This window comes from Micromonospora sp. DSM 43699 (assembly GCF_055517075.1).
The window spans coordinates 1-56,552 of record NZ_JBTMMT010000006.1 but is presented as its reverse complement, the minus strand read 5'-3'; the positions used below and the strand labels follow the sequence as shown (position 1 = coordinate 56,552).

The 56,552-nt window shown below is 72.9% G+C and carries 53 protein-coding genes (1 of these 53 running past the window's edge); 43 read left to right on the top strand and 10 right to left on the bottom strand.

What is annotated here, in order from left to right; genetic code table 11:
• On the bottom strand, window positions 1-1,541 hold the 5' portion of the coding sequence (locus AC0AIB_RS05185) for an NAD(P)-binding domain-containing protein (protein ID WP_328348136.1). Its footprint begins 25 nt before the window's first position; the window shows 1,541 of its 1,566 coding nt (coding positions 1-1,541); the start codon lies at window positions 1,539-1,541; its stop codon lies beyond the left edge, outside the window.
• 63 nt (window positions 1,542-1,604) lie between these two features.
• Here AC0AIB_RS05185 and AC0AIB_RS05180 point away from each other — a divergent pair, with 63 nt between their 5' ends.
• The 12 genes from AC0AIB_RS05180 (at window position 1,605) to AC0AIB_RS05125 (ending at window position 15,054) form a co-directional block, all read left to right on the top strand.
• Window positions 1,605-3,122, top strand: a complete 1,518-nt coding sequence (locus tag AC0AIB_RS05180; protein WP_328348134.1) for an HAL/PAL/TAL family ammonia-lyase — start codon at window positions 1,605-1,607, stop codon at window positions 3,120-3,122.
• Window positions 3,112-4,674: an FAD-dependent oxidoreductase gene (locus AC0AIB_RS05175; protein WP_442930762.1), complete on the top strand. Its 1,563-nt coding sequence runs from the start codon at window positions 3,112-3,114 to the stop codon at window positions 4,672-4,674. The genes AC0AIB_RS05180 and AC0AIB_RS05175 overlap by 11 nt, the downstream gene beginning before the upstream one ends.
• Window position 4,675: 1 nt before the next feature.
• Window positions 4,676-5,737: an alpha-hydroxy acid oxidase gene (locus AC0AIB_RS05170; RefSeq protein WP_328348131.1), complete on the top strand. Its 1,062-nt coding sequence runs from the start codon at window positions 4,676-4,678 to the stop codon at window positions 5,735-5,737.
• Window positions 5,734-7,074 carry a cytochrome P450 gene (locus AC0AIB_RS05165; RefSeq protein ID WP_328348129.1) on the top strand — a complete coding sequence of 447 codons (1,341 nt, stop codon included), beginning with the start codon at window positions 5,734-5,736 and terminating at the stop codon, window positions 7,072-7,074. Before AC0AIB_RS05170 ends, AC0AIB_RS05165 begins: the two co-directional genes overlap by 4 nt.
• Window positions 7,071-8,336: a cation:proton antiporter gene (locus AC0AIB_RS05160; protein WP_328348127.1), complete on the top strand. Its 1,266-nt coding sequence runs from the start codon at window positions 7,071-7,073 to the stop codon at window positions 8,334-8,336. The genes AC0AIB_RS05165 and AC0AIB_RS05160 overlap by 4 nt, the downstream gene beginning before the upstream one ends.
• Window positions 8,337-8,410: 74 nt before the next feature.
• Window positions 8,411-9,058: a response regulator transcription factor gene (locus tag AC0AIB_RS05155; protein ID WP_328348125.1), complete on the top strand. Its 648-nt coding sequence runs from the start codon at window positions 8,411-8,413 to the stop codon at window positions 9,056-9,058.
• Entirely contained in the window at window positions 9,058-10,338 is a 1,281-nt protein-coding gene (locus AC0AIB_RS05150) for a sensor histidine kinase (protein ID WP_465096119.1), read from the top strand. The genes AC0AIB_RS05155 and AC0AIB_RS05150 overlap by 1 nt, the downstream gene beginning before the upstream one ends.
• 135 nt (window positions 10,339-10,473) lie before the next feature.
• A complete protein-coding gene (locus AC0AIB_RS05145; protein WP_465096118.1) occupies window positions 10,474-10,881 on the top strand; it encodes a YciI family protein in 408 nt (135 codons plus the stop codon).
• A gap of 4 nt (window positions 10,882-10,885) precedes the next feature.
• Complete coding sequence (locus AC0AIB_RS05140) at window positions 10,886-12,028, top strand: RNA polymerase sigma factor (RefSeq protein ID WP_328348120.1); 1,143 nt, start codon at window positions 10,886-10,888, stop codon at window positions 12,026-12,028.
• A gap of 90 nt (window positions 12,029-12,118) precedes the next feature.
• On the top strand, window positions 12,119-12,244 hold the full coding sequence (locus AC0AIB_RS05135; RefSeq protein ID WP_269458973.1) for a hypothetical protein: 126 nt from the start codon (window positions 12,119-12,121) through the stop codon (window positions 12,242-12,244).
• 129 nt (window positions 12,245-12,373) lie between these two features.
• Window positions 12,374-13,444 (top strand): TauD/TfdA family dioxygenase, encoded by a 1,071-nt coding sequence (locus AC0AIB_RS05130; RefSeq protein ID WP_465096117.1) that lies wholly within the window; start codon window positions 12,374-12,376, stop codon window positions 13,442-13,444.
• A 275-nt stretch (window positions 13,445-13,719) separates the two neighbouring features.
• Window positions 13,720-15,054, top strand: coding sequence for an RNA-guided endonuclease InsQ/TnpB family protein (locus AC0AIB_RS05125; RefSeq protein ID WP_465096159.1), 1,335 nt, complete (start codon window positions 13,720-13,722; stop codon window positions 15,052-15,054).
• On the opposite strand, the gene AC0AIB_RS05120 is transcribed toward AC0AIB_RS05125, so the two are convergent.
• Together AC0AIB_RS05120 and AC0AIB_RS05115 are read right to left on the bottom strand one after the other, a co-directional pair.
• Complete coding sequence (locus AC0AIB_RS05120; protein ID WP_328348115.1) at window positions 14,969-17,302, bottom strand: cytochrome P450/oxidoreductase; 2,334 nt, start codon at window positions 17,300-17,302, stop codon at window positions 14,969-14,971. The two genes, AC0AIB_RS05125 and AC0AIB_RS05120, sit on opposite strands and share 86 nt — an antisense overlap.
• A gap of 137 nt (window positions 17,303-17,439) precedes the next feature.
• Window positions 17,440-18,522: an NAD(P)-dependent alcohol dehydrogenase gene (locus AC0AIB_RS05115; RefSeq protein WP_465096116.1), complete on the bottom strand. Its 1,083-nt coding sequence runs from the start codon at window positions 18,520-18,522 to the stop codon at window positions 17,440-17,442.
• A 72-nt stretch (window positions 18,523-18,594) separates the two neighbouring features.
• On the opposite strand from AC0AIB_RS05115, the gene AC0AIB_RS05110 reads away from it, so the two are divergent.
• The 14 genes from AC0AIB_RS05110 to AC0AIB_RS05045 all read left to right on the top strand — a co-directional run bounded on the left by AC0AIB_RS05110 (window position 18,595) and on the right by AC0AIB_RS05045 (window position 34,962).
• Window positions 18,595-20,064, top strand: a complete 1,470-nt coding sequence (locus tag AC0AIB_RS05110) for an aldehyde dehydrogenase family protein (RefSeq protein WP_328348111.1) — start codon at window positions 18,595-18,597, stop codon at window positions 20,062-20,064.
• On the top strand, window positions 20,061-21,323 hold the full coding sequence (locus tag AC0AIB_RS05105) for a PucR family transcriptional regulator (RefSeq protein WP_328348109.1): 1,263 nt from the start codon (window positions 20,061-20,063) through the stop codon (window positions 21,321-21,323). The genes AC0AIB_RS05110 and AC0AIB_RS05105 overlap by 4 nt, the downstream gene beginning before the upstream one ends.
• 173 nt (window positions 21,324-21,496) lie before the next feature.
• A complete protein-coding gene (locus AC0AIB_RS05100; RefSeq protein WP_328348107.1) occupies window positions 21,497-22,519 on the top strand; it encodes an alcohol dehydrogenase catalytic domain-containing protein in 1,023 nt (340 codons plus the stop codon).
• On the top strand, window positions 22,516-23,991 hold the full coding sequence (locus AC0AIB_RS05095) for an amidohydrolase family protein (RefSeq protein WP_328348105.1): 1,476 nt from the start codon (window positions 22,516-22,518) through the stop codon (window positions 23,989-23,991). Before AC0AIB_RS05100 ends, AC0AIB_RS05095 begins: the two co-directional genes overlap by 4 nt.
• Window positions 23,988-25,067, top strand: a complete 1,080-nt coding sequence (locus tag AC0AIB_RS05090; protein ID WP_328348103.1) for a BMP family ABC transporter substrate-binding protein — start codon at window positions 23,988-23,990, stop codon at window positions 25,065-25,067. Before AC0AIB_RS05095 ends, AC0AIB_RS05090 begins: the two co-directional genes overlap by 4 nt.
• 37 nt (window positions 25,068-25,104) lie before the next feature.
• Entirely contained in the window at window positions 25,105-26,697 is a 1,593-nt protein-coding gene (locus tag AC0AIB_RS05085) for an ABC transporter ATP-binding protein (RefSeq protein ID WP_328348102.1), read from the top strand.
• Window positions 26,697-28,028: an ABC transporter permease gene (locus AC0AIB_RS05080; protein WP_465096115.1), complete on the top strand. Its 1,332-nt coding sequence runs from the start codon at window positions 26,697-26,699 to the stop codon at window positions 28,026-28,028. The genes AC0AIB_RS05085 and AC0AIB_RS05080 overlap by 1 nt, the downstream gene beginning before the upstream one ends.
• The gene (locus tag AC0AIB_RS05075) at window positions 28,025-28,939 is read left to right on the top strand and encodes an ABC transporter permease (protein ID WP_328348099.1); all 915 of its coding nucleotides are present in this window, start codon (window positions 28,025-28,027) and stop codon (window positions 28,937-28,939) included. Before AC0AIB_RS05080 ends, AC0AIB_RS05075 begins: the two co-directional genes overlap by 4 nt.
• A 268-nt stretch (window positions 28,940-29,207) precedes the next feature.
• A complete protein-coding gene (locus AC0AIB_RS05070; RefSeq protein ID WP_328348097.1) occupies window positions 29,208-30,152 on the top strand; it encodes an alpha/beta fold hydrolase in 945 nt (314 codons plus the stop codon).
• A 4-nt stretch (window positions 30,153-30,156) separates the two neighbouring features.
• Window positions 30,157-31,401 carry a sensor histidine kinase gene (locus AC0AIB_RS05065; RefSeq protein ID WP_465096114.1) on the top strand — a complete coding sequence of 415 codons (1,245 nt, stop codon included), beginning with the start codon at window positions 30,157-30,159 and terminating at the stop codon, window positions 31,399-31,401.
• On the top strand, window positions 31,398-32,000 hold the full coding sequence (locus AC0AIB_RS05060) for a response regulator transcription factor (RefSeq protein WP_328348093.1): 603 nt from the start codon (window positions 31,398-31,400) through the stop codon (window positions 31,998-32,000). Before AC0AIB_RS05065 ends, AC0AIB_RS05060 begins: the two co-directional genes overlap by 4 nt.
• Before the next feature lie 289 nt (window positions 32,001-32,289).
• Window positions 32,290-33,444, top strand: coding sequence for a helix-turn-helix domain-containing protein (locus AC0AIB_RS05055; protein WP_465096158.1), 1,155 nt, complete (start codon window positions 32,290-32,292; stop codon window positions 33,442-33,444).
• Window positions 33,445-33,611: 167 nt separating this feature from the next.
• Entirely contained in the window at window positions 33,612-33,770 is a 159-nt protein-coding gene (locus AC0AIB_RS05050) for a hypothetical protein (protein ID WP_328349131.1), read from the top strand.
• On the top strand, window positions 33,760-34,962 hold the full coding sequence (locus AC0AIB_RS05045) for a helix-turn-helix domain-containing protein (RefSeq protein WP_465096113.1): 1,203 nt from the start codon (window positions 33,760-33,762) through the stop codon (window positions 34,960-34,962). Before AC0AIB_RS05050 ends, AC0AIB_RS05045 begins: the two co-directional genes overlap by 11 nt.
• 610 nt (window positions 34,963-35,572) lie before the next feature.
• On the opposite strand, the gene AC0AIB_RS05040 is transcribed toward AC0AIB_RS05045, so the two are convergent.
• Window positions 35,573-36,601 (bottom strand): aldo/keto reductase, encoded by a 1,029-nt coding sequence (locus AC0AIB_RS05040; RefSeq protein WP_465096112.1) that lies wholly within the window; start codon window positions 36,599-36,601, stop codon window positions 35,573-35,575.
• 187 nt (window positions 36,602-36,788) lie between these two features.
• Here AC0AIB_RS05040 and AC0AIB_RS05035 point away from each other — a divergent pair, with 187 nt between their 5' ends.
• The 3 genes from AC0AIB_RS05035 to AC0AIB_RS05025 all read left to right on the top strand — a co-directional run bounded on the left by AC0AIB_RS05035 (window position 36,789) and on the right by AC0AIB_RS05025 (window position 38,535).
• Complete coding sequence (locus tag AC0AIB_RS05035) at window positions 36,789-37,238, top strand: VOC family protein (protein WP_465096111.1); 450 nt, start codon at window positions 36,789-36,791, stop codon at window positions 37,236-37,238.
• Entirely contained in the window at window positions 37,226-37,678 is a 453-nt protein-coding gene (locus tag AC0AIB_RS05030; protein ID WP_328348085.1) for a nuclear transport factor 2 family protein, read from the top strand. Before AC0AIB_RS05035 ends, AC0AIB_RS05030 begins: the two co-directional genes overlap by 13 nt.
• A 101-nt stretch (window positions 37,679-37,779) precedes the next feature.
• Complete coding sequence (locus AC0AIB_RS05025) at window positions 37,780-38,535, top strand: IclR family transcriptional regulator (protein ID WP_328348083.1); 756 nt, start codon at window positions 37,780-37,782, stop codon at window positions 38,533-38,535.
• Window positions 38,536-38,545: 10 nt separating this feature from the next.
• Here the strand turns inward: AC0AIB_RS05025 and AC0AIB_RS05020 are convergent, their stop codons facing one another.
• Both AC0AIB_RS05020 and AC0AIB_RS05015 read right to left on the bottom strand, forming a co-directional pair.
• Window positions 38,546-39,379 carry an IclR family transcriptional regulator gene (locus tag AC0AIB_RS05020; RefSeq protein ID WP_328348081.1) on the bottom strand — a complete coding sequence of 278 codons (834 nt, stop codon included), beginning with the start codon at window positions 39,377-39,379 and terminating at the stop codon, window positions 38,546-38,548.
• 49 nt (window positions 39,380-39,428) lie between these two features.
• Window positions 39,429-40,763: a hypothetical protein gene (locus AC0AIB_RS05015; protein WP_465096110.1), complete on the bottom strand. Its 1,335-nt coding sequence runs from the start codon at window positions 40,761-40,763 to the stop codon at window positions 39,429-39,431.
• A gap of 211 nt (window positions 40,764-40,974) precedes the next feature.
• Between AC0AIB_RS05015 and fdxA the strand changes: the two genes are divergently transcribed.
• Genes fdxA through AC0AIB_RS04980 form a run of 7 tightly spaced genes read left to right on the top strand, consistent with a single transcriptional unit; the run spans window position 40,975 to window position 46,489 of the window.
• Complete coding sequence (gene fdxA, locus AC0AIB_RS05010; protein ID WP_328348078.1) at window positions 40,975-41,286, top strand: ferredoxin; 312 nt, start codon at window positions 40,975-40,977, stop codon at window positions 41,284-41,286.
• Window positions 41,286-42,266, top strand: a complete 981-nt coding sequence (locus AC0AIB_RS05005; protein ID WP_328348077.1) for an NAD(P)/FAD-dependent oxidoreductase — start codon at window positions 41,286-41,288, stop codon at window positions 42,264-42,266. The genes fdxA and AC0AIB_RS05005 overlap by 1 nt, the downstream gene beginning before the upstream one ends.
• Window positions 42,263-43,183 (top strand): fumarylacetoacetate hydrolase family protein, encoded by a 921-nt coding sequence (locus tag AC0AIB_RS05000; RefSeq protein ID WP_328348075.1) that lies wholly within the window; start codon window positions 42,263-42,265, stop codon window positions 43,181-43,183. Before AC0AIB_RS05005 ends, AC0AIB_RS05000 begins: the two co-directional genes overlap by 4 nt.
• A complete protein-coding gene (locus tag AC0AIB_RS04995; RefSeq protein WP_328348073.1) occupies window positions 43,180-44,346 on the top strand; it encodes a hypothetical protein in 1,167 nt (388 codons plus the stop codon). The genes AC0AIB_RS05000 and AC0AIB_RS04995 overlap by 4 nt, the downstream gene beginning before the upstream one ends.
• 7 nt (window positions 44,347-44,353) lie before the next feature.
• Entirely contained in the window at window positions 44,354-45,196 is an 843-nt protein-coding gene (locus AC0AIB_RS04990) for an aldolase/citrate lyase family protein (protein WP_328348071.1), read from the top strand.
• Window positions 45,197-45,212: 16 nt separating this feature from the next.
• Window positions 45,213-45,587: a cupin domain-containing protein gene (locus AC0AIB_RS04985; protein ID WP_208570005.1), complete on the top strand. Its 375-nt coding sequence runs from the start codon at window positions 45,213-45,215 to the stop codon at window positions 45,585-45,587.
• 5 nt (window positions 45,588-45,592) lie between these two features.
• Window positions 45,593-46,489 carry a ribokinase gene (locus AC0AIB_RS04980; protein ID WP_465096109.1) on the top strand — a complete coding sequence of 299 codons (897 nt, stop codon included), beginning with the start codon at window positions 45,593-45,595 and terminating at the stop codon, window positions 46,487-46,489.
• Between the two features lie 311 nt (window positions 46,490-46,800).
• Here AC0AIB_RS04980 and AC0AIB_RS04975 read toward each other — a convergent pair whose 3' ends face one another.
• A complete protein-coding gene (locus AC0AIB_RS04975; RefSeq protein WP_328348066.1) occupies window positions 46,801-47,910 on the bottom strand; it encodes an acetamidase/formamidase family protein in 1,110 nt (369 codons plus the stop codon).
• A 310-nt stretch (window positions 47,911-48,220) separates the two neighbouring features.
• On the opposite strand from AC0AIB_RS04975, the gene AC0AIB_RS04970 reads away from it, so the two are divergent.
• The 6 genes from AC0AIB_RS04970 to AC0AIB_RS04945 all read left to right on the top strand — a co-directional run bounded on the left by AC0AIB_RS04970 (window position 48,221) and on the right by AC0AIB_RS04945 (window position 51,967).
• Window positions 48,221-49,594 carry an aromatic ring-hydroxylating oxygenase subunit alpha gene (locus AC0AIB_RS04970; RefSeq protein ID WP_328348064.1) on the top strand — a complete coding sequence of 458 codons (1,374 nt, stop codon included), beginning with the start codon at window positions 48,221-48,223 and terminating at the stop codon, window positions 49,592-49,594.
• A gap of 5 nt (window positions 49,595-49,599) precedes the next feature.
• Entirely contained in the window at window positions 49,600-50,127 is a 528-nt protein-coding gene (locus AC0AIB_RS04965; RefSeq protein WP_091243992.1) for an aromatic-ring-hydroxylating dioxygenase subunit beta, read from the top strand.
• A gap of 11 nt (window positions 50,128-50,138) precedes the next feature.
• Complete coding sequence (locus AC0AIB_RS04960) at window positions 50,139-50,468, top strand: Dabb family protein (protein ID WP_328348060.1); 330 nt, start codon at window positions 50,139-50,141, stop codon at window positions 50,466-50,468.
• Window positions 50,465-51,358 carry a VOC family protein gene (locus AC0AIB_RS04955; RefSeq protein WP_328348058.1) on the top strand — a complete coding sequence of 298 codons (894 nt, stop codon included), beginning with the start codon at window positions 50,465-50,467 and terminating at the stop codon, window positions 51,356-51,358. Before AC0AIB_RS04960 ends, AC0AIB_RS04955 begins: the two co-directional genes overlap by 4 nt.
• 197 nt (window positions 51,359-51,555) lie before the next feature.
• The gene (locus AC0AIB_RS04950; protein WP_328348054.1) at window positions 51,556-51,807 is read left to right on the top strand and encodes a MerR family transcriptional regulator; all 252 of its coding nucleotides are present in this window, start codon (window positions 51,556-51,558) and stop codon (window positions 51,805-51,807) included.
• A 4-nt stretch (window positions 51,808-51,811) separates the two neighbouring features.
• A complete protein-coding gene (locus AC0AIB_RS04945; protein ID WP_328348052.1) occupies window positions 51,812-51,967 on the top strand; it encodes a hypothetical protein in 156 nt (51 codons plus the stop codon).
• A 22-nt stretch (window positions 51,968-51,989) separates the two neighbouring features.
• On the opposite strand, the gene AC0AIB_RS04940 is transcribed toward AC0AIB_RS04945, so the two are convergent.
• From AC0AIB_RS04940 to AC0AIB_RS04930, 3 genes are all read right to left on the bottom strand, one after another.
• Window positions 51,990-52,877, bottom strand: coding sequence for a hypothetical protein (locus tag AC0AIB_RS04940; protein ID WP_328348050.1), 888 nt, complete (start codon window positions 52,875-52,877; stop codon window positions 51,990-51,992).
• Window positions 52,874-54,061, bottom strand: coding sequence for a WxL protein peptidoglycan domain-containing protein (locus AC0AIB_RS04935; protein WP_465096107.1), 1,188 nt, complete (start codon window positions 54,059-54,061; stop codon window positions 52,874-52,876). Before AC0AIB_RS04935 ends, AC0AIB_RS04940 begins: the two co-directional genes overlap by 4 nt.
• Window positions 54,062-54,129: 68 nt before the next feature.
• On the bottom strand, window positions 54,130-55,638 hold the full coding sequence (locus tag AC0AIB_RS04930) for an HtaA domain-containing protein (protein WP_328348046.1): 1,509 nt from the start codon (window positions 55,636-55,638) through the stop codon (window positions 54,130-54,132).
• 195 nt (window positions 55,639-55,833) lie between these two features.
• On the opposite strand from AC0AIB_RS04930, the gene AC0AIB_RS04925 reads away from it, so the two are divergent.
• A partial coding sequence (locus AC0AIB_RS04925; protein WP_465096106.1) for a hypothetical protein occupies window positions 55,834-56,552 on the top strand: 719 nt, incomplete at its 3' end.

The window sequence follows — 56,552 nt, the reverse complement described above, 5'->3', positions numbered from 1 at the left end:
CCGGCATCGGTCAGCACACCCTTGAGGAACTGCGCGAGGGGTTGCTGGTGTACGCCGGGGATGTCCCAGTTGTTCTCCAGGTTCTCCGCCAGGTGGTGCGTGGCGACGACCCGGCCGCCCCGGTGCACCCGGACGACGGGGTGCAGGTAGCTGGCGTCGTGGGCGCGTTCGGCGTCGTTCTCGGCGATCCGGGGGATCGTGACGTCGAACGGGTCGACCTGGTCGTGGTCCGGGCCGTACTCCAGGGTGGTCACCAGGGCGAACGGTTCGGGGCCGAGGCCACCGTCGCGCAGGTGGGCGACCGGCACCTCCTCGTGGTAGCGCGCGGTGCCGTCGGAGATGACCACGACGTCGCCGAGGACGCCGAACTGCTGCCACAGCGCCGAGGTCCGGTTGATCCGGGAGATGATCGCGTCGGTGATCGCCTCCGGGGTGCCGTCCAGCGTGGTGGACGGCCACGGGGTGCCGTGGTGCCGGGCGGCGAGCATCCGGTGCAGGGCGCGTACGCCGTACCGGAAGCCGTGGATGAAGCCGTTCGTCGAGCGCTTGAAGTCGCGTTGCTGGGTGAGGGTGCCGGCGAAGTACAGGCCGGGCACGTTCACCGACTCGAAGCCGGAGGTCTGCTCGGGGAAGCGGTCGTCGATGACCAGCCGGGGCCGGGCCGACGGGTCGAAGATGCTCGCGTCGAACCGGAAGCCGGTGCAGAGGATGACCCGGTCGTAGTCGAGCTGCCGGATCGACTCGCGGGTCCGGGCGTACCGGAAGTCGACCCGGTAGCCGCCGTCGTCACGTCGGGCGATCCGCTCGACGGTGCCGTCGAGCACCGCGTTCTGCGACTTGAGCTGGTAGGTGTCGAGGAAGTTGTTGTTCACCGCGCGCAGGTGCCCGACGTAGTGGGTCTGCCAGGCCAGCCGGATCGAGTGCGGGCCGGCGACGTGGATCACCGCGGCGGTCTCGACCAGGGCGTCGGCGGTCTCGAAGGCCGAGTTGCCCTTGCCGATGACGAGGACCCGCTGGTTGGTGAAGTCGTCCGGGTCCACGCTGACGGTGTCGTACCGCTCGGCGAGGTCGACGCCGTCGATCGGCGGGACGTACAGCTGGGAGACGCCGGTGGCGACGACGACCCGGCGGGCGGTCAGGGTGTCGGTGTCGGTCTCGACTGTGAACAGTCCGCCGTCGCGGGCGATCCGGGTGACCCGGGTGTCGTAGCGGATCCGCAGGCCCTCGGCGAAGGCGGCGAGGTAGCGCACCAGGTCGGCCGCGTCCGGGAAGTAGCGCCGGCTGAAGTTGCCGAACCGCAGCGCGGGGTCGTCGGTGAGCAGCGAGTTCCAGTCGGAGCGCAGGTTGAACTCCGGATCGTCGGAACCGGTCCAGACCTTGTTGATGGAGATCAGTTTCCGGTGCCGCGGATAGGTGGCGAAGAACGTCCCCGGCGTCGGTCCGGCCTCCAGCACCAGGTGGTCGCGTCCGTCGCGCTCCAACAGGGCGGCGAGCTGGAGCCCCGCCGGCCCGGCTCCGATGATCAGGTAGTCGAGCGTCATGCGGCGCACCGTATCGGCCTGATTTCAGAGCGTTCTGAGATTTCGTCTCTAGGGTCCGGTCACATGACGACAGAGATCGATCTCGCAGCCCCGCTGCGGATCGCCGACCTGAGCGCCGCCCGCGATCCGGTCCGGGTGGTGGTCGGGTCGGCGGTCCGCGACCGGGTCACCACCACCCGCCGGTTCCTGTCCGAGGTGCTCGGCGAGGACCGCGCGGTGTACGGCAGCACCACCGGTTTCGGTGCCCTGGTCGGGTACGCGGGCCGGGCCGACCTGCGCGACCAGGCCGACAACACCCTCGCCCACCTCGGTGCCGGCCAGGGTCCGGACCTCGCCCCCGAGATCGTCCGGGCGACGGTGCTGGTGCGGGCGTGGTCGCTGGCCCGGGGCGCGTCGGGGGTGTCGCCGCACGTGGTCGACGCGTTGGCGGCGATGCTCGGCACCACCTTCGTGCCCGCGGTGCCGAGGCTGGGTTCGGTGGGCGCCAGCGGTGACCTGATCCCGCTGGGCGCGGCGGCCCAGGCGCTGCGCGGTCGCGGCCACGCCTACCTCGACGGGGTACGCCTACCGGCGGCCGAGGCGTTGGAGAAGGCGGGCCTGCAACCGCTGCCGTTGGACGGTCGGGACGCCCTGGCCCTGGTCAACGGCACCTCGCTGACCACTGCGGCGACCGCGCTGGCGTTGTCCGCCGTCCGCGCCGCGCACCGGGCGGTGCAGGTGCTCACCTGCCTGCTGGCCGACCTGCTCGGGGCTGATCCGCAGTTCCTCGACGCCCGGCTGCTGCGGGCGTACGGCCATCCGGGCGCGATCGACGTGGGCGCGTCCATGCGGCGGGTCGGTGCCGGGCTGGTCCCGTCCGGCGAGCGCCCGTTGCAGGAGCCGTACAGCATCCGGTGCGCGCCGCAACTGCTCGGTGCGGCCGAGGACGCGTTGCGGCACGTCGATTCCGTGGTCACCGCCGACCTGGGCAGCGTCAGTGACAACCCGCTGTTCTTCCCCGACGACGATCTGGTGGTGCACGGCGGCAACTTCTTCGGGCAGCCGGCCGCGTTCGCCGCCGACCTGCTGTCGATGGTGGTGGCGCAGGTGGGAAACCTCGCCGAACGGCAACTCGACCTGCTCGTCGACCCGCACCGCAACGGTGGCCTGCCGCCGATGCTGGCCGCCGGCCCGGGGCAGCAGCACGGGCTCCAGGGGGTGCAGTTGGCCTCGACCGCGCTGATCGCCGAGATCCGCCGGGACGCCGTGCCGGCGAGCATGCAGAGCCTGCCGACCAACCTGCACAACCAGGACGTCATCCCGCTCGGCACCCAGGCCGCCCTGCGGGTATGGGACCAGGCCGGGCTGCTCCGGCTGATCGTCGGGTCGCTGGCGCTGGGGCTGCGGCAGGCCGCGTACGTGGGGGCGCGGACGCCGACCGCGCCGGGCTGCGGCGAGGCGCTGGCGGCGCTGGTCGCGGCGATCCCCCCGGTCGACCCGGACCGGCCGTTGGACGGCGACGTGCGGCGGGCCGCCGACGTCGTGGACGAACTCGGACTCTCGCTGACCTCTCTCACCCTGGATGGCCGTCGTGACGCTTGACTACCTGATCATCGGAGCCGGACCCGCCGGCCTGCAACTGGCCGCGCTGCTGGAGGCCGACGGCCGGCGCGACTATCTGGTGCTGGAGGGCGCTGACATCCCCGGCGCGTTCTTCGCCACCTATCCCCGGCACCGGCAGCTCATCTCCATCAACAAGCCGCACACCGGCTCCGACGACCCGGAGGAGAACCTGCGGCTGGACTGGAACTCGCTGCTCACCGACGACCCGGCGCTGCGGTTCACCACGTACACCGAGCGGTACTTCCCGGATGCCGACCAGATGGTCCGCTACCTGGCCGACTTCGCCGCGAAGACCGGGGTGAAGGTGCGCTACGGCACCCGGGTGACCTCGGTGTCCAAGGTGGACGGGGTCTTCGAGGTGCGGGCGGGGGAGACCTTCCGGGCCCGGCGGGTGGTCGTCGCCACCGGCGTGTCCCGGCCCTACCTGCCGGACATCCCGGGCCTGGAACTGGCCGAGCGGTACGCGGACATGCCCGTCGACCCGCGCGACTACCTCGACCAGAAGGTGCTGATCATCGGCAAGGGCAACTCCGCCTTCGAGACCGCGGACAGCCTGATGGAGACCACCACCCTGATCCACCTCGCCGGGCCGAGTTCGGTGCGGATGGCCTGGCGCACCCACTACGTCGGGCACCTGCGCGCGGTGAACAACAACTTCCTTGACACCTACCAGTTGAAGTCGGCGAACGCGATCCTGGACGGCCACGTCCGGCGGATCACCCGCGACGACGACGGCTACACGGTGACGTTCGCGTTCTCCCGCGCCGACGAGGTGACCAAGGAACTGCGCTACGACCGGGTGCTCGTCTGCACCGGCTTCGCCTTCGACGCGTCGATCTTCGACGACTCCTGCCGGCCGGAGCTGGCGATCCGGGACCGTTTCCCGGCGCAGACCGCGCAGTGGGAGTCGGTCAACGTGCCCGACCTGTTCTTCGCCGGCACCATCACCCAGGAGCGGGACTTCAAGCGCTCGACCAACGGGTTCATCCACGGCTTCCGCTACGGCGTACGGGCCCTGCACCGGATCCTCGAACGCCGGTACGGGGACACGCCGTGGCCGGCGGAGAAGCTGGACGCCAGCGGCGCGTCGATCGCCGACGCCGTCATCGCCCGGGTCAACCGCACCTCCGCCCTGTGGCAGCAGTTCGGTGTCCTCGCCGACGTGGTCACCGTGGCCGGTTCCGACGCCCGCTACCACGAGGAGGTGCCGGTGGAGTACTTCGCCCAGACCGGCCTGCGGACGGCCGACCACGACCATTCCGACGCCTTCGTGGTCACCCTGGAGTACGGCCCGGAGCACGACCAGGTGGACCCGTTCGACGTCACCGTCCGCCGGGTGGCGCAGGACGTCGTCGGTCAGGCGCACGACGCCGCGTACCTGCATCCGGTGGTGCGCCACCACCGGGCGGGGCAGGTGGTCGCCACCCACCACCTTGCCGAGAACCTGGAGAACCGGTGGGACCGGCCGGAGGTGCACGTGACGCCGTTGGCCGCCTTCGTCGACCGCTGCCTGAGCAGTGTCGGGGACTGACGTGCCGGCCGCCGACGAGGTGGGGCTCAACCTGGCCGACGTGGCCGCCGCCGCCCGGCGTCGCCTCGACCCGGTGCACTGGGACTTCTTCGCGGGCGGGGCGGGCGACGAACGTACCCTGCGGGCCAACGAGGCGGCCTTCGCCCGGCGCTGGCTGCGGCCCCGGGTGCTGCGCGGCACCGGCGCACGCGACCTGCGGATCTCGCTGTTCGGTGATGCGGTCTCGATGCCGGTGCTGGTCGCGCCGACCGCGTTCCACCGGCTGGCCCACCCGGACGGCGAGGTGGCCACCGCGCGGGCCGCCGCCGACGCCGGCACGGTCATGGTGGTGAGCATGGCGGCCACCCGGCCGGTCGAGGAGATCGCGGCGGCCGGCGGGCCGCTGTGGTTCCAGCTCTATCCGCACGCGGACCTGGCGTTCACCAGCACCGTGGTCCGGCGGGCGGTGGCCGCCGGCTGCCGGGCCCTGGTCGTCACTGTCGACTCGCCCGTGTTCGGTCGGCGCGAGCGCGACCTGCGGCACGGCTTCGTCGACCTGCCGCCCGGCCTGGTCTGCGAGAACATGCGCGACGCGAACGGCCGGGTCCGGGACGTCGAGATGAACGACGGGACGGGCTGGGAGCTGATCTCCGTGCTGCGCGGGCTCACCTCGCTGCCCATCCTGCTCAAGGGGGTGCTGCACCCGGACGACGCCCGACTGGCCGTCGACCACGGGGTGGACGGGGTGCTGGTCTCCAACCACGGCGGCCGGCAGCTCGACGGGGCGCTGGCCACCCTGGACGCGTTGCCGGCCGTCGTGGCGGCCGTCGGCGGACGGGTGCCGGTGCTTGTCGACGGTGGCCTGCGGCGGGGCGTCGACGTGGTGGTCGCGCTGGCGCTCGGCGCGACGGCCGTGCTGGTCGGCCGCCCGGTGCTCTGGGGGTTGGCGGTGGGCGGCGCGGTCGGGGTGCGGCACGTGCTGGAACTTCTGCGCGCCGACCTCGACCGGGCGTTGGCGCTTGTCGGTGCCGCCCGACCGGGCGACCTCGGCGTCGACCTGGTCAGCACCGGGGCCCCGGGATGAGCGGGCCGGTCGGGCTGGTCGTGCTGGTCGCGCTCGGGGTGGGCTGGACCCTGCCGCGCTGGCTGCCGGCGACTGTGGTGCGGCTGCGCCAGTGGGTGTTCGCCAAGGTCAACGGCGGGGAGGGCATCCCGGTGCCGGGCCCGCTCGTCGACGTCGAACACTTCGAACGGGTCTACGCGGACCCGGCGGCGGACGGGCGTAGTCGGGGTGCCGGCCTCTCCGACCTGTTCTGGTACTGGCTCTCACCCGGGCCGCACATGCACCAGGAGCACCTGGAGCCGGGGGAGCGCTACCGGACGGTGGCCGGGGTGACCCGGCGGGTGCTCGCCCTGCGCCCGCAGCGGGCCGACGCGCTCGCCACCGCGGCCACCCGGCGGGTGCTCGACGAGCTGCCGGCCGGGCGGATCCACCACGTCCGGCTGCGGGACCTGATGATGCCGGTGTGGGCGGAGGTCTTCCACGAGCTGATCTTCGGCGAGGTCTGCCCGCCGTCGGTCCGGGCGCTGATCGTCGCCAACGCCGCCGACGTGGCCGCCGCCCTGAAGTGCACCGGGCTGCGGCACCTGGACCGGCGTGACCCGCTGACCAGGTATCTGCGCGGGCGGGTCGAGGCGGGCACCTGCCCGGTGACGCTGCCGGCGCCGTTCACCACCGAGGAGACGGCCTGGTACCTGCACGGGGCGTTCGGCACCACCGCCGTGGTGCAGATGTCCGAGGCGATGGCCCACGTGCTGCTGGCCCTGGCCACCCGCCCGGACCTCCAGCGTGGCCTCGACGACGACGACGCGCTGGACCGGGTGATCGACGAGACGCTGCGGGTGCACCCGCTCTTCGGCGTGGCCCACCGGATCACGTCCGCGCCGATCGTGCTGCCCACCGGGGTCACCCTGCCTGCCGGCTCGGTGCTGCTCTTCAACTACCTGGCGTTCCAGCGCAGCGGGTCGGCCGCCGACGAACGGTTCGACCCGGACCGGTGGCGCACGCTCAGCCGCCGGGACGCCCGTTTCATCCCGTACGGCGTCACCGCGAACCGGGCCTGCCCGGCGCGCGGGGTCGCGCCGGTGATGATGCGCGCCGCGACCCGCGAGGTGCTGCGCCGGTACGCCCTGGCGTCCTCGGTCGCGCACAGCCGGTCGCTGCCCAGCCGGGGCCCGGCCTACCTGACCCCGGCCGGGGTGACCGGCCCGGGACGGTTCCGGCTGGCCGCGATGCGGTGGCGGGACCGCTGGGCCGACGTGGGGCGCAGTGTCCGGCAACTCGTGTTCGGCGCCTGGATGGTCGTCGACGCCCGACGGCAACGGTTGTGCACCACCTACTTCGAGGAGGCGGTCCGGTGACCCCGACACAGTTGGCACCACGGTTCTTCATCGCGGTCGCGGTGATCCTGATCTTCTGCAAGGCGGTGGCCTGGCTGCTCGGCCGGGTGGGTCAGCCCGCCGTGGTCAGCGAGATGCTCGCCGGCGTGCTGCTCGGCCCGTCGCTGCTCGGGCTCGTCCTGCCGGAGGTGAAGGACGCCCTGTTCCCGACCGCCCTGCTCCCGGTCCTCTACGTGGTGGGTCAGGTCGGCCTGGTGCTGTTCATGTTCCAGGCCGGGTACGCGTTCACCTCCCACCGGGTCACCGGCCTCGTCGGCACCGCCGGGCTGGTGTCGTTGGCCGGGGTGACCGCGCCGCTCGTGCTGGGGGTGGGGCTGGTCCTGGTGACCGCGGACGCGGTGCCGATGCGGGCCGACGGGACGTCGATCGGCGTGTCGGCCGCGTTCGTCGGGGTGGCGCTGGCCATCACCGCCTTTCCGATGCTGGCCCGGATCATCACCGAACGCGGGCACGCCGGGACCAGGCACGGCACCCTGTCCCTGGCCAGCGGCGCGCTCGACGACATGGTCGCCTGGATCATGCTGGCCGTGGTGCTGGCCTTCGCCTCCGGCCGGGCCGGGCCGGCGATCGTCACCGCCGGTGGCGCGGTCCTGTTCGCGCTGCTGCTCTGGCTCTGCGGGCGGCGGGTGACCTCGGCGCTGATGACCAGTCCCCGCCTCAACGACGGCGCCCGGGTGCTCGGCACGGTGGCCCTGCTCTTCCTGGTCGCCTGGTACACCGACGAGATCGGCCTGTACGCGGTCTTCGGCGCGTTCGCGGTCGGGGTGGTGATGCCGCGCACCGACAACACCGACCGGGTGGTGGACACCCTCACCCCGGTCGCCGCGACGGTCTTCCTGCCGTTGTTCTTCACCTATTCGGGGCTGCGTACGGAGTTCGGGCTGCTGGGCAGCGCGCCGGTGCTGCTCTTCGCGGTGGCCTGTGTGACCGTGGCGATCGTCGGCAAGTTCGGGGCCTGCTGGTCGGCGGCCCGGTTCCGGGGTGAGTCGCAGGGCGTCGCGTTGCGGGTGGGCGCGCTGATGAACGCCCGGGGACTGATGCAGCTCATCGCGCTCAACGTCGGGTTGGAGGCGGGCATCGTGAACTCGTCGTTGTTCACGGTGCTGGTGGTGGTGGCGCTGGTCACCACGATGATGACGACGCCGTTGCTGAGCTGGATCGAACGACGGGAGGCCCGCAGGGGCACCGGCGTCCGGCCCCCGGTGCTCGCGGTAGCGAAATGATAAAAAGATAGCTATCACTATTTAGCCGCACTCTGTGCGATTGTGGACGCATGCGCGGGGGAGGACCGAACCGGTTGCTGTTGGTCGAGGACGACGAGGAACTGGCCGGTCTGCTCACCGAGACACTGGTCGGTGACGGGTTCGTCGTCGACCACGCCTCGGACGGCCAACGTGGTCTCCATCTCGGACTGACCCGCACCTACGACGTGATGGTGATCGACCGGATGTTGCCGGCGCTCGACGGGCTCGACCTGGTCACCCGGTTACGCTCGCGGAAGATCCCGGCCCGCGCGCTGATGCTCACCGCGCTCGGCACGGTGGGCGACCGGATCGCCGGCCTGGACGCGGGCGCCGACGACTATCTGATGAAACCCTTCGACCTGGACGAACTGACGGCCCGGATCCGGGCGTTGTGCCGGCGCACCGCCGAGTCGGCCAACGTCCTGCGCATCGGCGCCGGACTGCTCGACCTGACGCCCCGCGACGCGGTGCTGGCCGACGGCACCCGGGTGGCGCTGTCCGCCCGCGAGTTCGAGCTGCTGCGGGTGCTGGCGGCCCAACCGAACCTCGTGCACTCCCGGGCGGAGCTTCGCCGTCGGGTCTTCGACGAGGCCGCGGCGGCATCGATGGTGGACACCTACGTCTACTACCTCCGCCGCAAACTCGGCCGGGCGGTGATCCGTACCGTGCACGGGCTGGGCTACCGGATCGGAGCGCTCTGATGGAGCTGGTGGAGCAGGCGATGGTCCGCCGGGCCCGGCTGCGGATCGGCCTGCTGGTCGGGTTGGCCATCGGGGGCCTGCTGTTGTCGGCCGGCGGCATCTCCTACGCCGTCCTGGTCCGCAGCCAGGAGGCCCAGATCCAGCGCGAGCTGGCCTGGGGCACCAGCCACGCGGTCATCGCCGGCCCGCCCGCATGCAGCTGGATCTTCCAGTACGACGGAAAGACGGTGGACACCGGCGTCAACCCGCCCCCGCCCGGCTTCCCGCTGGCCGGTGCGCTGTCAGCGGTGGCGGCCACCGGGAGGACCGAGATCGACGCCGTCACCCGCAACGGCACGACCTACCACGTGCGCACCGAGTCCCGGGACGACGGGATGGTCGTCCAGGCCGTGTTCGACGCGCGCTTCCAGTTGTCCGACCGCCGGCACCTGCTGCTGGCGTTCAGCCTCGCCGCGGCGGTCGGACTGCTCGTCGCCGTGCTCACCGGCGCGCTCGTCGGTCGTCGGGCCGTCGCGCCGCTCGCCGAGGCGCTGACCCGGCAGCGCCGGTTCATCGCCGACGCCAGCCACGAGCTGCGTACGCCGATCGCCCAGGTGCACATCCGCGCCCAGCTGATGGCCCGGCGGGCGCGTAGCGGTGGCAACGCCGTGCACCTGGAGGACCTGGACCGACTGATCGGCGGCACCCGCCGACTCGGTGAGATCGTGGACGACCTGCTGCTCTCCGCCCAGCTCGCCGCCGCCCCCGCCGACCGCCGGACGTACCCGTCGGTCGACCTCACCGGGCTCGTCGGGGCGGCGGTCGCCGCCGAGGCGGACCGGGCCGCCGAACGCCAGATCACCCTGACCGTGGACCTGCCCGGTGACCCGCTGCCGGTGTCGGGGGTCGAGTCGGCGTTACGTCGGGTCGCCGGTGAGCTGCTCGCCAACGCGCTCGCCCATACGCCCCCCGGGGGGCGTATCGACGTGTCGCTACGGGCCGGCGGCGACTACGCCGAGTTCGTGGTCGCGGACACCGGGGACGGGTTCGACCAGGCGGACGCCCGGCGCATCTTCGACCGGTTCCACCGGGGCGGAGGCTCCGGGGAGCATCGCTTCGGGCTGGGGCTGGCCCTGCTCCAGGAGGTCGTCACGAGCCACCGGGGCACCATCGAGGCCGAGGGCCGTCCGCACCAGGGAGCGGTGTTCACGGTGCGGCTGCCCGCGACCCGACCACCTCGTGCCACGGAGCGGGTCTCGGCGATCCGACGGCTGCGGGTACGGCAACTGGTCGAACGGTGAGCCGGCGGTCACCACAGCCGGCACCTCCGGCGGAAAAAAGAACCCACCCGTGATGTCGAGAACGGGGAGCCGGCGTCGTCCCCGGGGTGAAACGCGGCCAGAATGGCTGTCGTACCGGCACCGAGGAGAACACCGATGGCGAAGTACCTGCTGCTCAAGCACTACCGGGGCGCTCCGGCCGCGGTCAACGACGTACCGACGGACCAGTGGACGCCCGAGGAGATCTCGGCGCACATCCAGTACATGAACGACTTCGCGGCCCGGCTGGAGGGCACCGGGGAGTTCGTCGACGGTCAGGCGCTCGCCCCCGAGGGGACGTTCGTCCGCTACGACGGCGAGGGCCGTCCACCTGTCACCGACGGCCCCTTCGCCGAGACCAAGGACCTCATCGCCGGCTGGATGGTGATCGACGTCGACAGCTACCAGCGCGCCGTCGAGCTGGCCGGGGAGCTGTCGGCCGCCCCTGGGGCGGGCGGGAAGCCGATCCACGAGTGGCTGGAGCTGCGCCCGTTCCTGACCGAGCCGCCGACCATCACCGAGTGACCTGATGGACGCCGACCTGCTGCGCCGCCTCACCCCGGAGGTGCTCGGGGTGCTGGTCCGCCGGGGAGCCGACTTCGCGGCGGCCGAGGACGCCGTGCAGGACGCGCTGGTGCAGGCGGTCGGGGTCTGGCCTGCCGATCCGCCCCGGGATCCGAAGGGTTGGCTGGTCACGGTCGCCTGGCACCGGTTCCTCGACGCCACCCGGGCGGACGCCGCCCGCCGTCGGCGGGAGGACGTCGTCGTCGAGGAACCGGTCCCCGGGCCCGCGTCCGGGCTGGACGACACGCTCCAGCTCTACTTCCTGTGCGCCCACCCGGCGTTGACCCCGTCGTCGGCGGTCGCGTTGACCCTGCGCGCCGTGGGCGGGCTGACCACCCGCCAGATCGCCCAGGCGTACCTGGTGCCGGAGGCGACCATGGCGCAGCGGATCAGCCGGGCCAAGCGCACCGTGTCCGGCGTACGGTTCGACCAGCCGGGGGACGTCGCCACCGTGCTGCGGGTGCTGTACCTGGTCTTCAACGAGGGCTACTCCGGTGCCGTCGACCTCGCCGCCGAGGCGGTCCGGCTCACCCGGCAGCTCGCGGCGGCGATCGACCACCCCGAGGTGGCCGGGCTGCTCGCCCTGATGCTGTTGCACCACGCCCGACGCGCCGCCCGGACCGCGCCCGACGGCGCCCTGGTGCCGCTCGCGGCGCAGGACCGCACCCGGTGGGACACCGCACTGATCGCCGAGGGGGTGCGGATTCTCCAGGCGGCCCTGGCCCGGGACCGGTTGGGCGAGTTCCAGGCCCAGGCCGCGATCGCGGCGCTGCACGCCGACGCGCCCACCGCCGAGGAGACCGACTGGGTGCAGATCGTCGAGTGGTACGACGAACTGCTGCGGCTGACCGACAGTCCGGTGGTCCGGCTCAACCGCGCGGTGGCGGTCGGCGAGGCCGACGGGGCGCGTGCCGGTCTGGCGGCCCTCGCGGCGGTGGACCCGGCGGTGCCCCGCCACACCGCCGTGGCGGCGTACCTGCACGAGCGCGCCGGTGACCTGGCGACGGCGGCCCGGCTGTACGCCGAGGCGGCCCGGCGGGCCGCCCACCTCGCCGAACGCGATCATCTGCTCCGCCAGGCCGGCCGCCTCAACACCCGCCGAGCCTGAGGCGATGCGGATTGCGAGATGCCGTCTCTGTTGACGGCGTGACAGGGGTTGGTTAGCCTGGAACGACAATCGCCAGCCGCAGGAGACGCCATGATCCGAGTACCGCAAGGTCCTGGATTGCTGGTGCGCGGTTACGAGGAGCCGCTGCGGGTGCACCCGCCGCGGGAGGGCATGCGCCCCGGGACCGCCGCCGGGGACCCGCAGACCCCGTTCTGATGGATCGGCCCGCCGTCCCCCGATCGGGACCCGGCGGTCGCCCACGTCGTTGTTCCACCCGGTGAGTGGCCTCGCCCCCGCCGGGACACCGACCCTTATCCGCAGAACCGAACCTCGGAGCGCACCATCATGACCACCGCAATCGATCTCGCCCCCATCTCCGGCCCGTCCGCCTGGCGCGGCGACGAGCTGCGTACCTCGACCGAATGGGTCTACCAGCTCAGCGACGCCGAGCGCGCCGAGCTGGAGACCGTCGGCCGCCGGTTCGTCGCCGACGACCCCGACCTGCGTACGGTGACCGCCGCCGACTACCCGCTGCCGGCCTGCGCCGTGCTCAACGAGGAGTGCGCCCGCCAGCTCGACTCCGGACGCGGGTTCATCCTGGTCCGGGGTCTGCGCACGGAGGAGTACGGCGACACCCTCGCCGGGGCCATCTTCTTCCTGATGGGGCTGCACCTCGGCGTGCCGATGGGGCAGAACCAGATGGGCGACGTGCTCGACCACGTCATCGCCACCTCCAACAAGACCCTCGACGACCCGTCGGCCCTGCCGTCGCGGGTCCGCGACCGGCTGCCGTTCCACTCCGACAGCTCCGACGTGGTGGCGCTGATGTGCCTGCGGGCGGCCAAGGCCGGCGGGGCGAGCAGCCTGGTCAGCGGCACCACCATCTACAACGAGATCCTGCGCCGCCGGCCGGACCTCGCGCCGCTGCTGTTCGAGCCGTGGCACTGGGACTGGTACAAGCAGGACCACGAGGCCCCGGCGAAGACCTACACCTCGCCGATCTGCAGCTACGTCGACGGGGTGTTCAGCACCTACGCCGGTAGCTCGATGATCTTCTCGGCGCAGGACTACCCGGAGGTGCCCCGGCTCACCGAGGCGCAGATCGAGTTGCTGCACCTCTACGACGAGGTGTCCCAGTCCGCCGGCCTGGCGCTGGACATGGACTTCCAGCCCGGCGACGTGCAGTGGCTGCTGAACTACGCCGCCCTGCACTCGCGTACCGGTTACGTCGACTTCCCGGAGCCGGAGCGTCGTCGGCACCTGCTGCGCCTGTGGCTCAAGCGCGACGTCGGCCGGCCGCTCGTCGACAGCTTCGGCAAGCACGTGGTGACCGACCGGGAGGCCGTCGTCCTCGCGCCGGGTGGCCGGTTCCGCATCGCCGAGGCGGTCGAGCCCAACTTCGAGTGGGGCAACTGACCCACCGGCCCCTCGTCAGGACGGCCCGCAGCGCCCCAGTGTCGTGGCGCGGCGGGCCGTCCGTGTCTGTCCACCGCCTGGGGCGGGCCGTCCGGCTGCGGCCGGCCGTGCCACGCGACGCCCGGCCCGGCCATGAGGGCAGCCCGGCCATGAGGGCAGCCCGGCCATGAGGGCAGCCCGGCCATGAGGGCAGCCCGGCCCTGGGGAGGCCAGGGCCGGATAGCTCGTCGGTGGACAGCCGCACGGGCCGGCCCCAAGGGGAGGGCCGGGCCGTGATGATCGTGCAGCTCCGTTACCAGTTCCGCGTCTACCCGACGCCCGGCCAGCAGATCGAGCTGGCCAGGGTGTTCGGGTGCGCGCGGGTGGTTTTCAACGACGGGCTCAGGCTGCGCCAGATGGCGCGGGAGGCAGGCGAGAAGTGCATCTCCGACGGCGACCTGTCGAAGCGGGTTATCACCCAGGCCAAGGCCACCGAGGAACGGGCCTGGCTGGGCGAAGTGTCGGCGGTGGTGTTACAGCAGGCCCTCGCGGACCTGAACACCGCGTACCGCAACTTCTTCAACTCGCTGTCCGGCAAACGCCAGGGCCGCAAGGTCGCCCCGCCTCGGTTCCGGTCCCGTAAGGACAACCGGCAGGCGATCCGGTTCACCCGCAACGCCCGGTTCAAGGTCCTCGACAACGGCCGCCTGCGGTTGCCGAAGATCGGCGACCTCACGGTCCGCTGGTCACGCAACCTGTCGTCCGAACCGACCTCGGTCACCGTGATCAAGGATGCAGCCGGGCGGTACTTCGCCTCGTTCGTCGTCACCACCGACGACGAAACCCTGCCGCCGGTCGACTCCGAGATCGGTATCGACCTGGGCTTGACCCATTTCGCGGTCATGTCCGACGGCACGAAGGTGACCGCCCCGAAGTTCCTGCGCCGCGCGGCGCGCAAGCTCAAGCGGTTGCGGCAGGCCCTGTCCCGCAAGACCAAGGGCAGCAACCGCCGCAAGAAAGCCGTCGTGCAGGTCGCTCGCGCTCACGCGCGGGTGGCCGATACCCGGCGGGACTGGCAGCACAAGCTCTCCACGGCGATCATTCGCGACAGCCAAGCGGTGTACGTCGAAGACCTGTGCGTCGTCGGTCTCGGCCGGACCCGGCTCGCCAAGTCCGTGCACGACGCGGGCTGGGCCGGTTTCACCGGCATGCTGGAGTACAAGGCGCAGCGGTATGGGCGTACCTTTGGCCGGGTGGACCGGTTCTTCCCGTCCACCCGGATGTGCTCCGGCTGCGGACGGATCAACGACAAGATGGCGCTGAACGACCGGGAGTGGGACTGCCCGTGCGGCAGTCACCACGACCGGGACGTCAACGCCGCGAAGAATGTCAAGGCCGCCGGACAGGCGGACTTCAACGACCGTGGAGCGCAGGTAAGACCGGGATTCGTTCCGGCACCGCGCAGTGAAGCGGTAACCCACCCGGACGCCACGTGTTCCACACGCAGCGTGGAGGGAATCCTCGTCCTTGAGGGCGAGGAGGATGTCAAAGGTCGAGCACCAGCCGCTCCGAGCGGCACCTGCCGACACAGATCATCATGCTGCGGCCGGCGGCGCGCTCCTCGTCGGTGAGCAGCGAGTCGCGGTGTTCCGGCGTGCCGGCCAGCACCCGGGTCTCGCACGCGCCGCAGTAGCCCTTCTCGCAGTCGTACGTCAGGCCCGGCACCACCTCGCGCAGCACGTCGATCATGCGGCGGTCCCGTGGCACCCGCAGGGTCGCCCCGGTGCGCGCCAGGTGGACCTCGAACTCGGTGTTCGTCGCCGGGTCGAAGGCGACCTCCAGGTCGTCACCGGCGGTGAACCGCTCGACGTGCAGCTGCCCCGACCGGTCCGTCGCGGCGCAGACCCGCTCCAGCGCGTCGATCATGCCGCTCGGCCCGCAGCAGTAGACGGCGGTGTCCGGCCCGGTGGCGTCGAGCAGCGCCCGCAGGTCGGGCAGGCCGGCCTCGTCCTGCGGCAGCAGGGTGGCCCGGTCCCCGGCCAGCGCCAGCACCTCGTCGACGAAGGCCATCGAGGCGCGGGTACGCCCGCCGTACACCAGCCGGAACGGCACGCCCCGGCGGTCGGCCTCGCGGGCCATCGCCAGGATCGGGGTGATCCCGATGCCGCCGGCGAGGAAGAGGTAGCCGGGGGCGTCGACGAGTGGGAAGTGGTTGCGTGGGCCGCGCACCGAGAGGGTGACGCCCGCGCGGGCCAGCGCGTGCAGCTCCACCGAACCACCCCGGCCGGCCGGCTCGCGCAGGGCCGCGATCCGGTAGTGCCGGGTGTCGGCCGGGTCGCCGCAGAGCGAGTACTGCCGGACCCGCCCGGACGGCAGCCGCACCTCCAGGTGCGCACCGGGTGCCCAGGGCGGCAGCTCCGCGCCGGTCGGGTCGGCCAGGCGTACCTCCAGCACCTCGTCGGTGGCGGTGGTGGTGGCCGCCATGACCAGGTCCCGGTCGCCGGTCAGGCTGGCGGCGGGCCGGGTCCCCGCCGCGTCGGCGTCGCGACGGGGACCCGGAGTGAAGACGGCCGGGATGGCGTCCCAGCCGCTCTGGTTGCCCCGGGTGGGGTAGGCGACGAGGCCCTCCTCCACGACCCGGAAGTCGGGCAGCCTGGTGAGCACCTGCGTGATCATCTCGCGGAACATCAGCCGGGCCAGGTGGGCGCCCGCGCAGCGGTGGGTGCCGATGCCGAAGCTCAGGTGCCGGGCGGCGTCGCGGTCCAACCGGAGCTGCTCGGGCTCGGGGAACACCACCGGGTCGTGGTTCGCCGCGACCCAGGGGATCAGCACCCGCTCGCCGGCGGCGACCGGGCAGCCGCCGACCTCGGTGTCGGTGCGGACGGTACGCGCCATCGACTGCGACGGGGCGAACACCCGCAGGAACTCGTCGGTGGCGGTGAGCAGCAGGTCGGGGGAGTCGATCAGGCGCTGCCGGTCCTCCGGGTGGCGGCTCAGGTGTACCAGGGTGGAACCGGTCAGCGAGGTGGTGGTGTCCACCCCGCCGGCGATCAGCAGCCCGATGACCGAGACCAGCTCGTCGGCGGCGAACAGTTCCCCGTCTCCGCGGCGCTGGGCGGCCAGGTAGCTCACCGCGTCGCCGGTCGGCGCGGCCCGCCGCTCGACGATCAGCTCCCGGATCCGCTGGTCCAGGTAGGCCAGGCCGGCGGCCCCCCGGACGGCCCGCTCGCTGCCGGGCAGCGCGGCGAAGATGTCGTGGATCGGGCCGGCCAGCTTGGCCCAGTCGGATTCGGGGAAGCCCAGCCAGTCGAGGGTGACGGCGGCCGGCAGCGGGTTGGTCAGGTCGCGGACGAAGTCCACCGACCCCTCGGCGATGAAGGCGTCCACCACCCGGGTGGTGTGCCGGGCGACCATCGGAGCCAACTCGGCCACCGCGTCCTGGGTGAGCAGCGGGTTGATCAGGTCGCGGTAGCCGGTCGCGGCGGGCGGGTCCAGCTCGATCGGGTACTGCTCCAGGCCGGGTCCCCGGGGGATGACGATGGCGGTGCCGTCGCCGCCGGCCGTGGTCCGCGCGGAGGAGAACGTGTCGTCGTCGCGGGCGATCCGGACCACGTCGGCGTACCGGGTGGTGTAGACGAAGCCGCCGTGCGCGTCGGTACGACCCACCGGGCAGGTCTGCCGGAACTCCCGGTAGTAGCCCACCGGGTCGGTGTTGCACTCGGCCGAGTGGTGGTCGAAGGGCGCGACGGGCCGGTCCTCGGTCGCGGTCTGCGCTGTGGCCGGGGCGGTGCGCTGCTGTTCGGTCATCGGGACGTGCTCCACAGGTGCGGGACGCTGCGCGGTGTTGCCCAGCCGCGCCACTGGGTGTGGGTCTGCCACCAAGGGTAATGTCGCTCACATTGCGAGACAATGTTTCACGATGAGATGCAGGTCTGTCGATGTTGGTCGGCCGGGCCGGATCGGCGGGCCGGATCGGCGTCGGGAGGCGACCGCCGGCCCGGAGGAGGGGAGCCCGGTCAGAGGGTCAGTACGGCCTTGCCGACCTCGCCGGACCGGATCGCCGCCACCGCCTCGTTGATCTGCGCGAAGGGGAACCGGGCGATCAGGCGGTCCACCGGGAAGTTGCCGGCGGCGTGCAGGTCCAGCAGCTTGGGCAGGAAGACCTGCGGCAGGCTGCTGCCGCCGATGATGCCGGTGATGCTGCGGCCGTTGAGCACGCTGCGCCACTCGAAGCTCATCTGCTCGCTCGGGCCGATCCCGACCACGCCGCAGCGGCCGAGCGGGCCGAGCGACTCGACGGCCAGCCGCAGCACGTCCTCCCGGCCGGTGGTGTCGATAGCGACGTCGAAGCCGTGCGGGGCGATCGCGGTCAGCAGTTCGCGCGGGTCGCCGTCGGTGGAGTGCACCCCGTGGGTCGCGCCGAGCAGTCGGGCAGTGTCGAGCTTGCCGGCGTTGACGTCGACCGCCGCGACGACTGCGCAACCGGCCACCCGCGCGGCCAGGATCGCCGCCACGCCCACCGCGCCGGCACCGAAGACGACGAGCGAGGAACCGACCTCCGGGCGCAGCACGTTGAGCACCGCGCCGGCGCCGGTGCCGAAGCCGCACCCGAACGGGCCGACCACGCCCAGGTCGATCTCCTTGCTGATCGGCACCACGGCGCGGGCCGGGGCTACCACGTGACTGGCGAACGACGACTGGCCCAGGAAGTGGCCGTTCACCTGCTCCCCGTCGCGGGACAGCGCCGAGCTGCCGTCCGGTCGCCGGCCGGTGAAGTTGACCGCGTCGAACCGGCGGCAGTAGGCGGGGTTTCCGCCCCGGCAGAGCGGGCAGTCGCCGCAGGAGGTGAAGCTCATCGCGACGTGGTCGCCCGGGGAAATGCCGGTGACCCGCGCGCCGACCTGCTCGACCACCCCGCTGCCCTCGTGGCCGAGGACCGCCGGGGTGGGGAAGAAGTTGGCGAACTCCAGGTCGGTGGCGCAGATCCCGACGCTGTGCACCCGCACCAGCACCTCGTCCGGCCCGGGGTCGGCGAGGTTGATCTGCTGGAGGGTGAACGGCCCTCCCGCGCTCTCCAGCACCGCCGCTGTGATCCGCACGCGCCCTCCTAGTGACTCATAAAGCGAGATTGCATCTTGACATGCGAAACGTGAAGGGTCAAGGATTCGCACATGGCTGACCTGGACATTCCCACCGCCCGCCAGCTGATCGACGGCGACTGGACCGCCGCCGCCGACAGCGGTGAGCTACCGGTGCTCGATCCCGCCACCCGGGAGACCATCCAGTCGGTGGCCCGTGCCGGCGCGGTCGACGTCGACCACGCCGTCGCCGCCGCCCGGCGGGCCGCCCCCGGCTGGGCGGCCACCTCGCCCAGCGAGCGCGGCGCGATCCTGCGCCGCTGGGCCGACCTGATCGGCGCGCACGTCGAACAGCTCGCTGAGCACGAGGCCCGTGACGTGGGCAAACCCCGTTCCGGCGCGCGGCTCAACATGTACATCGCCCAGGGCATCGTCGACTACTTCGCCGGGGCCGCGGACAAGCTCACCGGCGTCACCCTGCCCACCCGTACGCCTGACTACTTCGGCTACACCCGGCCCGAGCCGTACGGGGTCTGTGCGGTGATCATCCCGTGGAACGTGCCGGCCGTGCTCACCGCCGCGAACGTCGCCCCGGCGCTGGCAGCCGGCAACACGGTGGTGCTGAAGCCGTCCGAGGTAGCGCCCCTGTCGCCGTTCGCGCTGGCCGAACTGGCCCGTCGGGCCGGCCTGCCGGCGGGCGTGCTCAACGTGGTCACCGGGCTCGGCCCCGAGGTGGGGGTGGCGCTCACCGGGCACCCCGACATCGACCACATCAGCTTCGTCGGCTCGACGGTGACCGGCCGGGCCGTGATGCGGGCCGCCGCGCAGCACCTGGTGCCGGTCAAGCTGGAGTTGGGTGGCAAGTCCCCGAACGTGGTCTTCGCCGACGCCGACCTGGACGTGGCGGTCCCGGCGATCATCGCCTCGATCACCGAGAACGCCGGGCAGAACTGCTACGCCGGCTCCCGGCTGCTGGTCGAGGAGTCGATCCGGGCGCAGGTCGTGGAGCGGGTCGCCGCCGGCATGGCGGCGATCCGGACCGGCCCCTGGGACCAGGACCTGGACATGGGGCCACTTGTCAACCAGGCCCAGTACGAGCGGGTCCGGGGCTTCCTGGCGGAGGCTCCGTCCGCCGGGGCCCGGCTGGTGACCGGCGGCGAGCCGGCCACCGCCGCGTTCGACGACGGCTGGTACGTCGCCCCGACCGTCTTCGACGGGGTCTCCTCGGACATGCGGCTGGCCCGGGAGGAGGTCTTCGGCCCGGTGCTGGCGGTGCAGGGCTTCCGGGGGGTCGATGAGGCGGTGGCCCTGATGAACGGCACCGACTTCGGGTTGCTGGCCTGCATCTGGACCAGCGACGTGTCCCGGGCGCTGCGGGTGGCCGGGCTCGCCCGCTCCGGGCAGGTGGCGGTCAACCAGTTCCACGACGCCGGAGTGATCGGCTTTCCGTTCAACATGCAGAAGGAGAGCGGCTTCAGCCGGGGCGGCGGCTACGCGGCGCTGCGCGAGTACACCCAGGAGAAGGCCGTCGCGGTCCGGCTGCTCGACCGACCGTCGGCGTGAGCCGACCGGGTGAGCTGGCGGCGGCGCGACCACGGCTGGCCGTCGCCGCCGGGCCGCCGCCGGCCGCGTTCGCCCAGTGGCTCACCGAACTCGCCTTCGCCGGCACCGGCTGGCCGGAGCTGCTGGCCGCGCTGGCCGAGCGGACCGGGGCGGCCTGCCGGCTGGTGGCCGAGACGGGGGAGCTGCTCGCCGCCAGCGACGGCGCGGACGGCCCTCGTTGCGCCGCCGCGCCGGACGACGTGCGCCGCGCCCTGGTCGCCCAGGATGCCCGCCGACCCGTACCGGGCGGTCGGGCCGGCGGCGCGGGGGTGCCGGGCGGCGTGCCGACCCCGGTGCGCTGTGCCGACGGGTGGACCGGTCGGGCGGTGGCGGTGGGCACGGGGTCCCGCCGGCTCGGCGCGCTGCTGCTGGCCGAGCCGGTCACGGCGGGGCAGTTGGCGTTCGCGGGGGCCGCGACCACCGCACTGTTGATCGAGGCGGTCCGGCACGAGTCGCCACCGCCTGCCGTCCGGGACGCCGCGACGGTGCTGCGGGCCCTGCGCGACGGCCTGGGCGACCCCACCGGGTCGTCACCCGGACCCACTGGGGGCGAGGCCGAACTGCTGCGGGCGGGCGCGGCGCACGGCTGGCGGTTGGACCAGCCGCACGCCGTCGCCGGGATCGCCTACACGGGGGCGCAGCAGCGCCGCTGGGCGTCCGCGCTGAGCTGGCTGGACCGGCCGGTGCTGGCCGAGGGGCGACGGGCCTGGACGCTGCTGCACGGTGACGTGGAGCGGGAGGTGACCCGGTTGCGGGTCCGGTTGGACCAGATCGTGGGGGCCGGTCAGGTGCGGGTGGTCGCCGGGTCGCTGGTGACCGGGCCGGCCCGGACGGCGGTCTCGTTCCGTGACGCGGACCGGTTGCTGCGCCTGCTGCTGCGCTCGTCGGACGAGCGGCCCGAGCTGCCGTTCGGCCAGGCCGGGTTGGCGCAGGTGCTGCTGGCCGTGCCGGACGAGCGGCTGCGCTGGTACGTGCACCGGCACCTGGGGCCGATCGCCCACCGCGACGACCTGCTGCGCACCCTGGACTGCTGGTTGGCGACCGGGGGCAGCCGGCAGGCGGTCAGCGAACGGCTGCATCTGCACCGCAACTCGGTGGGCTACCGGGTCGGCCTGATCAAGCGGCTGCTGGGGGTCGACCCGCTCGACCCGCAGACGGTCGCGGTGTTGCGTACGGCGCTTGCCGCGCGGGAGTTGCTGGCCGCGTCCGAGGCCGGTTGATGCCCTGGTGGGTGGCCTGTGAACGGCCTGGACGACCAGCTTCGTTAACCGTTCCGCCTCTTTTGCGGCAAGCCGTTGACACGCCGCCGCCCCGCAGGCAGAGTACGTCGCTAAGCAGCGAGAATCACAATGCAAGACGCCATATTGACTGGTAGAGCGTGGGGGAGGTTGCGATGCGCGCGATGGTCCAGACCGATTTCGGGGGCCCCGAGGTGCTGCGCCTGCGGCACCTGCCCGACCCCGAGCCGGGCGCGGCCGACGTGGTCGTCCGGGTGCACACCGCCGCGCTCAACCGCCTCGACCTGCTCCAGCGACACACCGCCCTGCTTCCCGGCTTCCAACTGCCGCACGTCGGCGGGATGGACGTCGCCGGCCAGGTCGCCGCCGTCGGGCCGCAGGTCACCACGGTACGCCCCGGCGACCGGGTGCTGATCGACCCGACGATCGGCTGCGGCACCTGCGCCACCTGCAAGAACGGTCAACCGGGCTACTGCCCGACACTGGCCGTGGTCGGCGGCAACCGTCCCGGCGGGTTCGCCGAGTACGTCACCGTCCCGGCCACCGTCGTGCACCGGGTGCCCGGCCACGTCGACCTCGCCGACGCCGCCGCGCTGCCCACCGCCTGGAGCCTCGGCTGGCACGCCGTGCACCGCGTCGGCGCGGTCCGGGCCGGCGAGTGGGTGCTGGTACAGGCCGCCACGAGCGCGGTCAGCATCGCCGCCATCCAACTCGCCCGCCGGGCCGGTGCCCGGGTGCTCGCTGTGGCGCGTACCGAGGCCAAGCGGGCCGTCGCCGCGGACCTCGGCGCGGACGTGCTCGACCTGAACGACCGGACCGTCGAGCAGGTGCGCGAGCACACCGACGGCCACGGCGTCGACCTGGTCGTCGACCACGTCGGCACCGCCACCTGGGCCACCTCGCTGGCCAGCCTGCGCACCGGCGGCCGGATCGTGCTGCTCGGCAACACCACAGGCGACCAGGTCAGCTTCTCCCTCTCCGACGTCTACCGGCGCGGGCTGCGGCTGCTCGGGGCGGGGGCGTACACCCCGGCCGACTTCGCCGACATGCTCGACGCCTACTTCACAGGGGGCCTGCGGGTCGTCCGGGGGGCGGAATACCCGCTGGCCGACCTGGCCGGGGCGTACGCCCGGCAGGAGTCCGGCGACCTCGTCGGCAAGATCCTCGTACGGCCATGACCACCACCCCGACGGCGGGCACCGCCGACCCCCGCCCGGCCGACCTGCTGGTCGTCGACGCCGAGATCGTCACCATGGCGGCCGACCGTGCGGTGGTCCCCGGCGGCACGATCGCCGTGGTCGACGGCCGGATCGCCGCGATCGGCCCGGCGGCGACGCTGCGCGCGGCGTACCCGGGCAGTCCCGAACTCGACGCCGCCGGCTGCGTCGTCGTCCCCGGCCTGGTCAACGCCCACCAGCACACCACCGCCGACCCGCTGGTGCGCAGCAGCATCCCCGACGACGTGCCGGCCCAGCAGGCGATCTTCGACTGGATCGTGCCGCTGCACGCCGCCGTCACCGGCGACGACGACGAACTGTCGGCCACCCTCACCGCCGTCGAGTCGCTCAGCTACGGGGTCACCACCCTGCTGGAACCCGGCACGGTGGCCCACCCGCTGCGGGTCGCCGCCGGGCTGCGCACCGCCGGCATCCGGGCCCGGGTCGGCGGCTGGGGCTGGGACACCCCCGACGCGCCGTACGCCCGGCCGGCCGCCGACACCCTCGCCGTGCAGGCCGAGACGGTCGCCGCCCTGGCCGGTGACCCGCTGGTCACCGGCTGGATCACCCTGGTCGGGCACGACCTGGTCAGCGACGAGCTGTTCACCGGCGCGGCGGAGTTGGCCGACCGGCTCGACGTGGGCATGACCTGGCACCTGTCGCCCGGCCCCGAGGACGCCGCCGCCTTCGCCGCCGCAGGCCGGGCCCGGCCGGTGCGGCACCTGCGTGACCTCGGCGTGCTCGGCCCCCGGCTGCTGCTCGGCCACGCGGTGTGGCTCGACGACGCCGAGGTCGACGCGCTCGTCGAGACCGGCACCGCGGTCGCCTCCTGCCCGGGTGCCTACCTGCGGCTCGGTCAGGGCTTCAGCCGGGCCGGCCGGCACACCGCGCTGCACCGGGCCGGCGGCCGGCTCGCGCTGGGCTGCGACTCGCACAACGCCGGGGACACCCCCGACCTGTGGCGGGCCGCCCGACTCTTCGCCGGCCTGGAGCGGGACCGGGGCGTCCCCGACCCGCTGCGCGCCGACGAGGTCTTCGCCCTGGCCACCGTCGACGGCGCCGCCGCCGTCGGGCTGGGGACGCGGACCGGCTCGATCGAGGTCGGCAAGGCCGCCGACCTGGTGCTGCTGGACACCCGGACCATCCCCTGGATCCCGCGCGGTGACCTGCCCACCCAGCTCGTCTGGGGTGCGGCCGGGCACACCGTCCGGGACGTCCTGGTCGACGGCCGGGTGGTGGTCCGCGACCGGCGGGTCACCACCGTCGACGTCGACGCCCTGCGCGAGGAGGCCGCCCAGCGTCGGGCCGCCCTGCTGCGCCGGGTCGGTATCGACATCCCCCCTCGCTGGCCCACCGTGCCGGCGACCGAGTACTCCGCGCGCCGGACCGTGCCGGGCGGCGCGCTGCCTCCACTTGAAGGGAAAGCACCATGACAATGAGGATTGGTCGGGGTCCGGCGGCGTTGCTCGCCGGCGCGCTGGGATTCACCCTGTTCGGTTGCGCCAGCAACGACGCGACCGCGCCGTCGGCGGCCGGTTCGGCCAGCAGCAGCGCGGCCCCCGCCGGGCAGCCGGACGCCAACGGCGACGGCAAGGTGGTCATCGGCGTGCTCAGCCCCGGTGACATCAACGACAACGGCTACTACGAGAGCTTCGTCATCGGTGCCGAGAAGTTCGCCACCGAGAAGGGCTGGCAGGTCATCAAGCGCGGCAACGTGCCGCCGACCGAGGCGCTCAGCGCCGCCCGGGCGCTGTGTCAGCAGGGTGTGGACATGGTGGCGCTCGGCGCCTCCGAACTCAAGGACGCCATCCCGGCCTCCGAGGAGCCCGTCTGCGCCAAGACCTCCTGGTACGTGCCGTCGTCGGAGAACATCCCGCAGAGCCCCCGGGTGACGCTGTCCAGCGACGACCCCAACCAGAGCATGCTCGCCGCCGGGTACGCCACCGGCCTGGTCATGCAGCAGAACAACGCCACCAAGGCCGGTTTCGTCACCGGCATGGAGGCCGACTTCTCGGTCAACGCCGCCAAGGCGTACAAGGCGGGCATCCGGATGGTGGTGCCGAACGCGACCCTGGTGACCACCTACACCGGTGACTTCAACGACTCGGCGAAGGCCCGCGAGGCCGTCCAGGCGCAGATCAGCCAGGGCGTGAAGGTGGTCTACCCGTACCTGGGCGGGGCCACCGACGCCGCCGCCAAGCTGGCCAACACCGGCGGCGCGCTCACCCTGACCCCGGGCACCGACAGGTGCGACTCGACCGACCCGAAGTTCGACATCTCGGTCATCTTCGACCCGGGCGCGTACTTCGCCGCCGCGCTGGAGCTGTTTGCCAAGGGTGAGATGACCCTCGGCACCACCAAGAAGTGGGAGCTCGGCAAGGACCCGTACCCGGCCGTCAAGATCTGCAAGGCGACCCCGGAGCAGACCCAGAAGATGGACGCCTTCGTCGCCGACGTGGCCAGCGGCAAGACCGACACCGCCGCGACGGTCGCCAAGCTCGGCTCCTGAATCCCGCTGCCCGACGACCAACGAGGTGAAACGGACTGTGGACGTTGACGACAAGCTGACGCCGGCTCTCACCCTGCGCGGAGTCAGCAAGCGTTACGGTCCGGTCGTCGCCTGCGACGCCGTGGATCTCGCCGTACGACCCGGCGAGATCCACGGCCTGCTCGGCGAGAACGGGGCCGGCAAGTCGACCCTGATGAAGATCCTGCTCGGGTTGGTGCACCGCGACGCCGGCACCATCACGCGCGGCACCGAACCGGTCGAGATCGACAGTCCGCAGGTCGCGGCCGACCTCGGCCTGGGCATGGTGCACCAGCACTTCAGCCTGATCGAACCGCTCACCGTCTGGGAGAACGTCATCCTCGGCGACACCGGGCGGATCGACCGGGCGGCGGCCTGCGCCCAGGTCGAGGAGGTGGCCCGACGCTACGGGCTGCCCATCGACCCGCACGCCCGCATCGACCGGCTCTCCGCCGGGGAGCGGCAACGCGTCGAGCTGATCAAGTGCCTGCGCCGGGACCCGTCGGTGCTGATCCTGGACGAGCCGACCTCGGTGCTCACCCAGGCCGAGTCGGCGGAACTGTTCACCGTGCTGCGCCGGGTGGTGCAGGCGGAGCGGCGGGCGGTCATCCTGATCAGCCACAAACTCGCCGAGATCATGGCGGCCACCGACCGGGTGACAGTGCTGCGGCGCGGCGCGGTGGCGTTCCACGGCGCGACGAAGGACACCACCGCCCAGCAACTCGCCCGGCAGATGGTCGGCCGGGAGGTCTCGTTGCAGACCGAGAGCGCGGCGCTGGGCCTGCTGCCGGTCGAGCGTCCCGAACCGGTCGCGGGCGTCGACGAGTCCGGCGTCCCCGTGACGGCCGGGAGCCCCACGGCGCAGGAGCAGCCGGCGGCGTTGCGGCTGCGCGAGGTGACCCTGCTCGTCGGCGGTCTGCCGGTGCTGGACCGGCTCAGCCTCGACGTCGCCCCCGGCGAGATCGTCGGACTGTACGGGGTCGAGGGCAACGGCCAGGCCACCGTCGGTGAGCTGTTGTCCGGGCTGCTCGTCCCCGACTCCGGCACCGTCGAACTCGACGGCCGCCCGGTCGACCTCGTCCGGCCCGGCGCGTTGCACCATGCCGGTCTCGGCATCGTGCCCGAGGACCGGCACCACTCCGGGGTGGTGCTCGACATGAGCGTCGCGGAGAACCTGGTGATGAAGTCCCTCGCCGGGGTCACCACCCGGGGGGTGCTCAGCCGGCGGCGGATGCACCGGATCGCCCAACGGCAGATGACCGAGTTCAACATCGTGGCCCCCTCGCCGGACACCCCGCTGCGCAGCCTCTCCGGCGGCAACCAGCAGCGGGTGGTGCTGGCCCGGGAGTTGTCCGCCGGCCCGAAGGCGCTTGTCGCCGCCCAGCCCACCCACGGGCTGGACGTCGGCGCGATCGAAGACATGTACGTGCGGCTGCGGCAGGCCGCCGCGGAAGGGGTGGCGGTGTTGCTGATCTCCACGGAGTTGGAGGAGGTGATGGCCCTGGCCAACCGGATCGCGGTGATCTCCTCCGGCCGGATCGTCGGGGTGCTCCCCACCGCCGAGGCCACCGCCGAGCGGCTCGGCATGCTGGTCGGCGGGGTGAGTCACTGATGGCGACCCTCGGCATCGGCGGCACCGGCCAGCGGCTGCTGCGCCGGCTCAACCCCGGCCCCGGCGGTTGGCAGGTAGGTCTCGCCACGGTCGCCACGGTGGGGCTCGCGCTCGGCCTGTCCGCCCTGCTGATCGCGGTCACCGGCGGCTCGCCCACCGCCTCGACCAAGGCGCTCTACCAGGGCAGCATGGCCTCCCCGGCGGCCTGGTCCACCTCCCTGCTGTACGTCGCGCCGCTGCTGCTGGTCGCGGTCGGGGCGTGCGTCAGCGCCCGCTCCGGCTTCTTCAACATCGGCCAGGAGGGGCAGGTGCTGATCGGCGCGCTCGCCGGCGCGTGGGTCGGCCTGCGGCTCGCCGTACCCGGGCCGCTGCTGCTGGTCCTGGTGCTGCTCGCCTCGGTGGTCGGTGCCGGGATCTGGGCCGGGCTCAGCGCCCTGATGTACCGCTTCCGGGGCGTCAACATCGTGGTGAGCACGATGCTGATGACCTTCCTCGCCCAGCAGCTCATCTCGTTCGCGGTGAACACCCCGTGGCTGCTCCAGGAGTCCCGGCTCGGCCGGGGCACCCTGTCCCCGCAGTCCAACCCGGTGCCGGAGAACGCCCGGCTCACCTCCCTCGGTGACTACCCGAACCTCCAGCTCAACGGCGGTCTGGTCCTGGCCGTGGTGGTGGCGGTCGTGCTGGCGCTGGTGATGGCGCGTACCCGCTGGGGTTTCCGGTTGAAGATGGTCGGCCTCAACCCGGCGGCGGCCCGGCACGCGGGCGTGCGGGTCGGCGCGCTCGGCGGCATCGCCCTGGCGATCTCCGGGGCGCTTGCCGGCCTGGCCGGGGCGCTGCTGCTGACCAGCCCGGTCGGCACCAACCGGTTGCAGCCCGGGATGTCGCTCAACATCGGCTGGGACGGTCTGCTGGTCGCCCTGGTCGCCCGGAACAATCCGCTGCTTGCCATCCCGGTGGCGGTGCTGTTCGGCGTGCTGCGGGCCGGCGGCAGCTTCCTGGCCGCCACCGGCGTGCCGTCGTTCCTGGTCGACGTGGTCAAGGCGCTGCTGGTGCTGGCCTTCGTCGCACCCCCGGTGGTGATCGGCATGCTGCGCCGCCGTCGCCTGGCCGACCAGCCGGCCACCCCCACCTCGACCCCGACCGCACCGGTGGCCGCTGCCACGTCGACCCGCCCGGCCGACACGTCGGCCCCGGTCACCGGGTCGGACCTGGAAGCGGCCGGACCGGCGGCGTCGGTGCCCGGACCCCGGGCCGCCGCGCCGCAACCGGCGGACCCCGGTGACGCCGGGACCGCCGGCGACAAGGACGCCATGGAAGGCAGGTTGGCATGAGTGCCGCCGACAACATCGCCACCATCCTCTCCAGCGGGGCTCGGCTCACCGTGCCCCTGGCCTTCGCCGCCTGCGGTGAGTACGTCGCACAGCGCGCCGGCACCCTGAACATCTCCGTCGAGGCGATGATGCTCGGCGCGGCGTTCGGCTCGATCGCGGTCGCCAGCGCCACCGGCAGCGCCACCATCGGCCTGGTGGCTGGGGCGTTGGTCGGGGTGGCGGTGGCCTTCGTGCACGGCATCCTGTCGCACCGGGTGCAGATCAACACCTTCGTCGTCGGCCTGGTGCTCAACGCGTTGGTGCTCGGCCTGACCAGCTACCTGATCACGGTCAGCACCTTCACCGGCCACCAGGTCTGGCAGGTGAACATCCCCGTGCTGCGGGACATCCCGATCGTCGGCCCGATGTTGTTCGTCCAACGCTGGCCGGTCTACCTGCTGCTGGCGGTGGTCCCGCTGACCTGGTGGCTGGTGGAGCGCAGCCGGTGGGGGCTGGAGCTGCGGGCGGTGGGGGAGAACCCGCAGGCCGCCGACGTCAGCGGGATCGAGGTCAACCGGCGACGGCGGCAGGCGCTGCTCTGGTGCGGGCTGCTCGCCGGGCTCGGCGGGGCCTACCTGGCGGTCGGCGAGGTCGGGTCGTTCAACCAGAACATGACCGCCGGCCGGGGCTACCTGGTCATCGCGGCGGTCATCTTCGGGGCCTGGCGGCTCGGCCGTACCCTGATCGGCTGCGTCGTCTTCGGCCTGGCCGACGCGATGCGGCTGGCGCTGCCGGCGCTCGGGGTCACCATGAACTCGCAGCTGCTGATCGCCGCGCCCTACCTGCTGGCCCTGCTGGCGATGCTGGTCTTCGCCACCTCGCACCGCGAACCCCGGGCCCTTGCCCAACCGTTCCAACGCGGCACCACCTGACGGGGGATCCCCTCGACTCCGGTCCGCCCACACGGGGCAGCGGCCACCCTCCTCCGGTGGCGGTCGCTGCGCCGTGTGGGTCCTGGGTCGGCACCCGCCCGCCGTGGTGGTCGTATCTCGTCGATCACATGACCCGGGGGCATACCATGACTTTTTGTCACGATCGGTCGTGACAGCGGGACACTTACCGAGCGGCTCGCGCGGTTGATTGGCTGGTCACACAACGCCGGAGTGATCCGGACGCGCCGCCGATCCGAAACGAGAACCCATGCGAAAGCCCGTGCGAATCGTGCTCACCACCCTCGGTGTCCTGGTCGCTGTTCCGGTGCTCCTGCTCGCGACCACCACCGTGGTGAACGTCGTGGCGACGAAGTCCGAAGCCTCCTCGATCACCAGTTACGGGCAACTCGTGCCGGTGGACGGCAAGCAGATGAACGTGGTGGTCGCGGGCAGCGGTGCCGAGACGATCGTGCTCCTGCCCGGCCTCGGCACCGCCGCCCCCGCGCTCGACTTCCAGCCGCTGATCACGGAACTCCGGAGCACCTATCGGGTCGTCGCGGTCGAACCGTTCGGCACCGGCCTGAGCGACCCCGCCGACACCGACCGTACCGCCGCGAACATCACCCGGGAGGTGCACGAGGCGCTCCAGCACCTCGGCATCGACCGCTACGTGCTGATGGGCCACTCGATCGCCGGGATCTACGCCCTGACCTACAGCGCCAGCTACGCCGACGAACTCGTCGCCTTCGTCGGCATCGACAGCAGCGTCCCCGACCAACCCGGCTGGGACGAGCCGATCCCGACCGGGGTGATCGTCGGCCTGAGCAAGCTCGGCATCACCCGTGCGCTGGCGGCGATCGCCGACGACCCCTACGCGGGCCTGCCCTACGACGAGCGGACCAGGAAGCAGCTGCGGTTGCTCAGCGCGAAGAACACGGCGGCCCCGACCATGGTGAACGAGATGGCGCACGTCTCGGCGAACTTCGCCGCGGTCAGCGGGAAGACCTTCCCGAAGGGGCTGCCCGTCCTGTTGTTCGTACGGTCGGACGACCCCGACGTGGCGGACTGGGTCGCGCTCCACGAGCGGCAGGCGGCGAGCGTCGACACCGGTCGGGTCGTCCTCCTGGCGGGCGACCACTACCTGCACCACACCCTGTCGCCGGAGATCGCGCAGCAGACCAGGGCTTTCCTGGCGGCGCGGTCGCTACGCTGAGCCGGTGACGGACACCTGGCCGGGTGCACCGCGGGTGACCGCCGACCTCAGGGCGATGCGGCTGTTCACGGTGTTCTCCCTGGGGCTGGGGATGCTCGTCGGCGGCTTCGTGCAGGTGGTGCTCGGCGTGGGCACGGCCACCGGCGTGCGGGCGATCACCCTGATGGTCGCCACGATCGCCGCCGTCCTGGTCGCACTGGCCGCGATCCCCCTGCTGCTCCGGGCCCCCGACGAGGCGACGCCCCGCCACCCACTCGTCCTCGTGCTGCTGGCGCTGTCCGGCGCGGTGTGGGTGCTGGCAGTCGTGCCACCGTTCGCGGGCTGGGGGTGGGCGTTCACGCTCGCGATGGCGGGCGGGGTGCTCAGTTGCCTCGTGCGTGGCTGGTGGCGGGCGACGGTGATCCTCGGTTGCTGGGCCGCGATCGGTCTCGGCGGCCTCATCGGGGTGCTGGCCACGCCGCGTGCCGCCGTGGCGTGGCGTGCCGAAGCGGGTGCCGAGGCCGTCGTGATCAGCACCCTCGCGCTGGTCACGCTGCTGCCCCTGAGCGCGGTCTGGGTGCTCCAGGTGGTACTGCGACTCGAACACGCCCGCCGGCTCGCGTCCGACTTGGCGGTGGCGAAGGAGCGGCTCCGGTTCGCCACCGACCTGCACGACATCCAGGGCCACAACCTCCAGGTGATCGCGTTGAAGAGTGAACTGGCAGAGCGCCTGCTGCCCGACCGACCCGAGCGCGCCGGCCGGGAGATCGCCGAGATCCGCCGGATCGCGCAGGTGGCCCTCGACGACACCCGCGCCGTGGTGAACGACTACCGCACCGTCACCGTGGCGGCGGAGGCGCGCAACGCGGCGGCGGTGCTGCGTTCCGCCGGCATCCGCTGCACGGCCCGCATCGAGACACCGGACCTGCCGGTGGCTCTCGGCGCGGTGTTCGCCGTCGCGATCAGGGAGGCGGTGACGAACGTGCTCCGACACAGCAGGGCGACCGAGGCCACCCTCGAACTCGTCCGCGTCGCGGCGGAGTACCGACTGACCGTCACCAACAACGCCGCAGGCGTGCCGCGTCGCGACGGAACGGGCCTGGCCGGTCTCGCCGAACGCGTCGCGGCCCAGCGCGGAACGGTCGAGACCACCCGCGAGGACGACACCTTCATGCTGATCGTCCGGGCCCCCGTGCCGGACGCCGACGTGCCGGACGCTGTTCCGGAAGCGCCGACGCCGCCGGGGAGACGAAGGGGGCTCCGCCGGTGATCCGGATCGTGATCGCCGACGACGAGGAACTCATCCGGGGCGCGCTCGTGGCGTTGCTCTCCCTCGAACCCGACATCGAGGTCGTCGCGGATGTCGCCGATGGCGAGGCCGCAGTGGCGGCTGCCGTCGCCCACCGCCCCGACCTGACCCTGCTCGATCTCGAAATGCCCGGACTCGACGGGGTCGACGCCGCCCGACGACTGCTGCGTCTCGTCGCGACGCAGGTCGTCATCGTCACCCGCCACGCCCGACCGGGCACGTTGAAGCGTGCGCTGAGTGCCCGGGTGCACGGCTTCGTGCCGAAGTCCACCCCGGCGTCGGAGCTGGCCAGGATCATCCGGTCGGTCGCCGCAGGCGAACGCTACATCGATGCGCGTCTCGCCGCGTCGGCACTCACCGAGCAGGAGAGCCCGCTCACGCCCCGGGAGATCGACGTGCTGAGGCTGACCCGGGACGGCCTGCCCACCAAGAACATCGCGCGGCAGCTCGGCCTCGCCCACGGCACCGTCCGCAACCACCTCTCGTCCGCGATGGCGAAGTTGAACGTCGAGTCGCGCAGCGCCGCCGCCACGATCGCCTGGGAACACGGCTGGATCTGAGCGTGGCAACCTGTCGGGAGCTGCGCCGTCGTCGCTTTTCGCAATGTCGCCGATGTTGCGGTATCGAAGCGACGTCGATACCGCAAGATCGGCGACACTGAGTCGATCATGCGATCGCGTCCGACGATCGTCGCCTTCTCGCCGTAGGGAGCCAGAGGAGCGGGCGTCACGCATTCGGTGCTGCCGTGTACCGTCCGTGGTGGCAAGTCTGCTGGTTCCGGCCGGCAGGGATCTCGTGTCACCGGGGAGCACGCTGATGCCTCGTCGCCCAATTCCTGCTGATCCGTCGATCGGTGATCGTATTCGCGCCCGTCGGGAGTTGCGTGGCTGGAGTGTGCGGTACGCGGCCAGTCGTGCCGGCATCTCCCACACGTCGTGGTCGCGCATCGAACGGGGGCAGCAGCGCACCGACCGGTACATGGTGGTGGATCTGGCGGCGGCCCTGGAGTGCTCGGTGGTCGACCTGACGGGTCAGGCGTACACGCCGGCTGACCGGCAGCTCGACGCCGCCCGGATCGACGCCGAGCGGGTCTGGCGGATCATGATGGACACGCCGCTGACCAAGCGCTCCGGCGCGACGGCGACTGTCGAACAGGTGAGCCGCGAGGCGTCGCTGGTGCGTGGTCTGTACGGGCGGTGTGACTACGCGGGCGCGCTGCGCCGGCTGGTGGATCTCGTCCCGGCGATGCACGCCCTGACCGACCGGCGGGCCGCGTTGTCGGAGATGGTGCCGGTGTACGGCGTGGCCATGGGTTCGCTGCTGAACGTCAGCTATCCCGCCCACGCCTGGCTGGCCGCAGAACGTTGCGTCGAGGCTGCCGAACTGCTCGATGATCAGGTGGCGGTCGGGGTGGCGGCGGCCAACCGGGCGCGGGTGTCGGCCTACTCCGGGGCCTACGGGCCGGCCCGCGCGTGGTGCGATGCGGCGGCTGCCGATCTTGCCGGTAGCGCCGCCGACGGGGCGTTGGACGTGTTGGGGTTCCTGCACCTGGCGCGGGCGCATCACCTCGCCGGCCTACGGGACCAGACCGGTGCCGAGGAACATCTCGCCGAGGCCGCGCGGATCGCCGCGTACACCGGGGAGACCGAGAACTGGGATCTCGCCTGGGGGCCACGGAACGTGCTCCTGTGGACGATGGCTTTCCAGCTCGACACGGGCCGCCCGGAGTTGGCGATGCGGACGGCGGCGGGTGTGGAGTTGGCGGGTCTGCCGGCGGTGCGGCAGGTGTACTTCTGGCTCGACATGAGCCGGGCCGCAGAGGGGGTCGGTCGGGACCGGGACGCCGTGCGGATGCTGCTCGCTGCGGAGCGGGTCGGGCCGCAACATGCCCGCTCGTCGGTCGCTGCCCGGGAGACGGCACGGTCGCTGCTGCGCAAGGGGGCGACCTCACCCGAGCTGCGAGGGCTCTGTGAACGCATGAGTCTGACCACGAGTGGTGCGTAAGCGTTCCAGCCCTTCACGTGCTCTCCGTAGCGTCCTCGTCGCGGTGTGGTGTCACGTCGTCGATCCTCCGGCGCTGCTGTCGCCATGCCGCTGATCCGGCGCGGTGGTGACGTTCTCCCGAGCACATCGCCGCGCCCCTTCCGAAGGGGACGATGCAGATGGGTGGCGTGGACAGTGATCGGGGCGTAAGCCGGGGTGAGCAGATCCAGGCGGCGGAGCGGGAGGCGGCGCGGCAGCGGCTTCTCGCGCAGGCCGAGGCGGAGCGGATACCGGTGGAGGAGACGACCCGGGCGGTGCCGGATCGGCGGTGGCGTCGTGGACGGTAGCGAGTTGTTGCCGGTGGGTCGGCGGGTGGCGTACTGGCGGGGGCGGCGCAAGCTGTCGCAGCAGGTGTTCGCCGATCGGCTGGGGAAGTCGAAGAGTTGGGTGGACAAGGTCGAGCGGGGTGTCCGGACGCTGGACAAGGTGTCCATTCTTGAGGACATCGCCGCCGTGCTGCGGATTGACGCGAGCGTTCTCCTGGGCCGGGACACCCAGCCGGCCGAGGTGTCCGGTCAGGTCGAGGGGGTCGAGCGGGTCCGGGAGGCGTTGTCGACGTACGACGTCGTGGTGGGTCGGCCGGCAGCGCCGGGTCAGGCATTGTCGGCGGACCGACTGGCACGGGACGTCACCCACGCCTGGGTGACGTTCCAGCATGCCCGCTATCCGCAGGTGACCGGGATGCTCCCGGGCCTGTTGGTCGCCGCGCAGCGTGCCCACGCGGATGATCCGGCGGCGGGACGGTCGGTGTTGGTGCAGGCCTACCGGCTCACCGCGTCGCTGCTGGTCAAGCTTGGTGAGGTGGATCTGGCGTGGTTGGCCGCCGACCGGGCGATGACCATCGCGGCCGGTGACGCGGTGCTGGTGGCCACCGTTACCGTGCAACTCGGCCAGGTGCTGCGTGCCTCGGGGCGGGTGCGGGCGGCCAGGTCGACGGCGTTGGCTGCCGCGTACCGGATCGCCCCGCCCGACCCCGACGACGCGCCCGCTGCGGAGCTGTCGCTGTGCGGGACGCTGGTCGTGCAGGCGGCGTTGGCCGCCGCCCGGGGCGGCGACGACCAGGCGACGGCCCACCTGCTCGACGAGGCCGCCGCGATGGCGGCCCGGGTCGGCGACGGGCACGACCATTATCGGACCGGGTTCGGGCCGGTCGCGGTGGACCTGGCGCGGGCCGCCGCCGCTCTCGACCTGGGCCACGCGGATGATGCGGTGGCGTGGCACGAGAAGACCGTCACCCGTGACGCCTGGCGGTGGCTACCCGCCGAACACCGCGCCGCGCACCTGCTCGACACCGCCCGCGCCTACCTGCACGCCGGCGACCCGGGCAACGCCGCCTGCGCTCTGCTCGCTGCCGAGCGCACCGCACCCTACGAGGTGCGCCATCGACCGGCTGCCCGCGCGGTGCTCGCGCGACTCGTCCACGATCCGCACGCCCCCGCCACGATCATCCAACTCGCCACCGCCCTCAAGGTGGCCTGAGCATGACCGCACCGTTCCTGTCCCTGGCCCAGATCCGCAACCGCCTGACCCTCCAGGCCCGCCACGCCCTCCGCAACCCACACCCCGCCCCCGCTCCCCGCGACCCATCCCCGGCCTCCGCTCCCCGCGAAGACCCACGCCCGGCCTCCGACGACCGCTGCCCGCTCTGCGGCGCCGTCGCCGGCCAAGCAAGATCGTGCTATTTCCTGGTTGTAGTGGCCTCCGGGCGTAGCGAGGCCACTACAACCATGTCAACACCGTTGCGTTAGGTGGAACGGCTGTTCGTCACCCAGCGCTGCCTCGCCGATCATGGAGTTGTGCTGGGTAACAGAACGCCCGTAAAACCCCCAAAGTCGGCACCACCACTCCATGATCGGCGAGCGGGCCCACCCCGCTCCCCGATCTGGCACTTCCTGTCCCGGGTTGACCAGCCACCCACGGCGTTAACGCAACGGTGTTGTCCTGGTTGTAGTGGCCTCCGGGCGTAGCGAGGCCACTACAACCATGTTCGAGCGTGACCTTGTGGCACGGTCCCCCGCCTGCGTCGGGGTGGTCCCGGCGTGCGTCGGGGTGACCGCCGCCTGCGTCGGGGTGACCGCGGCTGACGACGTCAGGGGCGACGGCGCAGGGTCGGGTCGGTCAGCGCCGGCACCCGGTAGCCGGCGTCGGCCGGGTTGACGTCGTGGCCCGGCCGGACCAGTGCGTCGATCCGGTCCAGCACGTCGGCCGGCAGCCCGGCCGGCTCCCCGGCGGGCAGTTGGCTGCGCAGCTGGGCCAGGGTGCGCGGGCCGATGATGGCGCTGGTGACCGCCGGGTGGCTCAGCACGAAGCCGAGCGCCAGCTCGATCAACGTCAGGCCGCTCTCGTCGGCGAGCGTGGCCAGCTCGTCGACCAGGGCGAGCTTGCGGTCCCGGGCGGCGGCGTCGCGGAAGTCGAAGTGGTCGCCGTTGCGCCCGGCGCGGGAGTCCGCCGGCACGGCCGTCGACCGGTACTTGCCGGTCAGCCAGCCGCCGTTGAGCGGGCTGAACACCAGCACACCGAGCCGGTACCGGGCGCTGGTGGGCAGGGCGGCGGCCTCGACGCCCCGGGTCAGGATCGAGTAACCGAGCTGTTCGGTGGTGAAGCGTTCCCGCTGCCGGCGCTCGGCCACCCACTGCGCCTCGACGATCTGCTCGGCCGGGAACGCCGAGGTGCCGATCATCCGGACCTTGCCCTCCCGGACCAGGTCGGACAGCGCGCCGAGGGTCTCGTCGACGTCGGTGAGCGGGTCGGGCCGGTGCACCTGGTAGAGGTCGATCCAGTCGGTGCCGAGCCGGCGCAGGCTGCCTTCCACCGCCTGCCGGATCCAGCGGCGGGAGTTGCCGCGCCGGTTGCGGTCGTCCCCCATCGGCTCGTGGAACTTGGTGGCCAGCACCACGTCGTCGCGCCGGCCACGCAGCGCCCGGCCGAGGATCTCCTCGGACTCGCCGTGGGCGTAGACGTCGGCGGTGTCGACCAGGTTGATCCCGGCGTCGAGCGCCTCGGCGACGATCCGGTGGCACTCCTGCTCGTCAGGGTTGCCCCAGGCGCCGAACATCATCGTGCCGAGGCAGAGGGTGCTCACCTCGACCCCGGTCCCACCCAGTCTGCGGTACTGCATGATCCGATCGTCCTCCCGTACGCGGTGTAGCCCCCACGCTGGCATGCCGGCCTGCCGGCGGCACCGTCCCGGCGCGTCGAACCCGGCACGCCGGCTTTGTGTCCCCGGCACATCGACCCTGCCGCCGAACAGTGAATAGGCTGGTGGACGCGATAGTGATGGACATTTCGGTACGGTGGAGGTAACAGTGGCGACCGGTCTGACCCAAGCCCGATGGACGCACGTGGCGTTGCCCACCGGCGACCTCGACAAGGCGATCTCCTTCTACACGACGCTCACCCCGCTGGTGGTCGTGGAGCGGTTCGCCGACGCCGACGGAGAGAGCGTCTGGCTCTCCAACGACAAGCAGGCCGACACCCCGTTCGTGCTGGTGCTCGTCTCCTTCAACAAGGACAAGGGCGGCCAGCTCGGTCTGCTGCACCCGTTCGCGCACATCGGCATCGAGGTGCCGCAGCGTTCGGACGTCGACGAGATCGCCGGGCGGGCCCGCGAGCTGGGTTGTCTGCACTGGGAGCCGCGCCAGATGCCGCCGCCGGTCGGCTACATCTGCGCGCTGAAGGACCCCGACGGCAACGTCATCGAGATCTCCCACGACCAGCAGGTCTTCGACACCGTGCGGCGTCGGTGGGGGAGCTGACCGCTGCGTCCACCCGCGCCGCCGTACTGCGGTACCTGGCGGCGTTGAACGCCCACGACGCCGATGCCGTCGCCGGCTGCGTCAGCGCCGACTTCGTCAACGAGCACACCGCCGCCCTCGGGCGGACGGTGGTCGGCCGGGCCCGTTACCGGGCCCGGCTCGACGGCTTCCTGGCCGAGTTCGTCGACCTGCGCTACGAGGTGGAGGAGCTGCTCGCCGACGGTGACCGGGCGGCGGTGGCGTACCGGATGTCGTTCCGGCTGGCCTCGGCCGGTCGCGCGCCGGTCCGGATCCGTGGCGTGTTCCGGTTCCGGGTCGACGCCGACGGCCTGATCGCCCACCGGGTCGACTACTGGGACAGCGGCGAGGTCCACCGTCAACTCGCCGACGCCACCGGACCGCCGCCCGCCCCCGGTTCGGGGGCGGGCGGCCCGGCGTAGCCCGACCCCGAACCCGGCGTGTGGTGGTGTCCGTGTCGCCGGATGCGGTCCGTGCTCGGTAGAGTTCGCCTTTCGGTGGACGGCGAGTGCGAGGTGACGCGGTGACGGGCGGAGTCGACGAGCCGGCCGGTGACGCGCCGGCGATCCAGACCGTGCAGCGGGCCGCCACCATCCTCCAGGCGTTCTCCGTCGAGCGGCCCCGGCTCACCCTGGCCGAGCTGACCGCCGACCTGGCCATCAGCCGGGCCACCGCGCACCGGTACGCCCGTGCGCTGCGGGCGGCCAACCTGCTGCGCTTCGACGTGGCCACCGCCACCTACACGCTGGGTCCGCAGGTCCTGGCGATGGAGGCCGCCGCCCGTGCGGCGCTGCCGATCGTCACCGCCGCCGAGCCGCACCTGGACCGGCTCACCCGGCTGACCAACCAGACCTCGGTGCTCAGCGTGTGGAACGGCGAGGCGCCGACGGTGGTCCGCTGCATGGACAACACCAGCGGTGACGTGCGGTTGAGCGTGCGTACCGGCTCGCCGTTGGATCTGCTCCGCTCGGCGCAGGGGCGGGTGTTCTGCGCCTACCTGTCGGCCGCCGAGGCGCCCGCGGTGGCCCGCCAGCTGCGGCTGTCGGCGGGGCTGCGGGCGGTGGTCGAGCAGGTCCGCCGGGACGGTTTCGCCGCCAACTCCCCGGAGGATTTCGGGGTACGGGTGCTTGCCGCGCCGGTGTTCGAGCGTACCCAGGTGGTGGCCGCGCTGGCGGTGCTGGGCACCAGCACGGCGCTGTCCGGCGCGGTGGAGGTCGCCGCGGCGGACAGCCTGCGGCTGGTGGCCCGGGAGTTGTCCGAGGCGCTCGCCGCCTACTGACGACGGCCCGTCAGCGGCGACCGTTGCCGCTGGCCGGGGGGTGACCGTTGCCGGCGGCGTGCGGGTGGTGGCCGTTACCGCCGCTGCCCAGCTCGGCGGTGACCACGGCGGCGGCGCGTTGCAGGGCGATGGCGAGCGGGCTGTCGGTGCCCTCGGGGACCGAGGTGGTGGTGCCGACGATGGCCATGGCGGCGATGAGGGTGCTGCCCCGGAAGATCGGCGCGGCGATGCTGCGGACCCCGTTGGCCGAGGGCGTGTTGGCCGAGATGCCGGTACGCCGGATCTTGTCGATCTCGCGGCGCAGTTCGCCGGAGGCGGCGATCTCGTCGGCCAGCCCGGGGACGTCGGCCTCGGGGAGGAACGCGCAGAACACCCGGCCCTGGGCGGACTCGGTGCGGGACAGCCGCGAGCCGGTGCGCACGCTGACCCGGATGACCCGGTCGGTGTTGTCGTCGGCGCGGACCACCACTGCGGTGTCGCCGTCCCAGACGCTCAGCACGACCGTCTCGTCGATCTCGCGGACCAGCTGCTGCATGCGTGGCCCGGCGATGCTGATCACCGGCATCGCCGCGCGGGCGGCGGCGGAGAGGGTCAGGATCTGCGGGCCGAGCGAGTAGAGTCCCTCGCGCTCGTCGTAGCGCAGCAGGTTGCTCTCCCGCAGCGCCTTGGTGTAGCGGTGCGCGGTGGCCTTGCTGGTGCCGAGGCTGGCGGTGAGTTCGTTGAGGCTCAGGCGCGGGCGGGCCGCGGTGAACGCGTTGAGGATGACCGCCGCGCGCTGCACGGTCTGGATCGCCGGTGAGCTGGGATCAGCGCTCTTGACCGGCGAAGGGGCATCGTCCGCCATCTGGATTCCTTTGTGCGCAGAGTGAGACAGTATCATGGCATATGACACGTCAGCCTGTCGATGCCTGCTGGTGTCGCAGCGCGATGTCCGCGTACAACCGGGCGAAACGCACCAGCTCCGGCAGGGCGTACCGCTCCCGTCGGGGGTCGGCCGGGTCGGGGGGTAGCGCCGGGGGGCCGAGCCGGACGGTGGGCACCCCCCGGCCGCGCAGCACCACCCCGTCGGTCGACCCGGTCCAGCCGCGCAGCGGTGCCGCCGGTCGCCCGTGGGCGGCGAGCCAGGCGTCCTGGGCGTGCCGGCAGATCGGGGCGTCCGGCGCGGTGGCGGCGGACGGGTGGACCGGGTGAGCGGCCACGGCCAGCCCGCAGCCGGCCAGCGGGGTGTCCCGCAGCCGCCGCGCCAGGGTCGCGCGTAGCGCGTCGGTGATCTGCGCCGGATCGTCGCCGGGCACCGTGGTCAGGTAGAGGTGGAGGTCCACCGCCCCGGGCAGTAGGTCGGGTTTGCCCGGTTGGCCGGCCCGGACCGCCCCGATGCCCAGTTCCGCGCCGACCTGGGCGTCCGGATCCGCCCGGCCGGCCAGGTGGACGCGGCGGAACTCCTCCAGCGCCTCGATGATCACGCCGAGGTGGGTGAGCAGGCCGCCGGGCGGGGTGGCGGTGTCCCGGAACAGTGCCGGATGGAACCCGCTGGACAGCCGTACCCGTAGGAACATCGCCCCGGGCTCGGCGGTGAGGATGCCCGGCGGGCTGGTCTTGGCCACGATCGCGGCGGCCGGCAGCGGTCGGTCGCGCAGGTGGTGGAGCACGCCGCCGGTGGTGGGGGCCGGCGCGACGCCCTCGTCCGGCCCGGCGTCGGGGTCGTGGCGGTGGGTGCCGGTGGCGGCGAGCAACAGGGTCAGCCGGTGCGGACGGCCGGCCGCCCGGCAGGCCTCGGCCGCGGCGGCGTAGCCGACCAGGGCGGCGGCGGCTGCCGCCCGGGCCACCCCGAGGCCGAAGCCACTGACGATGTCGCCGTCCGGGCCGGGGAGGTCCAGCGCCGGGGCGGGGGTGTGCCGGCCGGTGATCGGGGCGTCGAAGTCCACGCCGCCGGTCAGCGAGGTGTCCAGGTGTGAGTAGATCAGCAGTTCGGGGCCCTTGCCCAGGTCGGAGCCGCCGACCAGGTTGGCGCTGTCCGGCGTGGTCGCGGTGTGCGCGAGCGGGTCGACCCGCCAGGTCAGCGCCGGCCAGCGGGTGGCGGCCCAGTCGGCGACCCGCTGCGCGGTGGCCCGCTCCCGACCGTACGGGCTCGGCTGCGCGGCGAGCGCCGCCAGCGCGTCGCCCAGGGTCGCCGCGTCGATCGCCTGGTCGGCGGCGTGGCGCAGCGCCGCCAATGCCTCGTCGGCCATCCGCGCTCCTCGGTCCGCGTGACTTCATTCAAGATGACGTCTCGTATGTTGACATACTCTGCGACAAGTCTCTAGCGTGACCTGACACCAACGACATCGCCCCGCATCCGGCGACGTCGCGCAACGGGCCCGGCGCGCCGGATCGGCTGCGCGTGCCCGACCTGCCACGTCGGCGCGGATGCGGCCGGCCGACCGAACCGCAGGAGGACCGATGACCTACGTGGTCACCGACGAATGTGTGGACGTACAGGATCGGTCCTGCGTCGAGGAATGCCCGGTGGACTGCATCTACGAGGGCGACCGGATGATGTACATCAACCCCGACGAGTGCGTCGACTGCGGGCGCTGCGAGCCGGTCTGCCCGGTCACCTCGATCTTCCACTTCGACGACCTGCCCGCCGACCGGGCCCGCTTCGGCCCGATCAACGCGGAGTTCTTCACCGAGATCGGCACCCCGGGCGGCGCCCGCAAGATCGGCCGGGTCGGCCACGACCACCCGGCCGTCGCGGAAAGCGCCGGCTGATGGCCGAGCGGCACGAGGTCGACCTCGCGATCATCGGCGCCGGCCCGGCCGGCCTCTACGCCACCTACTACGCCGGTTTCCGCGGGATGAGCGTGGCGGTGATCGACTCGCTGCCCGAGGCCGGCGGGCAGATCGCCGCCCTCTACCCCGAGAAGGCGATCTACGACATCGCCGGGCTGCCCGCCGTCCGGGGCCAGGAACTCGTCGACGCCCTGCTCACCCAGGCCGCCACCGCCAAGCCGACGTTCCTGCTCGGGGAGAGCGCCGTCGAGCTGACCTGCGCCGAGGACCACGTGCTGATCGGCACCGACACCGGCACCCAGGTCCGGGCGGCGGCGGTGCTGCTCACCGCCGGCATCGGCACCTTCACCCCCCGGGAGCTGCCGGTCGGCAGCGACTACCTCGGCCGGGGCCTGCGCTACTTCGTCCCCCGGCTGGAGGAACTCGCCGGGCAGGAGGTCGTGGTGGTCGGCGGCGGCGACTCCGCGGTCGACTGGGCGCTGGCCCTGGAGCCGTACGCCCGCAGCGTCACCCTGGTGCACCGCCGGCCGCAGTTCCGCGCCCACGAACGCAGCGTCACCCAGCTGCACGACTCGACAGTGCGGGTGCTCACCCCCTACGAGGTCTGCGGGATCGACGGGGAGCACACCGTCGACGCGGTGCACCTCGCCGAGGTGCGTGGCGAGGGCCGGGAGACGCTGCCCGCCCAGGCGGTGGTGGCCGCGCTCGGCTTCATCGCCGACCTCAGCGCGATGGAACGCTGGGGCCTGGAGATGCGTCGCCGCTACGTCGCGGTGGACCGGTCGATGCGGACCAACCTGCCCCGGGTCTTCGCCGCCGGCGACATCACCGACTACGACGGCAAGGTACGCCTGATCTCGGTCGGCTTCGGCGAGGCCGCCGCCGCCGTCAACAACCTGGCCCCGCTGGTCAACCCGGCGCTCGGCACCGTTCCCGGGCACTCCTCGGACGCGGCATGACCGCCCCGACGCCCACCGGCCCGCACCTGGTCGCCACCCCGTACGGGCTGGGCCGGATCACCGGCGACGACGTCGAACTGCTCGACCTGCCGTACCCGGACGTGGCCGCCCTGCTGCGCGCCGGCCTCGGGCTCACCCCGGCCGCCGAGGCCCGGGTCCGTCGCCGGCTGCCGCTGGAGACCCTGGTCGGTGACCTGCGTGCGCCCCTGGCCGGCACCCGGGCGGTGTGGGGGGTCGGGCTGAACTACCACTGCAAGGCCCGGACCACCGGCCGCGCCCTGCCCACCCAACCGGTGCTCTATCTGAAGTCGCCAGGCGCCGGCTCCGGCCCGGGGGACACCGTGCCGCTGCCCGAATCGGTCAGCAACCAGCCCGACTACGAGGGGGAGGTCGCCCTGGTCGTCGGCGCGCGGATGCACCACACGCCGGTCGCGCGGGTCTGGGACCACCTCGCCGCCGTCACCGCGGCCAACGACCTGACCGCCCGGGACGTGATGGTCGCCACGGGCAGCCCCACCCTGGCCAAGAGCTTCCCCGGCTTCGGTGCCCTGGGCGCGTCCGTGCTCGGCCTGGGCGCGGTCGCCGACCGCGACGCCATCGGCGTGCGCACCACGGTCAACGGCGAGCTGCGCCAGCAGGCCAGCACCGCCGACCTGATCTTCCCGGTGCCCGACCTGCTCGCCTGGATCTCCCGGTACGTCGTGCTGGAACCCGGTGACGTGGTGCTCACCGGCACCCCGACCGGCACCGGCCAGGACCGGGGCTGCTTCCTGCGCCCCGGTGACCTGGTGGAGGTCACCGTCGCCGGGGTGCTGCCCCTGCGTACCCGGTTCTCCGCCGAGAGTCCGGACCACCCCGCGCCGGCCGCCGTCAGCGCGTCGACCCACTCGCTTCGCACAGAGAGCCCGATGTCATGAGTGAGAATTCCGACCGGTACGACCTGGTGCTCGCCGGTGGCCAGGTGTTCGACGGCGAGACCGGGGCCAGCCGGGTCGCCGACGTCGCGGTGACCGGCGACCGGGTGGCCCGGATCGCGCCCGGCCTCGCCGCCGACGCCGCCCAGGTGGTCGACTGCACCGGCCAGTACGTGCTGCCCGGCCTGGTGGAGGCGCACACCCACATCTTCGCCGAGGTCTCCAAGGTGGGTGCCCCGCCGGACGAGGCGCACCTGCACCGGGGCGTCGTCGCCGCCTGCGACGCCGGCACGGTCGGCGCGTCCACCTTCGCCGCGTTCGAGCGGTACGTCGCCGAGCCGGCCCGGATGCGGCTGGTGAACTTCCTCAACGTCTCGGTCCTCGGCCTGATCGACTTCCGGTTCGGTGAGCTGATCAACCCGGACACGCTGGTCCCCGAGGACGCCCTGGCGGTGGCCGAGGCGAACCCGCACCGGGTCCGTGGTTTCAAGATCCGGCTCTCCGAGGACGTCGTCGGGCTGGACTGGCGTCCGCTGCTCAAGCGGTCGCTGGCGCTCGCCGCCGAGGCGGGCCTGCCGCTCATGATCCACATCGGTGAGACGCCGGAGCCGCTGCCGGTGATCCTGCCGCTGCTGCGCCCCGGCGACGTGGTGGCGCACTGCTACACCGGCAAGCCGTACGGCATCCTCAACGACGGCGCCGTGCTGCCCGAGGTCTACGCCGCCCGCGAGCGCGGGGTGCTGTTCGAGTCCGCCCACGGCAAGAGCAACCTCAGCTTCGACGTCGCCCGGCCGGCGATCGCCCAGGGCTTCCTGCCCGACGTGGTCACCTCCGACACCAGCGCCCGCAACTGGCGCGGCCCGGTCTTCGACCTGGTCACCAGCATGGCCAAGCTGCGGGCGATGGGGATGACCCTGGAGCAGTTGGTGCCCCGGGTGACGTCCGCGTCGGCCCGGCTGACCGGCCTGGACGCCGAGGGCTACGGCACCCTGGTCGAGGGCGGCCCGGCGCACGTCACAGTGCTGGCCGAGGCCGAGGAGGCGGTGCTGCCCGACGCCGCCGGCAACAAGATCACCGCGCCCCGGCTGGAGCCGAGCCTGGTGCTGCTCGCCGGCGAGCAGGTGCCGACCGTGCCGTGGCGCGGCCTGCCCGCCACCGGCGCGTGACCCGCTGATGTCCGCCGAGTCGCAGCCGGGGCGTGCAGCGCCGACGTCCGTCGAGTCGCCGCCGCCCACCGGCGTGCACGCCGCCCGCGCCCGGCTGCGGGCGGCGTTGCGCGGCGGCGGGCAGCTCGTCGGCACCTTCGTCAAGCTGCCCGGGGCCGACGTGATCGCCCTGGCCGCCCGCTCCGGCCTCGACTTCGTCGTGATCGACCTGGAGCACTCCGGCCTGGACGAGCGGACCGCCACCGACCAGCTCCGGCTCGCCGCACTGGCCGGCCTGCCGGCGCTGGTCCGGGTGCCGGCCGTCGACCCCGGCCAGGTCAACCGGCTGCTGGAGGCCGGGGCCGCCGGGGTCCAGCTCTCCACCGTCCGCCGCCGCGCCGACGTCGAGGCGCTGCGCGCGGCCAGCCGGTACGCCCCACACGGGCGGCGCAGCATCAGCCTGGCGCACCCGTCGGCAGGGTACGGCGTCGACGGCCTCGACAGGTACCTGGCGGCGGAGGCCGAACACCCGCCCGTACTGGTGGCCCAGATCGAGACGGCGACCACCGACGACCCGCTGCCCGCCCTGCTGACCGGGGTGGACGTCGGCTTCGTCGGCACCACCGACCTGGCGGTGAGCCTGGGCCTGTCGACCACCGACGACCAGGGGCCACTGCTGCGGCGCACCTGTGACGTCGCCGACGCGGCGCGTGTCACCGGGACCGCCCTCGGCGGCTGGGTCGCCGACCGCTCCGCCGCGGCGCTGGACCGGTGCGGCCTGACCGACGCGCGGTACCTCGTCGTCGGCTCGGACCTGCACCTGCTCGGCACCGGCCTGCGTCGGCTCGCCACACCTGCCCGACCCGCCTGAGAAGGGACGCGTTCACATGCTCAATCCGCAGCTGTACGGCATCTCGGTCAACTGGGACGACATCCCGGCCACCGAGGTCCGTCCCGGGGTGCGCCGCAAGGTGTACGCCACCGACGAGGTCCTCTTCGCCTGGCACGAACTCGCCGTCGGGATGGACCTCAACCCGCACCACCACGACGACTTCGACCAGCTGGTGCTGATCCTCGGCGGCCGGTGCAACTACTACGTCGACGGCGTACCGCACCCGATGGGGCCGGGTTCGCTGCTGCTGGTGCCGCGCGGCGCGGAGCACTACATCGAACCGACCGAGGGCCCGTGCATCAACGTGGACGTCTTCGCCCCGCCCCGGGCGGACTTCCTGCCGCACGCCTGGCGTCCCGGGCAGGGCTGACCGGGATGACCGACATCGTGGTGGTGGGCAGCCTCAACGTGGACGTGGTGGTGCCGCTGCACGAGCTGCCCGCCCCCGGCCAGACCGTGCTCGGCGCGGCCGACCACCGGCGGGCCGGCGGCGGCAAGGGCGCCAACCAGGCGGTCGCCGTCGCCCGGCTGGGTCGCCGGGTGGCGATGGTGGGCGCGGTCGGCATCGACGCCGACGGGGACTGGCTGCTCGGGCTGATCGCCGCCGAGGGGGTGGTCACCGACGCGGTGCTGCGCGCCCCCCGGCCGACCGGGCAGGCGATCGTGCTGGTCACCGCCGACGGCGACAGCACCATCGCGGTGAGCTCGGGGGCCAACATGTGGCTCGCGCCCGAGCATCTCGCCCCCCTGCGTGACCTGCTCGGGTCGGCGCGGGCGGTCCTGCTGCAGCAGGAGGTCGACGCCACGGTGGTGGCCGAGGCGGTACGGCTGGCGGAGGGCCTGGTGGTGCTCAATCCCGCCCCGGCCCGCCCGGTCGACCCGGCGACCCTGGCCCGGGTCGACGTGCTGGTGCCCAACCGGGGTGAGCTGGCCGCCCTGGCCGGCGTCCCGGTCCCAGTCGGGACCGACGGGTTGGCCGCGCTGGCCCGTTCGCTGGGCACCCGGGGGCCGGTGGTGGTGACCCTCGGCGGCGACGGCGCGCTGGTGGTGACCACCGACCGGCAGTGGCTGGTGCCGGCCGAGCAGGTCGACGCGGTGGACGCCACAGGTGCCGGGGACACCTTCTGCGCCGCCCTGGCCGACGCGCTGCTCGACGGCGCGGCGATCGACGAGGCGGCCCGCTGGGCGAGCCGGGCGGCGGCGGTCACCGTCACCCGACCGGGGGCGATGGCCGCCGCACCCCGCCGCGCCGAGGTCTCCACCACTGCCTGAGCTGTCCGTCGCCGGGCTCGGCCCCTGGGCCGGGCCGGTCGTCCGGGCGTTTCCCGTCGCAGTCCGACGTTCGCGTCCGCTGCGTCCGGTCCTGCCGCCTGTCGTGCTACTCGCGGCGACGGAGCGGCCCGGCTCCGGCCGGCTGCGTCCGCCGCCCCCGGTCTGTCCCGGCCGGGGGCGGGCGGCGTGGCCGTGGGTGGGGTGACGGCTCGGGTGCCGCCCCGCGCACCGCAGTGGAGGCGCGCCGTCGGCCGACCTTCCCGGTCCCGGCCCGCGCACCGCAGTGCAGTGCCACGGGCCGGGAAGCACAGTCAGAAGTGGGCCGGGAAGTCGGCCTTGCGGATCAGGCAGTGGATGCCCTTCACCCCGTCGACGACCTGGCTGACCTCGAAGTCGGCGGCGGCGCTGAGATAGGCCAGGGCAGTCTGCGGGGGCATCCCCTGGGTGCTGACGAGGAAGCCCACGGCGGCCCGGACGGCCCGGCGCATCGCCTCGTCGAGGTCGCCGTGCAGGCCGACCGGGAGCCAGTGGGTGTCGGTCTCGCCGAAGGGACCGTCGACGTCGCCGAGCAGCCGGCCCGCCTGCGCCCGGGGGACGACCGACAGCCGCAGGGTGGCCCGCAGCGGTGCCTCCAGGGCGGTCAGCGCCACCTCGCCGTCGCCCTGGGCGTAGTGCGGGTCACCGGCGTAGAAGCCCGCCCCGGGCAGTTGCACCGGCAGGTAGAGGGTCGAGCCGACCTGGAGTTCGTTGATGTCGAGGTTGCCGCCGAACGCACCGGGCGGCACCGAGTGGACCGGGTCGTCGGTGTCCACGGCGACGCCCATCAGGCCGAGGAAGGGGGCCAGCGGGAAGCGGGCGGCCCGACCGTCGCCGTACGGCAGGGTGCCGCACAGCCGGCCGCCGTGCTGGACCACCTCGGTGAAGTGGCTGACCGTGCCGTACTCCCGGGGGCCGTCGCCGTCCGGGCCGGAGTCGGGCGGGGTGAGCGGGTACTCGCCGGGCAGCGCGCCGTAGCCGTGCCGGCTGCTGATGAAGCCGTACGGGGCGCGGACGAGCAGGTCGACGACCTCGACCCGGAGCAGGTCGCCGGGCTCGGCCCCGGCCACCGCGATCGGGCCGGTGACCACGTGCGGGCCGTCGGCGTCGTAGTCGTGGGCGACGTCCGAGGCGGCCAGGTCGCGGGCGTCGGTGAGCACCTGGTCGCTGGCGACGTCGAACTGCTTGAGGTAACCGACGGGGTCGCGGCCCTGGTCCTCCAGGATTCCCTCGTGGCTGAGCGTGTCGATGGTCACGGTCTCGCCGGAGCGGACCCGCAGCACGGGCTCGTGCCGCCGGTTCGGCAGCCGGCCCCACAGGCAGGTCTCCGGGGTGCTGGGCAGGTAGTGGGTTCCACCGATCGGGCCATCGTGCGGCTGGAGCATGACATCCTCCGGAAGGGGTGACACCGGCTGGCGGTGCGACGGGACGGCGCTGCCCGGTGCGGGGTGGCCGGCGGCCGGCGACGGGGTGCGCGGGCCGCGTCCGAGGGCCGGTGATCGCGGTGGGGCGGATCAGCCGAGCGGGTCGGATGCTGGGCATCGTGGTCCGCGAACCCGCCGGTACGTGTTGCATTCGTATTAACAGCGAGTAACCCGGTGCCGGAGTCTGCCCTGCTCTTGACAGTTGCCATGGCTGAGTAGCAGCATCGTGTGGCGAGATGCTGTCTCGCATGACGTAGAAGGCGGTGAGGTGATGGCGCAGCAGACGCCGGTACGTCCGCTCGGTGCAGCCGGCGCGATGATCGACGAGGACTGGGAGGCGCTGCGGTTCCGGGTGCACCGCTCGGCGTACCGCGATCCGGAGGTCTTCCGGACCGAGGTCGACCGGATCTGGAATCACACCTGGCTCTATCTCGGCCACGAGACCGAGATTCCGAAGGCGGGGGACTTCAAGACCCGTACCCTCGGCGGTCGACCGCTGATCTTCTGCCGGGACGCCGACGGCCAGGTGCGGGCCTTCTTCAACGCCTGCACCCACCGGGGCACCGTGCTGTGCCGGCACAGCGAGGGCAACACCAAGTTCTTCCAGTGCTTCTACCACGCCTGGGCATTCAGCAACTCGGGTGAGCTGGCCGCGCTGCCCGGCGACGACGCGTACCCCGACGACCCGGCCTTCCGGGCCTCGATGGCGCTGCGGCAGGTGCCTCGGCTCCAGATCCACGAGGGTTTCGTCTTCGTCGCCTTCGACCCGGACGTGCCGGACCTGCTGACCCACCTCGGCCCGGCCGCGCACTACATGTCGCTGACCGCCAAGATCGGCGAGCACGGCATGACCACCCTGCCGGGCGTGCAGCTCTACAGCGTGAAGGGCAACTGGAAGCTGGCCGTCGAGAACGCGATGGACGGCTACCACTTCGCCCCCACCCACAACACCTTCGTCGGCTACCTGCGCGAGACCGGCTTCGCCGTCACCGACGACGACCAGTACGCCTACGACCTCGGCGGTGGCCACGGGCTGCTGGTGCTCACCGGGCACAACGGCCGGATCGGGATGGTCTGGGAACCCCGCTTCGGCGACGAGGAGAAGGCCCGCACCGTCACCAAGCGCCGCGAGCTGGAGGCCCGCCTCGGCCCCGAACTCGCCGCCGAGGTGGCCGACGCCAGCCGGATCCTGTTCGTCTTCCCCAACCTGCTGCTGTTCGACCTGGAGGCGCTGACCATCCGGCAGCTCGAACCCGTCGCCGCCGACCGCACCGACGTGCGGGCCTGGCAGTTCGTCGAGGTCGGCGAGCCGGAGTCGGTCCGCGCGCTGCGGATCAAGACGATGGTCAGCTTCGTCGGGCCGGGCGGCCTGGCCACCCCCGACGACATCGAGGCGTACGAGGCGGTGCAGCGCGGCATCACGGCGACCGCCGACGCGGTCGACCCCGCGCACGACTGGAGCGACATGTCGCGGGGCATGGCCAACGAGAAGCAGGGCAACCAGGGGCGCTCGATCGACGAGGGCGCGATGCGCAGCTTCTGGCGGCGCTGGGCCGAGGTGGTCGGGGCGGGCACCAGCGTGGCCGGCGACCCACCGGCCGGTACGCCCGCCGCCGGACCCACCTCGGGTGGAGCGGGCAGGTGAGCGCGATGTCAACGACTGTCGGTAGCCCCAGGGGAGTGGTCAAGGTGGAGTCGCGTGAGGTGACCCGGGCCGAGGTGGAGGACTTCCTCTACCGGGAGGCCCAACTGCTCGACGAGTGGCGGCTCGACGAGTGGCTCACCCTGATCGAGCCGGGCGGCCGGCTGGAGGTGCCGACCACCGACTGGGCCGGCTGGGACGCCACCACCGCCGGATACTTCGTCGCCGACGACTACGAGCTGATCCAGGCCCGGGTCAAGCGGCTCAAGAGCCGCAAGGCGCACGCCGAGAACCCGCACTCGCGTACCCACCGGATGATCTCCAACGTGCTGCTGCTGGAGGCCGGCGCGGAGACCGTCTGGATCAGCGCCAACTTCCTCATCCACCGCTACCGTGACGGCGGCGCCTACACCTACGTCGGCCGCTACGAGCACGTGCTCAAGGTCGACCCGGACGGGCTGCGGTTCCGGCTGCGCCGGGCCGTCCCGGTGATGGAGTCGATGGACCCCGGCGCCCGACTCAGCTTCATCCTCTGAGCCGGCCCGCCATGATCACTCACATCCTGGTCTTCCGGTTCCGCGACGACCTGCCGCCCGGCGCGGCCGAGTCCGTCCTGGCCGAGCTGGAGACCTTTCCGAGCCGCTATCCCGCGATGCGCAACTGGCGCAGCGGGGTCAACGTCAGCACCCGGGACACCAGCATGACCCACGGCTTCGTCGTGGAGTTCCCCACCGAGCAGGACCTGCTCGACTACCTGCACAGCGACTCGCACGAGCTGTTCGTCCGGGAACGCTGGCGGCCGGTCATCGAGCGTCAGGCCATCGTCAGTCTCCCCACCGCCGGGGACGCCCAGCCCATCGAGAGGGGTCACAGATGACCACCGAGGCCACCGCCCGCCGCCGTGGGCCGTACGGCATGGAGTACGCCCGGATCGAGGTGCCCGACCTGGCCGCCTCCATCGAGTTCCTTCAGTACCACGTGGGGCTGCAACTGGAGCAGCACGACGACGAGTACGCGTTCCTCCGCGCCGACCTGGAACACCACAGCATCGAGCTGGTCGCCGCGCCGCAGCGCACCGAGTCGTGGACCACCGCGGTCGGCTTCAGCGTCGAGAACGACGCCGTCCTCGACGACCTGCGCGAGCGGGTGACCGCGGCCGGGCACGAGGTGTTCGAGCTGGCCGACCGGGTCAAGGGCCTGGTCCAGCGGGGCTTCGCCGTCCGCGACCCCAACGGGCTGATCGTCGAGCTGTTCACCGAGTTCCAGGAGTACGCCGAGCCGCCGCTGATCGAGCTGCGCCCGCTGGACCTGGTGCACCCCTTCCTGGCCACCGACAAGTACGACGAGACGCTGGCCTTCTACACCAAGGTGCTCGGCTTCCAGGAGTCCGACCACGTCGGCGACGTCACGGTCTTCCTGCGCAGCGAGGACCGCTACCACCACAGCCTGGCGATCCAGCGCAACAACGAGTTCTACGTCGCGCACCTGTGCTTCATGATGAAGAGCTTCGACCATGTGATGCGCGGCCGGGCGCGGGCCCAGTACAAGCAGATCCCGATCGCCTCCGACCTGGTCAACCACTCGGCCTCGACGTCGATCGCCTTCTACATGCACGACACCCGGCACGGGCCGCGCTACGAGCTGTGCGACAGGCACCGGGTGTTCACCCCCGAGGAGCACGAGACCCACCGGGCCCGCCGGATGGCGGTGGACCCGCGCAACATCGACGTGTGGCGTCCGGCCGCCGACGACTGGGCGCGTTTCTGACCCGCGCCCGATCGGGGCCGGTCGGCGGGGCTGTCGTACCCGCCGGGCCGGTAGGGCGTATGGGAGCGGGGTGGCCCAGTCAGGGGGCCACCCCGCCTTCGTGCCCGCAGCGTCCCGAGCCGGCGCGCGGGCGATGACTTGACGTTGACATCAGTGTCAGGGTCCTAGCATCGCCAGGTGCGGAAGGACCACGTGACATGCGGATCGGAGAACTCGCGCGCCGGTGCGGCGTCAGCCCCCGTTCCGTGCGGTACTACGAGCAACAGCGCCTGATCACCGCCCGTCGTGCCGCCAACGGCTACCGGGAGTACGACGAGTTGGCGGCGGTCAGGGTGCGGAACATCCACGAACTGCTGGAATCCGGCCTGACCATCGAGGACATCCGGCTCTCGATCGACAAGGGCTTCCTCGACCAGCCGGTGAGCACCCTCCCCAGGTGCCCCGGGTGACGCCATGCTCCGGGCGGCGCGGGACGCCGAGCGGATCGGCCTGGATTACGTCCTGATGGCCAACCACGTGCTGGAGAACCCGCACGGCACCGGCTTCGACCCGGTGGTCCTGCTGTCGTGGGGTGGCGTCCCGTCGCCTCAGGGCAGCGGGACGACGTAGCCGTCCACCTGGCCGCAAGCAACTACTTGTCAATGTGTCGCACCGGAGCAGTGCCGGGGTGCGGGCGTCGTGCCGGCCTGGCGAGCAGCAGCGCGACCGTGAGGACGGCGGCGGCGACCGGCAGTCCCCAGGGTCGCCGGGCCGCCGACACGGTGAACGCGAGCGGCCGACCGGGCACCGCGATCCGACCGTCCACCTCGTACCGGCCGAACGGGGCCGCGCCGGTGGGCACCGGGACGTGGTACTCCCGGGTCTGCCCCGCGGCGATGGTGCCCACCGCCGGGGCGGCCACGATGGTCCGCGCCCGGCCGGGTGGCCCGACGGTCAGCTGGAACGCGGGGTCGGTGATCTCCTGCGGGCCGGGGTTGTGCACGGTGATCCGTACCGCGAGTTCGCCCGGCAGGCCGAACCACCCGCGCGGTCCGGACCGGTCGACGGCACGCAACGCCACCAGGGCCAACTCGGGCGGGACGGTCGGCGTGGCGGCCGGGGCGGTCACCCCGGCCAGCGTCAGGTCGGCGACGGCGGTGGCCGTGCCGGTCGGCGTCCGGACCCGCAGCACGCACGGGCAGGCCACCGGCGGGGCGGCCAACAGCACCGGCAGGGTGGCCCGGCCGGACGGCGGCACCTGACCGTGGGTGGCGTCCCCGGTCGCGCAGTCGAGCGCTCCGCGTCGGGCGGCGTTGCCGCACACCTCGGCCTGCACGGTGCCGGCGGGCCAGCCGTCGAGGCCGACGAGCACCCGTTGCCCGACCCGCAGCGCTCCGGCGGGCAGGGTGACGCCGGGACCGGCGGCTGCCGCCCGACCGCTGCCGCCCTCCGCGGCGCTGTCGGGGGCGACTGCCCCGGGGGCCGGCGTCAGGACGGCGGCCACGGCCAGCAGGACGACGGCGCGGACCGGTCGGGTCATGAGGCGTCGGGGCGTCGGGCGTCGGGGCGCGGGGTGACACCCGGAACCGGTCCGGTGGCCGCACCGCCCGACGCGGCGGCGGCGGCCGGTTGCGGTGCGGCCGGGGCGTCGGCAGGGCCGGGGGCGGGCGGTTGCCCGGCGGTGGTGGCCTCGGCGGGGCCCGGGGTGGCCACCCGGCCGGCGGCCGGCGCGTCCCGCCGTCGCCACCACCGCAGCCCGCCCCCACCGGCCGCGACGGCGAGCAGGGCCAGTAGCAGCCAGGGCGGGGCCCAGATCCCGGCGGTGCGGACCACAGGCGGTAGCGCGGTGTCCGTGCTGGTGGCCGCGATGTCGACCTCGGCGGTCAGGCGCAGCAGCGGGGGCACGCCGGTGATCCGCTCGGTGACGGTGAAGGTGGCCCCGGGGAGCAGTTCCGGCAGGTCGGTGGGGAAGGTGCGGGCCTGTTCCCACCCGAAGGGCGCGTCGACGGTCACCGTGCCGCTGCCGCCGAGCCGGACGTTGCCGTCGTTGCGCAGCCGGTAGCGGACCACCACGTCGCCACCGGCGAACGGGTTGACCGGGTTGTCGTACGAGACGTCGACCGCCTCGACGGTGACGGCGGGCCGGACCGGGCCGGTGACCCGTAGGTAGACCCGGGCGGCGAGCCGCTGGTCGACCAGGACCCGCTGGCCGTCGGCGGTGGTCCGGACCCGGGCCACCGCGCCGATCACCCCGCCGGTGTGGTCACCCGGGGTGGCGTCGGCCGGCACGGTGAGCCGGAACGGGATGTCGACCCGCTTGCCCGCCGGGATCGTCCACTCGCGCCGGTCGACGCGGATCCAGGAGCCCACGTCGGTGGCCCGCCGGTCGGCCGGCAGCAGGGCGAACGCGCCGTCGGTGGAGCTGTACGCGTCGGTGCCGTACACGTCGAAGGTGAGCGGGCGGTCGCCGAGGTTGGTGATGCCGACGTGGTCGGTCAGGGTGCTGCCCGGAGCCACGTCGTAGATGAAGTAGTTGCGCCCGGTCGGGCCCTTGGCACTGGACGGCTGGACGGCCCAGCGGGCCGCGCCGGTCTCCCCGACGCCGGCTGCCGGGCCGGGGGACGGGGTGGGCGCGGCGGGGGCCGGCGCGGGCAGGGCTGTCGCCACGAGCAGTGCGGCGGCGAGGGCGGCGCTCGTCCGGGACAGGGCGGTACGCAGGGACATTCCGGGCTCCGGGGAGTGGTCGGCCGGTGGGACGGGTGGCGAACCCGTCCCACCGGTGTGGTGCCGAATCAGGAGAGGGTGAGGGTCAGCACCGCGCTGTAGTCGCCCGCCGGGGCGGACGCCGGGACCCCGAGGCGGAGCTGGGCGCCGCAGGTGAAGGTGCCGTTGCTCGCGCCGGTGGCCGACGTGCACAGCGCACGCGCCGTACCCAGGCCGGCACCGGGCGCGGCGGTCGCGCCCGGGGTGACCACGCCGGGGGTGCCGGCGAGACCGTCGGTGCCGACGGTGGCGCTCGGCACCCAACCCAGGTTGTCCCCGGCGATGGTGCCGCCGGTGGCCGAGGCGAAGTCGGAGACCTGCCCGACCAGACTCCAGCCGGCGTTGGTGCCGCGCAGGTCGGCCACCGTGGCGGCGTTGAGTGCCCCGCTGGTGACCTGCCCGTTGCTGACCGCCGGCAGGGCGACCGTGGAGCCGGCCACGCCGAGGGTCAGCGCCCCACCGGTGACGGTGGTGGTGATCTGCTGGTCGGCGTCCCCGCCACCGGTCGGCGTACGGCTGAACGTCACCGGGGTGAAGGTGTCCTGGCTCCGGTCGGCCGCGCCACGGGCGGCGAAGGTGATCACGTAGCACTGCACCGCCGTGCAGTCGACCTTCGCACCGGTGCGGTCGGTGTAGACCGCGCTGACCGGCAGGGTGGTGCGGAACGTGCCGTCGGCGTCGAGCCGGTCGCGGGCCTCGGTCGGCTCGTTCGTCTTGTTGACCCACTTGGTGACCTGGAGGACACCGGCGTTCGTCCAGTGCTCGTCGACCTTGGGGCCGAAGGAGACGTAGATCCCCGCCGCCCCGTTGGCCTCCGGGTCGAAGCCGCTGCCGGTGACCGTGATCGTCGCCCCGGCCGGGTCCAGCCCGGTGGCCGGGGTGACGCCGACCGCCGGGCCGGCCGGCCCGCTGCCGCCACCTGTGGAGAAGGTGAAGGACAGCGGGTCGAGCGCGGAGCCGGCGGAGTAGAAGCCGTTGAACGCCGAGGCGCCCTCGGCGGTCAGGGTCGCCGCCAGGTCGGTCGCGGTCACCGTGCCGCCGCTGCCACCGGGGTTGCCGTCGGTGACGGCGATGGTGGCGATGGTGGCCTGGCGGACCGAGACCGGCTCGGCGGCCGTGGTGAGCAGGTCGACGTCCGCCGTGACGGCGGCGGTGCCACCGGTGACGACGATCGTCGGGTTGGCCAACGAGATGGTGAAGAAGTGCGCCGGGTACGAGAAGACGATCTTCCCGCCGTACGCGGCGTCGAAGGTGCCGGTGTCGGCGTCGTGCGTGCCGCCCTTCGCGGGGAAGGTGAAGGTGCCGTCGCTGTTGATGCTGGCGCCCTCGCTGGCCGCGATCGGCGGGTTGCCGTTGCCGGTGTTCAGGTAGGCGCGGAACGACGCCTTGAAACCCCAGGTCAGGCTGCCGGAGCGGATTTCCGTCCCGGCGGCCTGGGCGGGGCTGACCCCGATGAGTGCGGCCGACGCGCCGAGCAGGGCGACCGCCGCCCACCGCGCCGACCGCCACCGACCGCTACCGGTTCTGGATCTGACCATGCTGCTCCCTCTCTCGTGCCCAATACGGACAGTGGTTAAGGTTAGGCAAACCTAACTATCGAAGTACAGTGGGCGACGGGTTGAAGATCTTGACCCAAAGAACCCCTTGTGAACTGCGAATCTCTGGCTTAGGTTAGGCAAACCTTAGCTACGGTCGGTGTGTCAGCCGGCCCGATCAGTCATGTGGGGAGCCTGATGCGAGCACTGCGTCGCGCCATCCTGACCGTCACCCTGATTACTGTCGGTATCGGTGTGCTGCCGACGCCGGCCCAGGCCGGCACCGGTCGGGGCGCCGCCGGGCAGACCCTCACCGTCACCCCCAGCGCCGGAGTGGGCCGCAGCGGTACGAAGGTGACCGTCGTCGGCAGCGGGTACGACGTCACCAAGGGCATCTACGTCGCCTTCTGCGTGGACAACGGGGCCGGCGTAGCCCCCAGCCCGTGCGGCGGCGGAGCCGACACCACAGGCAGCACCGGCGCCTCGCACTGGATCTCCTCCGACCCACCCTCCTATGGGGAGGGCCTGGCCGTGCCGTACGGCGACGGCGGTGCGTTCCGGGTCAGCCTCACCGTCGGCACCCGCATCGGTGAGGTGGACTGCACCGTCCGCCGGTGCGTGGTCGCCTCCCGGACCGACCACACCCGCACCGCCGACCGCTCCCAGGACGTCCGGGTGCCGATCACCTTCGCCGCCGCAGCCACTCCGGCGCGTACCGCCGCTGCCGCCCCGGCGACCACCGGTGGCAGCGGCAGCACCGGTCGGACCACCCCACCGGCGGCCGCACCGACCGGCGGGGGTGCCGTGCCCACCGGCGCGGGTCCGGCGTCGGCCGTCGTCGGCCCCACCGGGAGCGTCCCCGCCGGGGCCGACGGCCGGACCGACCAGACGGGCCAGGTGGACCAGGCGCAGGTGAC

Coding starts and splice junctions, on each gene's coding strand:
- AC0AIB_RS05180 (WP_328348134.1), top strand. CDS start 1,605: ATGACGACAGAGATCGATCTCGCAGCCCCGCTGCGGATCGCCGACCTG.
- AC0AIB_RS05165 (WP_328348129.1), top strand. CDS start 5,734: ATGAGCGGGCCGGTCGGGCTGGTCGTGCTGGTCGCGCTCGGGGTGGGC.
- AC0AIB_RS05150 (WP_465096119.1), top strand. CDS start 9,058: ATGGAGCTGGTGGAGCAGGCGATGGTCCGCCGGGCCCGGCTGCGGATC.
- AC0AIB_RS05145 (WP_465096118.1), top strand. CDS start 10,474: ATGGCGAAGTACCTGCTGCTCAAGCACTACCGGGGCGCTCCGGCCGCG.
- AC0AIB_RS05140 (WP_328348120.1), top strand. CDS start 10,886: ATGGACGCCGACCTGCTGCGCCGCCTCACCCCGGAGGTGCTCGGGGTG.
- AC0AIB_RS05135 (WP_269458973.1), top strand. CDS start 12,119: ATGATCCGAGTACCGCAAGGTCCTGGATTGCTGGTGCGCGGTTACGAG.
- AC0AIB_RS05130 (WP_465096117.1), top strand. CDS start 12,374: ATGACCACCGCAATCGATCTCGCCCCCATCTCCGGCCCGTCCGCCTGG.
- AC0AIB_RS05125 (WP_465096159.1), top strand. CDS start 13,720: ATGATCGTGCAGCTCCGTTACCAGTTCCGCGTCTACCCGACGCCCGGC.
- AC0AIB_RS05110 (WP_328348111.1), top strand. CDS start 18,595: ATGGCTGACCTGGACATTCCCACCGCCCGCCAGCTGATCGACGGCGAC.
- AC0AIB_RS05100 (WP_328348107.1), top strand. CDS start 21,497: ATGCGCGCGATGGTCCAGACCGATTTCGGGGGCCCCGAGGTGCTGCGC.
- AC0AIB_RS05095 (WP_328348105.1), top strand. CDS start 22,516: ATGACCACCACCCCGACGGCGGGCACCGCCGACCCCCGCCCGGCCGAC.
- AC0AIB_RS05090 (WP_328348103.1), top strand. CDS start 23,988: ATGACAATGAGGATTGGTCGGGGTCCGGCGGCGTTGCTCGCCGGCGCG.
- AC0AIB_RS05080 (WP_465096115.1), top strand. CDS start 26,697: ATGGCGACCCTCGGCATCGGCGGCACCGGCCAGCGGCTGCTGCGCCGG.
- AC0AIB_RS05075 (WP_328348099.1), top strand. CDS start 28,025: ATGAGTGCCGCCGACAACATCGCCACCATCCTCTCCAGCGGGGCTCGG.
- AC0AIB_RS05070 (WP_328348097.1), top strand. CDS start 29,208: ATGCGAAAGCCCGTGCGAATCGTGCTCACCACCCTCGGTGTCCTGGTC.
- AC0AIB_RS05040 (WP_465096112.1), bottom strand. CDS start 36,601: ATGCAGTACCGCAGACTGGGTGGGACCGGGGTCGAGGTGAGCACCCTC.
- AC0AIB_RS05020 (WP_328348081.1), bottom strand. CDS start 39,379: ATGGCGGACGATGCCCCTTCGCCGGTCAAGAGCGCTGATCCCAGCTCA.
- AC0AIB_RS05015 (WP_465096110.1), bottom strand. CDS start 40,763: ATGGCCGACGAGGCATTGGCGGCGCTGCGCCACGCCGCCGACCAGGCG.
- fdxA (WP_328348078.1), top strand. CDS start 40,975: ATGACCTACGTGGTCACCGACGAATGTGTGGACGTACAGGATCGGTCC.
- AC0AIB_RS05005 (WP_328348077.1), top strand. CDS start 41,286: ATGGCCGAGCGGCACGAGGTCGACCTCGCGATCATCGGCGCCGGCCCG.
- AC0AIB_RS05000 (WP_328348075.1), top strand. CDS start 42,263: ATGACCGCCCCGACGCCCACCGGCCCGCACCTGGTCGCCACCCCGTAC.
- AC0AIB_RS04995 (WP_328348073.1), top strand. CDS start 43,180: ATGAGTGAGAATTCCGACCGGTACGACCTGGTGCTCGCCGGTGGCCAG.
- AC0AIB_RS04990 (WP_328348071.1), top strand. CDS start 44,354: ATGTCCGCCGAGTCGCAGCCGGGGCGTGCAGCGCCGACGTCCGTCGAG.
- AC0AIB_RS04985 (WP_208570005.1), top strand. CDS start 45,213: ATGCTCAATCCGCAGCTGTACGGCATCTCGGTCAACTGGGACGACATC.
- AC0AIB_RS04980 (WP_465096109.1), top strand. CDS start 45,593: ATGACCGACATCGTGGTGGTGGGCAGCCTCAACGTGGACGTGGTGGTG.
- AC0AIB_RS04975 (WP_328348066.1), bottom strand. CDS start 47,910: ATGCTCCAGCCGCACGATGGCCCGATCGGTGGAACCCACTACCTGCCC.
- AC0AIB_RS04970 (WP_328348064.1), top strand. CDS start 48,221: ATGGCGCAGCAGACGCCGGTACGTCCGCTCGGTGCAGCCGGCGCGATG.
- AC0AIB_RS04965 (WP_091243992.1), top strand. CDS start 49,600: ATGTCAACGACTGTCGGTAGCCCCAGGGGAGTGGTCAAGGTGGAGTCG.
- AC0AIB_RS04960 (WP_328348060.1), top strand. CDS start 50,139: ATGATCACTCACATCCTGGTCTTCCGGTTCCGCGACGACCTGCCGCCC.
- AC0AIB_RS04955 (WP_328348058.1), top strand. CDS start 50,465: ATGACCACCGAGGCCACCGCCCGCCGCCGTGGGCCGTACGGCATGGAG.
- AC0AIB_RS04950 (WP_328348054.1), top strand. CDS start 51,556: ATGCGGATCGGAGAACTCGCGCGCCGGTGCGGCGTCAGCCCCCGTTCC.
- AC0AIB_RS04945 (WP_328348052.1), top strand. CDS start 51,812: ATGCTCCGGGCGGCGCGGGACGCCGAGCGGATCGGCCTGGATTACGTC.
- AC0AIB_RS04940 (WP_328348050.1), bottom strand. CDS start 52,877: ATGACCCGACCGGTCCGCGCCGTCGTCCTGCTGGCCGTGGCCGCCGTC.
- AC0AIB_RS04935 (WP_465096107.1), bottom strand. CDS start 54,061: ATGTCCCTGCGTACCGCCCTGTCCCGGACGAGCGCCGCCCTCGCCGCC.
- AC0AIB_RS04930 (WP_328348046.1), bottom strand. CDS start 55,638: ATGGTCAGATCCAGAACCGGTAGCGGTCGGTGGCGGTCGGCGCGGTGG.